This window comes from Streptomyces sp. NPDC037288 (assembly GCF_055603265.1).
Window position 1 is genome coordinate 56,723 of sequence record NZ_JBVJVY010000013.1, and the last position, 57,671, is coordinate 114,393.

Annotated in this window: 45 protein-coding genes, 1 tRNA gene, 2 pseudogenes and 1 riboswitch (2 of these 49 running past the window's edge); of the genes and pseudogenes, 30 read left to right on the plus strand and 18 right to left on the minus strand. The window is 72.1% G+C overall.

Features of this window, described 5'->3' with window-relative positions:
* Nucleotides 1-475, minus strand: partial view of a hypothetical protein gene (locus ACZ7GZ_RS17485; protein ID WP_471024943.1) — the 5' portion only. 386 nt of this gene lie to the left of the window's left edge; only the first 475 of its 861 coding nucleotides appear in the window; the start codon lies at nt 473-475; its stop codon lies beyond the left edge, outside the window.
* Nucleotides 476-641: 166 nt separating this feature from the next.
* On the opposite strand from ACZ7GZ_RS17485, the gene ACZ7GZ_RS17490 reads away from it, so the two are divergent.
* Nucleotides 642-1,943, plus strand: a complete 1,302-nt coding sequence (locus ACZ7GZ_RS17490; RefSeq protein ID WP_471024945.1) for a sensor histidine kinase — start codon at nt 642-644, stop codon at nt 1,941-1,943.
* Nucleotides 1,944-2,007: 64 nt separating this feature from the next.
* Here the strand turns inward: ACZ7GZ_RS17490 and ACZ7GZ_RS17495 are convergent, their stop codons facing one another.
* Nucleotides 2,008-2,541: an SUKH-3 domain-containing protein gene (locus tag ACZ7GZ_RS17495; RefSeq protein ID WP_471024947.1), complete on the minus strand. Its 534-nt coding sequence runs from the start codon at nt 2,539-2,541 to the stop codon at nt 2,008-2,010.
* Nucleotides 2,542-2,636: 95 nt separating this feature from the next.
* Nucleotides 2,637-3,152, minus strand: a complete 516-nt coding sequence (locus ACZ7GZ_RS17500) for a YwqJ-related putative deaminase (protein ID WP_471024948.1) — start codon at nt 3,150-3,152, stop codon at nt 2,637-2,639.
* A 274-nt stretch (nt 3,153-3,426) separates the two neighbouring features.
* On the opposite strand from ACZ7GZ_RS17500, the gene ACZ7GZ_RS17505 reads away from it, so the two are divergent.
* The 3 genes from ACZ7GZ_RS17505 to ACZ7GZ_RS17515 all read left to right on the plus strand — a co-directional run bounded on the left by ACZ7GZ_RS17505 (nt 3,427) and on the right by ACZ7GZ_RS17515 (nt 8,732).
* Nucleotides 3,427-4,467, plus strand: coding sequence for an SMI1/KNR4 family protein (locus tag ACZ7GZ_RS17505; protein ID WP_471024949.1), 1,041 nt, complete (start codon nt 3,427-3,429; stop codon nt 4,465-4,467).
* Nucleotides 4,468-4,477: 10 nt separating this feature from the next.
* Nucleotides 4,478-7,573, plus strand: a complete 3,096-nt coding sequence (locus ACZ7GZ_RS17510) for an SUKH-4 family immunity protein (RefSeq protein WP_471024951.1) — start codon at nt 4,478-4,480, stop codon at nt 7,571-7,573.
* Between the two features lie 271 nt (nt 7,574-7,844).
* Nucleotides 7,845-8,732 carry a cellulose-binding protein gene (locus ACZ7GZ_RS17515; protein WP_471024952.1) on the plus strand — a complete coding sequence of 296 codons (888 nt, stop codon included), beginning with the start codon at nt 7,845-7,847 and terminating at the stop codon, nt 8,730-8,732.
* Between the two features lie 20 nt (nt 8,733-8,752).
* Here the strand turns inward: ACZ7GZ_RS17515 and ACZ7GZ_RS17520 are convergent, their stop codons facing one another.
* From ACZ7GZ_RS17520 to ACZ7GZ_RS17530, 3 genes are all read right to left on the minus strand, one after another.
* Nucleotides 8,753-10,333 carry a sodium/solute symporter gene (locus ACZ7GZ_RS17520; RefSeq protein ID WP_471025098.1) on the minus strand — a complete coding sequence of 527 codons (1,581 nt, stop codon included), beginning with the start codon at nt 10,331-10,333 and terminating at the stop codon, nt 8,753-8,755.
* A gap of 62 nt (nt 10,334-10,395) precedes the next feature.
* A complete protein-coding gene (locus ACZ7GZ_RS17525; RefSeq protein ID WP_471024953.1) occupies nt 10,396-10,896 on the minus strand; it encodes a DUF485 domain-containing protein in 501 nt (166 codons plus the stop codon).
* 189 nt (nt 10,897-11,085) lie between these two features.
* Nucleotides 11,086-12,600, minus strand: a complete 1,515-nt coding sequence (locus tag ACZ7GZ_RS17530) for an MFS transporter (RefSeq protein WP_471024954.1) — start codon at nt 12,598-12,600, stop codon at nt 11,086-11,088.
* 417 nt (nt 12,601-13,017) lie between these two features.
* Between ACZ7GZ_RS17530 and ACZ7GZ_RS17535 the strand changes: the two genes are divergently transcribed.
* From ACZ7GZ_RS17535 to ACZ7GZ_RS17555, 5 genes are all read left to right on the plus strand, one after another.
* A complete protein-coding gene (locus ACZ7GZ_RS17535) occupies nt 13,018-13,806 on the plus strand; it encodes an ABC transporter ATP-binding protein (RefSeq protein WP_471024955.1) in 789 nt (262 codons plus the stop codon).
* Nucleotides 13,803-16,385 (plus strand): ABC transporter permease, encoded by a 2,583-nt coding sequence (locus ACZ7GZ_RS17540; RefSeq protein WP_471024957.1) that lies wholly within the window; start codon nt 13,803-13,805, stop codon nt 16,383-16,385. The genes ACZ7GZ_RS17535 and ACZ7GZ_RS17540 overlap by 4 nt, the downstream gene beginning before the upstream one ends.
* Nucleotides 16,386-16,608: 223 nt before the next feature.
* The gene (mfd, locus tag ACZ7GZ_RS17545; protein WP_471024959.1) at nt 16,609-20,142 is read left to right on the plus strand and encodes a transcription-repair coupling factor; all 3,534 of its coding nucleotides are present in this window, start codon (nt 16,609-16,611) and stop codon (nt 20,140-20,142) included.
* 398 nt (nt 20,143-20,540) lie between these two features.
* Nucleotides 20,541-21,260, plus strand: coding sequence for an HNH endonuclease family protein (locus ACZ7GZ_RS17550; RefSeq protein WP_471024960.1), 720 nt, complete (start codon nt 20,541-20,543; stop codon nt 21,258-21,260).
* Nucleotides 21,261-21,336: 76 nt separating this feature from the next.
* Nucleotides 21,337-22,080 (plus strand): N-acetyltransferase, encoded by a 744-nt coding sequence (locus tag ACZ7GZ_RS17555; protein WP_471024962.1) that lies wholly within the window; start codon nt 21,337-21,339, stop codon nt 22,078-22,080.
* 21 nt (nt 22,081-22,101) lie between these two features.
* Here the strand turns inward: ACZ7GZ_RS17555 and ACZ7GZ_RS17560 are convergent, their stop codons facing one another.
* The 4 genes from ACZ7GZ_RS17560 to ACZ7GZ_RS17575 form a co-directional block, all read right to left on the minus strand.
* Entirely contained in the window at nt 22,102-23,226 is a 1,125-nt protein-coding gene (locus ACZ7GZ_RS17560; RefSeq protein ID WP_471024964.1) for a hypothetical protein, read from the minus strand.
* Nucleotides 23,227-23,302: 76 nt separating this feature from the next.
* The gene (locus tag ACZ7GZ_RS17565; RefSeq protein WP_471024965.1) at nt 23,303-25,237 is read right to left on the minus strand and encodes a M48 family metalloprotease; all 1,935 of its coding nucleotides are present in this window, start codon (nt 25,235-25,237) and stop codon (nt 23,303-23,305) included.
* A gap of 43 nt (nt 25,238-25,280) precedes the next feature.
* Nucleotides 25,281-26,012, minus strand: coding sequence for a hypothetical protein (locus ACZ7GZ_RS17570; protein WP_471024967.1), 732 nt, complete (start codon nt 26,010-26,012; stop codon nt 25,281-25,283).
* 99 nt (nt 26,013-26,111) lie between these two features.
* Entirely contained in the window at nt 26,112-26,822 is a 711-nt protein-coding gene (locus ACZ7GZ_RS17575) for a hypothetical protein (RefSeq protein ID WP_471024969.1), read from the minus strand.
* 186 nt (nt 26,823-27,008) lie between these two features.
* Between ACZ7GZ_RS17575 and ACZ7GZ_RS17580 the strand changes: the two genes are divergently transcribed.
* The 14 genes from ACZ7GZ_RS17580 (at nt 27,009) to ACZ7GZ_RS17645 (ending at nt 44,539) form a co-directional block, all read left to right on the plus strand.
* Complete coding sequence (locus ACZ7GZ_RS17580) at nt 27,009-29,363, plus strand: N-6 DNA methylase (RefSeq protein WP_471024970.1); 2,355 nt, start codon at nt 27,009-27,011, stop codon at nt 29,361-29,363.
* Between the two features lie 168 nt (nt 29,364-29,531).
* Nucleotides 29,532-30,182 (plus strand): hypothetical protein, encoded by a 651-nt coding sequence (locus tag ACZ7GZ_RS17585; protein WP_471024972.1) that lies wholly within the window; start codon nt 29,532-29,534, stop codon nt 30,180-30,182.
* A 38-nt stretch (nt 30,183-30,220) separates the two neighbouring features.
* Nucleotides 30,221-31,714 (plus strand): protein kinase domain-containing protein, encoded by a 1,494-nt coding sequence (locus ACZ7GZ_RS17590; protein ID WP_471025099.1) that lies wholly within the window; start codon nt 30,221-30,223, stop codon nt 31,712-31,714.
* 187 nt (nt 31,715-31,901) lie between these two features.
* Nucleotides 31,902-32,555: a SurA N-terminal domain-containing protein gene (locus ACZ7GZ_RS17595; RefSeq protein WP_471024973.1), complete on the plus strand. Its 654-nt coding sequence runs from the start codon at nt 31,902-31,904 to the stop codon at nt 32,553-32,555.
* Between the two features lie 128 nt (nt 32,556-32,683).
* Complete coding sequence (locus ACZ7GZ_RS17600) at nt 32,684-33,745, plus strand: nucleoside triphosphate pyrophosphohydrolase (RefSeq protein ID WP_471024974.1); 1,062 nt, start codon at nt 32,684-32,686, stop codon at nt 33,743-33,745.
* Nucleotides 33,742-35,058: a cytochrome P450 family protein gene (locus ACZ7GZ_RS17605; RefSeq protein ID WP_471024976.1), complete on the plus strand. Its 1,317-nt coding sequence runs from the start codon at nt 33,742-33,744 to the stop codon at nt 35,056-35,058. Before ACZ7GZ_RS17600 ends, ACZ7GZ_RS17605 begins: the two co-directional genes overlap by 4 nt.
* A 144-nt stretch (nt 35,059-35,202) precedes the next feature.
* Nucleotides 35,203-36,312, plus strand: a complete 1,110-nt coding sequence (locus tag ACZ7GZ_RS17610) for a transglycosylase family protein (RefSeq protein ID WP_471024978.1) — start codon at nt 35,203-35,205, stop codon at nt 36,310-36,312.
* A 197-nt stretch (nt 36,313-36,509) separates the two neighbouring features.
* Nucleotides 36,510-36,683: riboswitch (cyclic di-AMP (ydaO/yuaA leader) on the plus strand.
* A 4-nt stretch (nt 36,684-36,687) separates the two neighbouring features.
* On the plus strand, nt 36,688-37,389 hold the full coding sequence (locus ACZ7GZ_RS17615; protein WP_471024979.1) for a transglycosylase family protein: 702 nt from the start codon (nt 36,688-36,690) through the stop codon (nt 37,387-37,389).
* A 304-nt stretch (nt 37,390-37,693) separates the two neighbouring features.
* Nucleotides 37,694-39,001 carry a phosphopyruvate hydratase gene (gene eno, locus ACZ7GZ_RS17620; protein ID WP_471024980.1) on the plus strand — a complete coding sequence of 436 codons (1,308 nt, stop codon included), beginning with the start codon at nt 37,694-37,696 and terminating at the stop codon, nt 38,999-39,001.
* 115 nt (nt 39,002-39,116) lie between these two features.
* A complete protein-coding gene (locus ACZ7GZ_RS17625) occupies nt 39,117-39,593 on the plus strand; it encodes an FtsB family cell division protein (protein WP_471024981.1) in 477 nt (158 codons plus the stop codon).
* Nucleotides 39,594-39,645: 52 nt separating this feature from the next.
* A complete protein-coding gene (locus tag ACZ7GZ_RS17630) occupies nt 39,646-40,188 on the plus strand; it encodes a DUF501 domain-containing protein (RefSeq protein ID WP_471024983.1) in 543 nt (180 codons plus the stop codon).
* Nucleotides 40,185-41,150 carry a Ppx/GppA phosphatase family protein gene (locus ACZ7GZ_RS17635; RefSeq protein WP_471024985.1) on the plus strand — a complete coding sequence of 322 codons (966 nt, stop codon included), beginning with the start codon at nt 40,185-40,187 and terminating at the stop codon, nt 41,148-41,150. The genes ACZ7GZ_RS17630 and ACZ7GZ_RS17635 overlap by 4 nt, the downstream gene beginning before the upstream one ends.
* Before the next feature lie 536 nt (nt 41,151-41,686).
* Nucleotides 41,687-43,078: an NAD(P)/FAD-dependent oxidoreductase gene (locus ACZ7GZ_RS17640; RefSeq protein ID WP_471024987.1), complete on the plus strand. Its 1,392-nt coding sequence runs from the start codon at nt 41,687-41,689 to the stop codon at nt 43,076-43,078.
* A gap of 162 nt (nt 43,079-43,240) precedes the next feature.
* Nucleotides 43,241-44,539, plus strand: a complete 1,299-nt coding sequence (locus ACZ7GZ_RS17645; protein ID WP_471024988.1) for a class I SAM-dependent methyltransferase — start codon at nt 43,241-43,243, stop codon at nt 44,537-44,539.
* A 64-nt stretch (nt 44,540-44,603) separates the two neighbouring features.
* Here ACZ7GZ_RS17645 and ACZ7GZ_RS17650 read toward each other — a convergent pair whose 3' ends face one another.
* Nucleotides 44,604-47,132 (minus strand): ABC transporter permease, encoded by a 2,529-nt coding sequence (locus ACZ7GZ_RS17650; RefSeq protein WP_471024989.1) that lies wholly within the window; start codon nt 47,130-47,132, stop codon nt 44,604-44,606.
* Entirely contained in the window at nt 47,132-47,902 is a 771-nt protein-coding gene (locus tag ACZ7GZ_RS17655; protein ID WP_471024991.1) for an ABC transporter ATP-binding protein, read from the minus strand. The genes ACZ7GZ_RS17650 and ACZ7GZ_RS17655 overlap by 1 nt, the downstream gene beginning before the upstream one ends.
* A gap of 425 nt (nt 47,903-48,327) precedes the next feature.
* Here ACZ7GZ_RS17655 and ACZ7GZ_RS17660 point away from each other — a divergent pair.
* The 3 genes and pseudogenes from ACZ7GZ_RS17660 to ACZ7GZ_RS17670 all read left to right on the plus strand — a co-directional run bounded on the left by ACZ7GZ_RS17660 (nt 48,328) and on the right by ACZ7GZ_RS17670 (nt 50,221).
* Nucleotides 48,328-48,414: transfer RNA gene (locus ACZ7GZ_RS17660), tRNA-Leu, on the plus strand.
* Between the two features lie 117 nt (nt 48,415-48,531).
* Nucleotides 48,532-49,191, plus strand: a pseudogene (locus ACZ7GZ_RS17665) (Rossmann-fold NAD(P)-binding domain-containing protein); the annotation flags it as partial.
* Between the two features lie 169 nt (nt 49,192-49,360).
* Complete coding sequence (locus ACZ7GZ_RS17670; RefSeq protein WP_471024993.1) at nt 49,361-50,221, plus strand: Bax inhibitor-1/YccA family protein; 861 nt, start codon at nt 49,361-49,363, stop codon at nt 50,219-50,221.
* A 65-nt stretch (nt 50,222-50,286) separates the two neighbouring features.
* On the opposite strand, the gene ACZ7GZ_RS17675 is transcribed toward ACZ7GZ_RS17670, so the two are convergent.
* Nucleotides 50,287-50,517, minus strand: coding sequence for a DUF4287 domain-containing protein (locus ACZ7GZ_RS17675; protein ID WP_020940491.1), 231 nt, complete (start codon nt 50,515-50,517; stop codon nt 50,287-50,289).
* A 99-nt stretch (nt 50,518-50,616) separates the two neighbouring features.
* Here ACZ7GZ_RS17675 and ACZ7GZ_RS17680 point away from each other — a divergent pair, with 99 nt between their 5' ends.
* Nucleotides 50,617-50,928 (plus strand): hypothetical protein, encoded by a 312-nt coding sequence (locus ACZ7GZ_RS17680; protein ID WP_450794514.1) that lies wholly within the window; start codon nt 50,617-50,619, stop codon nt 50,926-50,928.
* Between the two features lie 30 nt (nt 50,929-50,958).
* Here ACZ7GZ_RS17680 and ACZ7GZ_RS17685 read toward each other — a convergent pair whose 3' ends face one another.
* From ACZ7GZ_RS17685 to ACZ7GZ_RS17695, 3 genes are all read right to left on the minus strand, one after another.
* Nucleotides 50,959-51,741 (minus strand): hypothetical protein, encoded by a 783-nt coding sequence (locus ACZ7GZ_RS17685; RefSeq protein ID WP_471024995.1) that lies wholly within the window; start codon nt 51,739-51,741, stop codon nt 50,959-50,961.
* Nucleotides 51,742-52,024: 283 nt separating this feature from the next.
* Nucleotides 52,025-53,242, minus strand: coding sequence for an acetyl-CoA C-acetyltransferase (locus ACZ7GZ_RS17690; RefSeq protein ID WP_471024997.1), 1,218 nt, complete (start codon nt 53,240-53,242; stop codon nt 52,025-52,027).
* A gap of 172 nt (nt 53,243-53,414) precedes the next feature.
* Nucleotides 53,415-54,434, minus strand: a complete 1,020-nt coding sequence (locus ACZ7GZ_RS17695) for an SGNH/GDSL hydrolase family protein (RefSeq protein WP_471024998.1) — start codon at nt 54,432-54,434, stop codon at nt 53,415-53,417.
* A 159-nt stretch (nt 54,435-54,593) separates the two neighbouring features.
* Here ACZ7GZ_RS17695 and ACZ7GZ_RS17700 point away from each other — a divergent pair, with 159 nt between their 5' ends.
* Complete coding sequence (locus ACZ7GZ_RS17700; RefSeq protein WP_471025000.1) at nt 54,594-55,985, plus strand: cystathionine beta-synthase; 1,392 nt, start codon at nt 54,594-54,596, stop codon at nt 55,983-55,985.
* Between the two features lie 336 nt (nt 55,986-56,321).
* Here ACZ7GZ_RS17700 and ACZ7GZ_RS17705 read toward each other — a convergent pair whose 3' ends face one another.
* Nucleotides 56,322-56,462 (minus strand): hypothetical protein, encoded by a 141-nt coding sequence (locus ACZ7GZ_RS17705; RefSeq protein ID WP_471025101.1) that lies wholly within the window; start codon nt 56,460-56,462, stop codon nt 56,322-56,324.
* Here ACZ7GZ_RS17705 and ACZ7GZ_RS17710 point away from each other — a divergent pair.
* Nucleotides 56,395-56,592, plus strand: coding sequence for a hypothetical protein (locus ACZ7GZ_RS17710; protein WP_471025106.1), 198 nt, complete (start codon nt 56,395-56,397; stop codon nt 56,590-56,592). The two genes, ACZ7GZ_RS17705 and ACZ7GZ_RS17710, sit on opposite strands and share 68 nt — an antisense overlap.
* Before the next feature lie 6 nt (nt 56,593-56,598).
* On the opposite strand, the gene ACZ7GZ_RS17715 is transcribed toward ACZ7GZ_RS17710, so the two are convergent.
* A complete protein-coding gene (locus ACZ7GZ_RS17715; RefSeq protein WP_471025002.1) occupies nt 56,599-57,039 on the minus strand; it encodes a hypothetical protein in 441 nt (146 codons plus the stop codon).
* Nucleotides 57,040-57,404: 365 nt separating this feature from the next.
* On the opposite strand from ACZ7GZ_RS17715, the pseudogene ACZ7GZ_RS17720 reads away from it, so the two are divergent.
* Nucleotides 57,405-57,671 (plus strand): annotated as a pseudogene (locus ACZ7GZ_RS17720) (aromatic amino acid lyase); its annotated part runs 126 nt beyond the window's last position; the annotation flags it as partial.

The following is a 57,671-nucleotide window of genomic DNA, read 5'->3' on the forward strand; positions in this document are numbered from 1 at the left end:
AGTAGAGGGCGATGCCCGCCATGAAGAGCTCGCGATCAGTCAGTTCGCCGACATCCCGCAGCGCAGCCGCCTTGGACCGCTCCCGCTTCTCCCTCTCTGCGGCGCGGCGCCTGGCCAAGCCCTCTTGCATGAGCGCGCGCTGTTCCTCCGGTGTGTACCGAGGCTCCGGCTTCGGCAGGTCCCGCACCCACAGCGACACCGAGCTGCGCGAACACCCCAGCTCCGCCTCGATCTGGTCGTAGGTCCGGCCCTGGAGCCGTAGCTCGCGAGCCTTCGCCCTGAGGTCGTCCTTCGCGTTCGGGCGCTTGGTCCACTCCGGCGGCGGTTCCCCCTTCACCAGCCGGTTGAGGATGTCGTTGTTGAAGATCTTCAGCTCGTCGCGGATCCGGCGGAGGCTGAAACCTGCCCGGCGCAGGGCGACCGCCTGCTCCCGCAGGCCTTCGAAGTCGGCGTACTTGCCAGGTGCGTGTGTCATACGCACACCGTCCGGCCGGAATGAACCGTTCCAGGGTCGAACGGGAAGGGTTCACCAGTTCGAGGGATACCGGTGGGTTTCGAGTTCGTTCGGTTACGGAGTGTGGTGTGTGGTGGTAGGGGAAAGCCACCGGAAAAGGCCTGACTGCCGCCCGTAGGCTGGAGGTATGACCACGACGGGGGAAGAGCGGACCGGGGCCCTGACCGGGCCTTGGTGGTGGGCCAGGTGGCGCAGTGCGGTACTCGACGGGAGTCTCGCGCTGGTGTCGGCCGTGGAGTGTGCGGCGGAGGGGATCCCGTTTGCCAGGGATGCCGGGATTCCGGTGTCGGTGGGGATCGTTTTCGGTCTGATCGCCGGTTCTGTGCTGCTCGTGCGCCGGAAGTGGCCGATCGCCGTCGTTCTCGTCGCCATCGCGATCACGCCCGCGCAGATGGGGTTTCTGCTGGGTGTCGTCGGCCTGTACACCCTTGCCTCGTGTGAGCTGCCGCGGCGGGTCATCGGGGCGCTGGCGGGGATGTCGCTGGTGGGGACGGCGGTGGTGACGTTCGTGCGGGTGCGGCAGGACATGGCGCGGGGGGACCTGACGCTGGGTGACGGGTTCGTGCCGTTCGCGGCGGTGACGACGGCGTTGGGGCTGACGGCTCCGCCGCTGCTGCTGGGGCTGTATGTGGGGGCTCGGCGGCGGTTGATGGAGAGTCTGCGGGAGCGGGCGGACTCGCTGGAGCGCGAGCTTCAGTTGCTCGCCGAGCGGGCGGAGGAGCGGGCCGAGTGGGCGCGCAACGAGGAGCGGACGCGGATCGCTCGGGAGATGCATGACGTGGTCGCGCACCGGGTGAGTCTCATGGTCGTGCACGCGGCGGCGTTGCAGGCGGTGGCGCGGAAGGATCCCGAGAAGGCCGTGAAGAACGCGGCGCTGGTGGGGGACATGGGGCGGCAGGCGTTGACCGAGTTGCGGGAGATGCTCGGGGTGCTGCGGGCGGGGGAGGGCGTGGGCCGGCGTGTGCGGGAGATGCCGTTGGCGGGGGTGGGGGAGGCGGCTGCGGCTGCGGCCTCGCGGGTGGTGGTCGAGGACGGGCCGTGTCTGTCGGAGCTGGAGGAGTTGATCGGGCAGTCGGCGGCGGCGGGGATGGTCGTGGATCTGTCGGTGGAGGGGCAGGTGCGGTCGTATGCGGCTCCGGTCGAGCAGACGGCGTACCGGGTGGTGCAGGAGGCGTTGACGAACGTCCACAAGCATGCGGCGGGCGCGAAGACGCACGTGCGGCTGGCGCATCGGGTGTCGGAGATCGCGATGCAGGTGGAGAACGGGCCGCCGCCGGAGCCGGGGTCGGCGTCGGCGGCGGGGTTGCCGTCGGGGGGGAACGGTCTGGTGGGGATGCGGGAGCGGGTCGTGGCGCTGGGCGGGGTGTTCGTGTCGGGGCCGACGGACGCGGGGGGTTTCCGGGTGTCGGCGGTGATTCCGGCGGTGTGAGTCCGGGGGTGCTCCCGGTGGTGTCGGTCCCGGGGTGTGATTCCGGCGGTGCCGGTCCGGTGTCTCAGCCGGCGGTGAGGCGTACCGGTTCGATGCCGGTGACGAGGGTGGCGAGGGCGTGGTCGATGTCGGGGCCGACGTACCAGTCGCCGGTGTGGTCGAGGGTGTAGACGCGGCCTTCGGTGTCGATGGCGAGGGTGGCGGCGGTGTCGGTTTCCTCGCCCAGGGGGCAGAGTTCGGTGCCGAGGGCCCGGCCCAGGTCGCCGAGGGTGCGGGCGTGGTGGAGGCCGTGGAGGGGGTCGAGGCGGAGGGTGGCGGGGGCGATCTGGCGGCCGGGGCCGTTGGGGGTGATGGTCAGGCCGCCGAATTCGGCCCAGGCCTCGACGGCGGCGGGGAAGACGGTGTGCCGGTGTCCGGCGGGTGAGGTGTGGTCGCGGAGGGCGTCGGCCCAGATCTCGGCCTGCTTTATGTCCCAGCGTCCGGGTTGCCAGCCGGCGGCGCGCAGGGCGGCGTCGACGAGTACGGGGAAGCGGGCTGGGGTGGCCCCGTGCTCGTGGCGGGTGGCGGGCTTGGGGGTGGTGGCGTGTTCGGGGTGCATCTGCCCTTCGTCCGTCTCGTGCGTCGTGCGTCGTGCGTGATGCGTCGTGCCGGCGGTGCGGTGCGGTGCGGTGGTACTGGGGTTGACGGCGCGGGTCAGCCGTCGGTTGCCGTGGGGTCGACGATGCGGACGCCGAAGTGGGCGCTGAGGGCGGTGCAGGCGCGGCAGGGGGTGGCGAAGCTGCCGTGGAGGGGGTCGCCGTCCTCGCGTATGCGGCGGGCGGTGAGTTTGGCGTGTTTGAGTGCTTTGCGCGCTTCGCTGTTGGTCATGGCTTTGCGGGCGGCGCGTTTGCTGCGGGCGGCGTCGGCGGCGGTGATGTGCCGGGAGATGAGGATGGTTTCGGCACAGCGGCCGGTGAAGCGGTCGCGTTCACCGCTGGTGAGGGCGTCGAGGAAGTCCTGGACGAGGGGGTGCAGGGCGGGTGGCTGGTCGCTGCGGGCGGCGGTGCCGGTGAGGGTGGCGCCGCGGACGGAGAGGGCGGCGGCGACGGTGGGCAGGATGCCGTCGCGGCGGTGGCGGAGGGTGGGGGTGGGGGGTGTGTCGGTGCCGCTCCAGTCGATGCGTGGGTCACCGGCCCGCACGTCGGTACCTCCGGTCCGCAAGGTGTTCATGATCGTTTTCCCCTCCCCGGGTGTGCCCCGGCTTCCCCCGAAGGACACAGGGTGCCAAATGCCGTGGCCGGTGCGGAAGCTGGGGCGGTGCGACACGCCCGATGCGGGGGTGGGTGGTCACGGTGGGGTGACGGCTGGTCACGGAAGCGGAGGGCCGGTTTCCCCGGGGATGCGGTGGGCCGGTGACCCGGGTTCGTGTACCGCATAGGCTGTCGCCGTTCGCGATCGACACCGCCGATTGAGGCCAGAGAGAACGCCGCAGGGGGCTACCGCCATGACGACAGGTCGGCTCGGGCTGGGGACACCGCCCAGCGGCCAGGCCGGGGGACAAGCCGTGCCGCCGAACGCGGCCTACGCCGGGCAGGTCGTGCACTTCCCGGATCCGGTCCGGGCGGCGCGTCACCCGAGAGGGGTACGGGTCGATGAGCGGGGTTACCCGGATTTCTCTCCGTACGCGCGCGTGGCGGTGGAGATCGCCGAGCCTCCGGAGGGTTTCGGTGTCGACGAGTTGCGGCTGACGGACTATGTGTCGGCGAACGCGGCGCTGGCGGCGGAGCGGCACGAGTTGTGGGACACGGTGCCGGATGTGGCGACGCCGCACGGCTGGACGTGGCATCACGTCGTGGGGACGCGGCGGCTGGAGCTGGTTCCGGTCGAGGTGAAGGCGTTGTTGCGGCATCACGGTGGGGTGGCGACGGCGTCGGTGGACCACGGCAAGCGCGGGACGCGGCCGTTGCAGGAGACGCGGCCGGCGCATTTCGGACTGCCGAAGTCGGGTGTGGCGGTGTCCGAGGCGCAGGTGCAGGGCGTCGAGGAGGACCTGGGTTACCGGCTTCCGGGCGCGTACCGCTCGTTCTTGAAGGCGGCGGGCGGGTGTGCGCCGGTGGGTACGGCGCTGGACGCCGAGTTGGGTCTGCTGCTGGACCAGCCGTTCTTCACGGTGCGGGACGAGGCGGCGGTCAACGACCTGGTGTACGTGAACAAGTGCCTGCGTGACCATCTGACGAAGGATTACCTCGGGGTGGCGTTCGTGCAGGGCGGGTTGCTCGCGGTGAAGGTGAAGGGCGAGCGGCCCGGTTCGGTGTGGTTCTGCGCGTACGACGACGTGCGGGACGTGGATCCGTCGTGGCCGCCGGCGGAGCGGGTGGAGCGTCTGCTGCTGCCGTGCGGTGACGACTTCGACGCCTTCCTGTCGCGGTTGGCGGGCAGCCCGCCGGAGTTGGAGACGGTGGCGAATCTGATGGTCGACGGCGGTTTCGCCCGTGTCGTTCCGGTGTCTTCCGGTGCGGCGTCGTCCGGCCCGGTGGGGGAGTGAGTTTCAGGCGATGGTGACCTACGCGCAGGCGCAGGAGCGCGCCGAGGAGTGGATCAACGGTGACGTGCCCGCGTACCAGCATCGTGAGGTGCGGGTACGGGAGTTCGAGCTGGGTTTCGTGGTGTGGGGTGAGGACCGGGCGGAGGGGCCGCGGTCGGACGCGGGTGCGCAGCGGCTGGTGATCGCCCGGGACAGCGGTGAGGCCACGCTGTGGCCGGCGCTGCCGGTGGGTGAGGTGATCCGCCGGTACGAGGAGGAGTACGGCCGTGCCGATGAGCCGCGGGACGCGGTCCCGGCGCCGGCGGCTGCCCGGGTGGACCTCAACCAGACGTCGTTCCTGCTGACTCCTCCGGAGTGGCTGCAGGAGGCGGCGGACAAGCTGGGGATCGGGGATCGGGGGGCTGAGGCCGGGGCCGGGGCTGGCGCGGCGTCCGGGGCTTCGGTCGCGGGTTCCGATGGTTCGGGCACGGGCGCCGGCGTTGGTGCTGGTGCCGGTGCAGAGGCGGCCGGTGTCGGTGGCGGGGCTTCGTCCGGTGGGGCGGGGCTGGCACAGACGCAGGCCGGGGTGCCGGCGGGGGCTGCCGGGGTGTCCGGGGCGCCTGGAGGGGCGCAGGGCGGGCCGGGTGCGCCGGGCGCGGCCGGTGTGCCCGGGGCGCCTGCTCCGCACGGTGCGCCTCCTGCGGAGGTGCCGGTGGGGGCCACGCCCTGGGCCGGTACCGACACGAACGCGGACCCCGGTGAGGACGACCGTTCGGTGCCGTTGCCCGCGACGGTGTTCGCGCCGCCGCTGAGCGACTCCGACGACGTGGCTCCCCGGCCGCCGGTGAGCGCACCGGATGCGAAGACGGCGCTCATGTCGGGGGGCAGCCAGCTGCCGCCGACGGCGGTCGCCCCGGCGCTCGATCCTTCGAACACGCCGGGCGCGCAGGGCTTCCCGCCGGGCGCGCCTGGCATCGTGCACACGCCGGGCGCGCCTGGTACACCCGGGGCGCCCGCTGCTCCCGGTGCGCCGGGCGTTCCGCAGGGCAGTACGCCCCTGCCGCCGCCCGGTACACCGCCGTACGGCCACCCGCAGCCGCCGGCGGCTCCCGGGACGCCTGCGCCGGGCGTACCCGCGTACCCGTCGGCGCCCGGCACGCCGCTCCCGCCCCCCGCCGCTCCTGGCGCGCCGGGCGTTCCGCAGGGCAGCACACCGCCCCCGGGCGCCCCGACGTACGGCTATCCGCAGGCTCCCGGCGCCCCGCAGGCTGCTCCTGGTTACGGCTACCCGCAGGCGCCGGGTGGTGCGACGGGCGCGCCGCAGGCTCCAGTCGACGCCGGTGCGTCCGCGCGGCATCTCGCGCCGAACGCCGGGGACATCGCGGATGCCGCGACGAGCAAGGCCGCGCCGCCGCCGAAGAGGGCGCGCGGCGGAGCGGGCACGCCGCCTCCGCCGCCGGGTGCCCCCGGCGCGCCGGGCGCACGGCCGGGGAGTGCGGCGCCGCCGCCGGCGCCGGGTGCGCCTGCCGGTGGGTATGTGCCGACGCAACTGGTGTCGGCGCTCGGGCCGGAAGGTCCCGGTGGCGCGGAAGGGGCGCAGGCGCCGGGCGCGCCGAATGCTCCGGGCGCCCCCCATCCGCCCGCCGCCCCTCCGGGCAACGTGCACCAGGCGGCCACGATGCTGGCCGACCCCAGCCAGGTGGGCGGGGGTACGCCGCAGCCGCCGGGTGCCCCTGGTGTCCCGGGTACGGGCGCGCAGCATGCTCCTGGCGCTCCGGGCATGCCCCATCCGCCCGGCGCTCCTGCGGCTCCGGGCGCCCCCGGCATGCCGCCCGCGCCTGGGGCGCCGCAACCTCCGGGAGCCCCTGCGGGTCCCGGCGCTCCCGGCGCCCCGGGCGCTCCGGGGGGCGGGCGCGGGACCGTGCACCACGCGGAGACGGTGCTGGCGGCGCCGCCCGTGGCAGGTCCGGGCGCGCCCCCGCCGCCGCAGGCTCCCGGCGCACTCGGTGCGCCGGGCGCTCCCGGCATGCCTCCGGGTGTGCCGCAGCCGATGCCTCCGGGTGCGCCGCAGCCGATGCCTCCGGGTGCGATGCCGCCGCCGGGCGCGCCGGTTCCGGGGCAGCCGCCCGCGTACGGGTATCCGCAGCAGGCGCAGCCGACGGTCGGGCCCGGCTATCAGGCGGTGCTGCGCTACCGCGCGCAGGACGGTTCGGAACAGCAGCTGATCCGGCGTTCGGCGCCGGGCACCCCGCACCCGGAGTGGCAGATCTTCCACGAGCTGCGTGCGATGAACGTGCCGCCGGACCAGGTGCTGGAGCTGCACACGGAGCTGGAGTCGTGCGCGCTGCCGGGCGCCTACTGTGCGCGGATGATCCGGGAGCAGTGGCCGCAGGCGCGGATCACGAGCATCGCGCCGTACGGCACGGACCATGCGAGCAGGCAGCAGGGCATGCAGCAGCTGCTGGCGCACCAGGGTGAGCTGCACCAGGTGGCGGACGGTCCCGCGCGGCCGGCGCCGGTGCGGGCGCCGCTGACGCCGGTGCAGGCCGCCCCGGTGATCCCGCCGGAGGCCATCGGGCAGGAACTGGCGGCGGTGTTCGGGCCGGGGGTCTTCCGGTTCGAGCAGCAGGCGGTGTCCCGGCAGGGGGTGCCGCCGGTCGTGGCGCACACGCTGGTGGTGGCCGGTCTGCCGATGGACATGGGCCCGTTCTTCTGGGCGCAGGCCCAGCCGGGCCGCCCGGTGCCCACGCTGGCGGAGCTGGCGGCCGAGCGGGGAGTGCAGCCGGCGGCGGACGCGGGCTCGTACCTCGTCATGGGCACCGACTTCGGCAAGGCGGTCTGTGTGCAGTACGGGACGGCGAACATCGTGGCCGTGCCGGTCGAGGCGGGGCCGGGCGGTGCACCGGTGCCGCCGCAGTTCGTGAACAGCGGGCTGCCGGAGTTCGCGCGCTGCCTGGCCTTGCTGGGCCGGATGTGGCGGCTGAGGCACGGACTGAACCAGGAGCAGGCGGGCCGCTGGACCGTCGACTTCCAGGCGCAGCTGGCCGCCCTCGACCCGGCGGCGCTCGGTTCGCCGGAGAGCTGGTGGTCGGTGCTGCTGGAACAGATGTGGGACGGGCTGCTGTAGGGACGCCCGCCCGGCGGAAGTGATCGTGCCCTTCACGCGTGCGTGAAGGGCACGACGCGTTTCTGGTCGTGTCTGTGGGCCGAACGGGTGGGCGCCGCCGTTCTCTCGCGCCAGACCGGGGCGGCATATTCACTGCACCCCGGGCGTGAAATGCGCGAGGGCGAGCGTGACGTGACCGCGGAGTGTCGCGTTATGAACGCTTACGTCCGATCCATCAAGATATGCGCGAAATCATTCTGTCGTGTATATCCGGTGGAGAGGGGTTCCCAGGGTGAGCAGTGCATCGAAGTCGCCGCACGGCTTTGTGACCGTCCGGGGGCGCGGCTACCGCACCGACCAGGTCGACGCCTACATGGAGGCGTTGTCGTGCGACCGCGATGCCGCGTGGGAACGTGCCGCGCGGCTGACCGTGCTCGCCAAGGACATGGAGACGGAGGCCGCGCGGATGCGCGAGGTCGTCGCCCAGCTCCCGCCGCAGACGTACGAGTTGCTGGGAGGGCGCGCACGGCGCTTGTTCCAGCTCGTGCAGGAGGAAGCGGCGGACCTGCGGGAGCGCACGCGGCGTGAGGCGCACCGGCAGGTCGCGCAGGCCGAAGCACGCGCCGACAGCGCACGCCGGAAGGCGCAGGAAGCGGCGGACGCGCTCCGCGTGCACGCGGACGAATACGCCCGCCGGCGGCTCATCGCCGCGCGCGCCGAGGCCGACGGCATCCGCGTCAGGACGCGGCGCGAGGTGCGGAAGGGGCGCGCGGAGATGCTCGCCGCGTTGCGCGAGGTGCGGCAGCGCACGACCGGCTTGACCGCCCAGCTGTCCCGGGAACAGGCCGAGCGGTGGGCCGAGGCCGAGCGCGAGGAGGCCGAGCGGATCGCCGCCCTGGATGCCCGGTACGCCGAGCGGGTGAGCCGGGCCGAGGCCGCACTGGCCGACGCCGAGCGGGTCCTCGGCGAGGCCGAGGAGTTCGCGCGCCGCAGTCAGGAGGAGGCATGCGCGCGTGCCGCCGACATCATCGCCGACGCGCGCGTGCACGAGGAACGCATCGCCCGGGAGACGGAACGGGTGCTGCGTGAGCACGGCGACGCCTGGGACGACGTACGGGCCCACATGGACGAGGCCCGGAGCAACCTGATCTCCCTGACGGGGAGGACGTCGCCGGAATAGCAGCCCCGCTCGCCGCCCCGTCAGCCTCCCTCCCGCACCGCCCCCGCCAGAATTCGGCCCTCCACCGCCTCGTACTGGTGGCGTTGCCGTTCCGCCTTGGTGCGGCCGGAGAGCACCGTGCCGAGCCAGCCGAAGAAGAAGCCGGCCGGGATGGAGGCGATGCCGGTGGTGGTGAAGGGGAACCAGTTGAAGTCGGCGTGCGGGAAGGCCGAGACGGGTGAGCCGGAGACCAGATTGGTGCCCGGCATGAGCAGCAGCACGGTCAGTGAGCCCCCGATCAGCGTGCTCAGCAGTCCGCTGCGGGTGTAGCGGCGCCAGAAGAGCCCGTAGACCAGAGCGGGTGCGATGGCCGAGGCACCCAGGCAGAAGGAGAGCGTCACGAGGGGCTGCAGGCTGTGGTGCTGCACCAGGGTGGCCAGCAGGATCGTCGGCGCGCCTATGGCGAGCGCGGAGAAGCGGGCCAGGGCCATCTCGCGCCGGGCCGGCATCTCCTGCACGCGGGCCGCGAACACGTCGTGGGCGAGGGAGTTGGCGCAGGCGAGGATCATCCCGGCCACCGACGCGAGCAGGGTCAGGAAGATCGCCGTCGTCACCAGGGTGAACAGCAAGGTCTCCGCCGTCGACACGTCCGCGCCGAACACCGCGCGCGAGCCCAGCAGATAGGCCGTGTTGCCCTGCGGGTCGGCCCCCGCGATCACGGCACGGCCGACCAGGGCCGTGGCGCCGAACCCCACCACCGTGATGACCAGCACGAACAGGGCGACGATCGACACCGCCCAGGACATCGAGCGGCGTACCTGGCGGGCGCTGGAGGCGGTGTACATGCGCATGGTGATGTGCGGCAGGACGCCGCCGCCGAGCACGACGGTCAGCTGCGAGGCGATCATGTCGAGGCGGGACCTGCCCGAGGTGCCGAACTGCAGCCCCGAGTGCAGGAAGGCCGGGCCGGCGCCGCTCTGCCGCGAGGCCGCGGCGAACAGGGCGCCCGGGTCCCAGTCGAAGCGGTGCAGGATCAGTACGGCGACCACGGCGCCCGAACCGAGCAGCATCACGATCTTCAGGATCTGGATGAGCGCGGTGCCCTTCATGCCGCCGATCGCCGCGTAGGCGATCATCAGGGCGCCGAGTCCCACGACGCATCCGGTCTTCAGCGACTCGTTGGAGAAGCCCAGGATGAACGCCATCAGCTGCCCGGTTCCGGCGAGTTGGACCAGCATCAGCGGCAGCAGGGCGGCGATCGTCACCGCGCAGGCCGTGATGCGCACACAGCGGCCCGGCAGCCGGCGGGCCAGCGCGTCGCCCATGGTGAACCGGCCGGCGTTGCGCAGCGGTTCGGCCAGCAGGAACATCAGCAGCATCAGCGACAGCGCCGTACTGAGCGCGAGGACGACGCCGTCGTAGCCGCACAGGGCGATCACTCCGCCGGTGCCGAGGACGGTGGCCGCGGAGATGTAGTCGCCGGCGATGGCGAGGCCGTTGCGCAGCGGGGACAGGGAGCCGTAGCCGGTGTAGAACTCGTCGAGGTCGTCCCGGTCGGGGCCGGTCATCACGCACAGCAGCAGGGTCACCGTGGCGGCGGTGGAGAAGGCGACCAGGGACATGGCCTGGCCGGAGTCGCTGAAACCGGTGAAGCCCCCCACGGCGGGGGAGCCGGCGGCGCCGGTCACCGGGTCGCTCCTCGGCGTGCGTCCAGCTCGGTCTCCCTGCGGATGCGGTCCGCGAGCGGATCGACGTGCCGGCGTGCGGTGTGCTCGTACAGGGCGATCGCCAGCCAGGTGACGGGAAGTTGGATCAGGGCGAGCAGCAGTCCGGCGGGGATGCCGTCGGCGACCGTGCGCGTCATGAAGCCGGGCGCGGACGCGGACAGGACCAGGAACAGCGTGAAGTAGCCCAGCGCGGTGAGCGTGGCGGTACGCCGCTGCCAGCGGTAGGCGCTGCGCAGCACCCGCAGGTCGCTGTGGTGGCCGAGGGGTTCGCGGGGCGGCCGGTGCCCCGGGCGGGGCGGCTCGGGCGGCGCGGGCTGCCAGGGGTAGGTGTACGACGGCTGGGAGGGGGTGTGCGACGGCTGGGATTGCGCGTACGACGGCTGTGCGTACGGCGGTCGGGGCTGGGCGTACGGCGGCTGGGGCTGGGTGTACGGCGGGTGCGGCGGGTCGTAGGACATCCCGGGGCTCCTTGCGCGGCTCGGGTCCGTGGCGGCGGACCGCAGGGAGGTGGGGGCGTGGGGCCACGCACGCTACTCGTGCGTTCCGGGCCGCGCGGCGTTTTCACCGAACTGGCCGGTCGGTATGCGCTTACTGCACGGAAACGGGTCGGCCCCGGTGTTACCCGTGTTGACCGCCGGCCGGCCTGCTCACTCCTCGCGCACCGGGAACCGCCGTGGTGCCACCAGCAGCAGCACCAGGAAGGCCAGGGCCGCCGCGCCCGCCGCGCCGAGGTACACCGCGTGCACCGCGTCGGCGATCGCCCGCCGGGTCGCCTCCGGGGCCGTTCCGGCGTCCAACGCGCGCGTGACGGAGTCCAGGTCGCCCGCGCCGCCCAGCCGGGCGGCCAGCACCCCGTTGGCGACGGCGCCGAACAGCGACGCGCCCACGGTCTGTCCGGTCTGCCGGCAGAACAGCACCGACGCGGTCGTGGTGCCCCGCTCGGACCAGCCCACCGTCGACTGCACCCCGACGATCAGCGGCAGCTGGAACAGCCCGAGCGCCCCGCCCAGCAGCAGCATCAGCAGCGCCGGCTGCCACCACGAGCCGGGGTAGGGCAGGAACGGGAACGCGCACAGGATCAGCGCGGCCAGGCCGATGCCGAGGAGCGCGGTGTCCCGGAAGCCGATGCGCCGGTAGACGTGCTGGCTGAACGCCGCCGACACCGGCCAGCTGAGCGTCCACACCGACAGCACGAACCCGGCGGCCACGGGAGCCAGTCCGAGCACCGACTGCGCGTACGTCGGCAGGAACACGCTCGGCGCCACCATCAGCAGTCCCAGCGCGCCGAGCGCCAGATTGACGGCCGCGATGGTCCGGCGCCGCCACACCCACCCGGGGATGATCGGCTGCGCGGCCCGCCGCTCCACCACGACCACCGCACCGGCCAGCGCCAGGCCCGTGCCGAAGAGGGCCAGCGACGGCGCCGACAGCCACGGCCAGGCCACCCCGCCCTGCACCAGCGCGGTCAGCAGGACCCCGCCGCACGCGAACACCGCGAGCGCGCCGGCCCAGTCCACACGCGCGCGTGCCGTGCTGTCCGGGCTCTCCGGCTTCTCCCGCTCCGGCTCGTGCAGATGGCGGACGATCAGCCAGAGCGCGGCGCAGCCGATCGGCAGGTTGATCAGGAAGATCCAGCGCCAGTCGGCGTATGCGGCGAGCATCCCGCCCAGGCCCGGCCCGGCCACCGCCGACACCGCCCACACCGTGGACAGCTTGGACTGGATCTTCGGGCGCTCCGCCAGCGGATACAGATCGGCGGCCAGCGTCTGCACGGTGCCCTGCAAGGCCCCGCCGCCCAGGCCCTGCACGATCCGGAACGCGATCAGCGCCGCCATGTTCCAGGCGCCCGCGCACAGCAGCGAGCCCAGCAGGAACACCGCCGCGCCCGCCACCAGTACCGGCTTGCGGCCGAAGGTGTCGGACAGCTTGCCGTAGACGGGGAGCGTGACGGTCACGGCGAGCAGGTAGCCGGAGAAGAGCCAGGAGAAGACGGAGAACCCGCCGAGGTCGCCGACGATCTGCGGTACGGCCGTGGAGACGATGGTGGCGTCCAGTGCGGCCAGCGCCATCGCCAGCATCAGCGCGGCGACCACCGCGCCCCGCCGGCGGGTCCCGGGGCCCTGCGCGGCCCCCTTGCGTATCGCGGGTGTCGTACCTCCCACCGGACGTCCCCTCCCCGTGCCCCTTGCACCCATCTCCGGAAGGCCAGCTTCCCATTGACCCTCACGCGACGGGAGGGTGGAGGCTGTTCGCGACCAAGGGTGGAGTCGACCCCGAGAACGTCTCCACCCCGCGGTGGAGCTCCCCTAGGGGTATCTCGGTACTACGGCTCGGGGAGCGTTCGTCCCCCCGGAGGACGAGATGCTCCCGGTGCCGTCCTTAACCTGGCTTTACGCCGCTGGGGGCGGCTGCCGGAACCGGCGGGGTGGGGTTTTCCCCACGGTAAGAGGGGGCTTCGCACCAGCGCGCGGCACCCCCGCCGGACACGAGACTCATCGACGTACCCAGGACGACTCCCCGGCACGCCGGGGCCCATCCGCAGACCTGCCGAGCAGCAGGACCGACTTAGGAGACATACCGTGACATCGGCTGTGACCATTCCCAGGCACGGGGGCACTGGAGGGCGTACGGCCGTTGCCGCGCGGGCGCGGCAGGTCGTGAAGGCGTACGGGTCCGGCGAGACCCGTGTCGTCGCCCTCGACCACGTTGACGTGGACATCATGCGCGGCCAGTTCACCGCGATCATGGGCCCCTCCGGGTCCGGCAAGTCCACGCTGATGCACTGCCTCGCCGGGCTCGACACCGTGACCGGCGGTCAGATCTTCCTGGACGACACCGAGATCACCGGCCTGAAGGACAAGAAGCTCACCCAGCTGCGCCGGGACCGGATCGGGTTCATCTTCCAGGCGTTCAACCTGCTGCCGACGCTGAACGCCCTCGAGAACATCACGCTGCCCATGGACATAGCAGGGCGCAAGCCGGACCGGGCGTGGCTGGACCGCGTGGTGGAGACCGTCGGGCTCGCCGGGCGCCTCAGGCACCGGCCGGCCCAGCTCTCCGGCGGGCAGCAGCAGCGTGTCGCCGTGGCCCGTGCGCTCGCCGCCCGCCCGGAGATCATCTTCGGGGACGAGCCGACCGGAAACCTCGACTCGCGCGCGGGTGCCGAGGTGCTCGGCTTCCTGCGCCGTTCGGTGGACGAACTCGGCCAGACCATCGTCATGGTCACCCACGACCCGGTGGCCGCCTCCTACGCGGACCGCGTGCTCTACCTCGCCGACGGCCGGATCGTCGACGAGATGTACCAGCCGACGGCCGATCAGGTACTGGACCGCATGAAGGACTTCGACGCCCGGGGACGTACGTCATGACCGTCCTGAAGACCTCGATGCGCAACTTCTTCGCGCACAAGGGCCGTATGGCGCTCTCGGCGGTCGCGGTCCTGCTGTCGGTGGCGTTCGTGTGCGGCACGCTGGTGTTCACCGACACGATGAACACCACCTTCGACAAGCTCTTCCAGGCCACGGCCTCGGACGTGACGGTCAGCGCGAAGGGCTCCTCCGACACCGGTGAGACGACCTCCCGTACCGGCAAGCCGCCGGTCATGCCGGCCGCCGTGCTCGGCGAGGTCCGCGGGGCGCGGGGCGTGAAGTCGGCCGAGGGGACGGTGTTCTCCACCTCGGTGACCGTCATCGACGCCAAGAAGGACAAGCTGTCGCCCAGCAGCGGCGCGCCCACCATCGTCGGCAGCTGGAACGGCAACGACGCCCGCACCATGAAGATCACCACCGGTGCGGCGCCCCAGGGCCCCGACCAGGTCATGGTCGACGAGGACACCGCCGACAAGCACCACCTGAAGCTCGGTGACGAGATCGGCATGATCTCCGTCGTGGGCACGCACCACGCGCGCGTGTCCGGCATCGCCGCCTTCAAGGTCACCAACCCGGGCGCGGCGATCTTCTACCTGGACACGAAAACCGCCCAGCGGACCCTGGCCGGAAAGACCGGCGTCTACACCAACGTCAACGTCACCGCCGCCCAGGGCGTGACCGACGCGCAGCTGAAGAAGAACGTGACCGCGGCCCTCGGCCACGCCTACAAGGTGCAGACCGCCAAGGAGGTCGCCGACGCCAACCAGAAGAGCCTCAAGAGCTTCCTGAACGTCATGAAGTACGCGATGCTCGGCTTCGCCGGCATCGCCCTCCTCGTCGGCGTCTTCCTGATCATCAACACCTTCTCCATGCTGGTCGCCCAGCGCACCCGCGAGATCGGCCTGATGCGCGCCATCGGCTCCTCCCGCAAGCAGGTCAACCGGTCGGTGCTGATCGAGGCGCTGCTGCTCGGCGTGATCGGCTCCCTGCTCGGCGTCGGCGCGGGCGTCGGCATCGCCGTCGGCCTGATGAAGCTCATGGGCAGGATGGGCATGCACCTGTCCACCGACGACCTGACCGTCGCCTGGACGACCCCCGCCGTAGGCCTGCTCCTCGGTGTCCTGGTCACCGTCCTGGCCGCCTACCTGCCCGCCCGGCGCGCCGGCAAGGTCTCCCCGATGGCCGCGCTGCGCGACGCGGGTGCCCCGACCGACGCCAGGGCCGGCGCCGTCCGGGCCGTGACCGGCCTGGTCCTCACCGCCGCCGGCGGCTGGAGCCTGTACGTCGCCGCCACCGCCGACAAGGCCAAGGCGGGCTCGGGATGGCTGGGCCTGGGCGTGGTGGCCACGCTGGTCGGGTTCGTCGTCATCGGCCCGCTGCTCGCCGGCGGTCTGGTCCGGGTCCTCGGCGCGGTCATGCTGCGGATCTTCGGCCCCGTGGGCCGGATGGCCGAGCGCAACGCGCTGCGCAACCCGCGCCGCACCGGCGCCACCGGCGCGGCCCTGATGATCGGCCTGGCCCTGGTGGCCTGTCTGTCGGTGGTCGGCTCCTCCATGGTCGCCTCGGCCACCGACCAGCTCGACAAGACCGTCGGCGCGGACTTCATCGTCCGGAGCGACACCCCGGGCGGGCTCATCGCCCCGCAGGCGGCCAAGGCCGTCAAGGAGACGGCGGGCCTCAAGCGGGTCACCGAGTACAAGTGGACCGACGCGGACCTCACCATGCCGGACGGCACGACCCTCAAGAAGACCACGATCATGGCCGCCGACCCGACCTACGCGAGCGACGTGCGGACCAAGACGGTCGCCGGCGAGCTGAAGGACGCCTACCGGCCCGACTCGATGTCGGTTCCCGACAAGTTCGCCGACGAGCACGGCATCCGGCTCGGCTCCAGGATCGCCGTCGCCTTCGCGGACGGCTCCACGGGCCACCTGACCGTACGGGCCATCACCAGCAGCGACGGTCTCATCGACGCGGGCGCGAAGTACACGTCCGTCCAGACGATGGCCAAGTACGTGCCCGCCGACAGGATGCCGCTGGACGAGCTCCTCTTCGCCACGGCCCAGGACGGGCGGCAGGCAGCCGCCTACAAGGCGCTGAAGTCGGCCCTGCACGACAACCCCGACCTGACCGTCCGCGACCAGACCGACTACAAGAAGGCGCTGAAGGACCAGATCGGCCAGCTGCTGAACATGATCTACGGCCTGCTGGCACTCGCGATCATCGTTGCGGTCCTGGGTGTCGTGAACACCCTGGCGCTGTCGGTGGTCGAGCGGACCCGGGAGATCGGCCTCATGCGGGCCATCGGCCTCTCCCGCCGCCAGCTGCGCCGGATGATCCGCCTGGAGTCCGTGGTGATCGCCGTCTTCGGCGCCCTGCTCGGCCTCGGCCTGGGCATGGGCTGGGGCGCGACCGCCCAGAGGCTCCTCGCCCTGGACGGGCTGAACGTCCTGGACATCCCCTGGCCCACGATCATCACGGTCTTCGTCGCCTCGGCCTTCGTGGGCCTGTTCGCCGCGCTGGTCCCGGCGTTCCGTGCGGGCCGGATGAACGTACTGAACGCCATCGCGACGGACTAGCCGCGCGGGCCGGGCCGACGACCACCGCATACGGGGGTTGCGGGGGAAGACCCGGTGCCGGGGAGCCGACAAGGCTTCCCGGCACCGGGCTGTTGTGCCGGTGCAGTTCCCGAGGGTTGTCCACAGGCCCCGACGGCAACGCCGCCGGCGTCGTAGGCTGGACAGCCCCGGCTGCCACCCGCGCCGGGCTACTTGCGTTGCCCACCCCGGACGGAAAGCCCCCATGAGCCTGCACGGTCTGCTCGACGCCGTCGTCAAGGACCCCGCCCTCGCGGAAGCGATCACGGCGGCCGCGGACGGCAACCGCATGCACGTCGACCTCGTCGGCCCCCCGGCGGCCCGCCCCTTCGCGGTCGCCGCCCTCGCCCGCGAGGCCGGCCGCCCCGTGCTCGCGGTCACGGCGACGGGCCGCGAGGCCGAGGACCTGGCGGCAGCCCTGCGCTCCCTCCTCCCCCCGGAGGGCGTCGTGGAGTACCCCTCCTGGGAGACCCTGCCGCACGAGCGGCTCAGCCCGCGCAGTGACACCGTCGGCCGCCGTCTCGCCGTCCTGCGGCGCCTCGCCCACCCGAGCCCGGACGACCCCGAGACCGGCCCGGTCTCCGTCGTCGTGGCACCCGTACGTTCCGTGCTGCAGCCGCAGGTCAAGGGCCTCGGCGACCTGGAGCCGGTGTCCCTGAAGCAGGGCCGGAGCGCCGACCTGAACGACGTCGTGGAGGCCCTCGCGGCCGCCGCCTACGCGCGCGTGGAGCTGGTGGAGAAGCGCGGCGAGTTCGCCGTGCGCGGCGGCATCCTGGACGTCTTCCCGCCCACCGAGGAACACCCCCTGCGCATCGAGTTCTGGGGCGACGACGTCGAGGAGATCCGCTACTTCAAGGTCGCCGACCAGCGCTCCCTGGAGGTCGCCGAGCACGGCCTGTGGGCACCGCCGTGCCGCGAGCTGCTGCTCACCGACGACGTGCGCGCACGCGCGCGTGCCCTCGCCGAGGAACACCCGGAGCTCGGCGAGCTCCTGAACAGGATCGCCGAGGGCATCGCGGTCGAGGGCATGGAGTCCCTCGCCCCCGTCCTCGTCGACGACATGGAGCTGCTGCTGGACGTGCTGCCCGAGGGCGCCATGGCCGTGGTCTGCGACCCGGAGCGGGTACGCACGCGTGCGGCCGATCTCGTCGCGACCAGCCAGGAGTTCCTGCAGGCGTCCTGGGCGGCCACCGCCGGTGGTGGCGAGGCGCCCATCGACGTCGGTGCCGCCTCCCTGTGGTCCATCGCCGACGTCCGCGACCGCGCGCGCGAGCGGGACATGATGTGGTGGTCGGTGTCCCCCTTCGCGGCCGACGAAGAGCTCGACGCGGGCACCCTCAAGCTCGGCATGCACGCACCCGAGACCTACCGCGGTGACACCGCGCGGGCCCTCGCCGACACCAAGGGCTGGCTCGCCGACGGCTGGCGCGCGGTGTTCGTCACCGAGGGCCACGGCCCGGCCGCCCGCACGGTCGAGGTGCTCGGCGGCGAGGGCATCGCCGCCCGGCTCGACGCCGACCTCGGCGAGCTGAGCCCGTCGGTGGTGCACGTCTCCTGCGGTTCCATCGAGTACGGCCTCGTCGATCCGGCGCTGAAACTCGCCGTGCTCACCGAGACCGACCTGTCCGGCCAGCGCGCCACCGGCCGCGAGGGTGCCCGGATGCCGGCCCGCCGCCGTAAGACCATCGACCCGCTCACCCTGGAGCCGGGCGACTACATCGTCCACGAACAGCACGGCGTGGGCCGCTACATCGAGATGGTGCAGCGCACCGTGCAGGGCGCCACGCGCGAGTACCTGGTCGTGGAGTACGCGCCCGCCAAGCGCGGCCAGCCCGGCGACCGCCTCTACATCCCGACCGACCAGCTGGAGCAGATCACCAAGTACGTCGGTGGCGAGGCGCCCACCCTGCACCGGCTCGGCGGCGCCGACTGGACGAAGACCAAGGCACGCGCGAAGAAGGCCGTCAAGGAGATCGCCGCCGACCTGATCAAGCTGTACAGCGCGCGCATGGCCGCCCCCGGCCACACCTTCGGCGGCGACACGCCCTGGCAGCGCGAGCTGGAGGACGCCTTCCCCTACGCGGAGACCCCGGACCAGCTCACCACCATCGCCGAGGTCAAGGAGGACATGGAGAAGTCCGTCCCCATGGACCGCCTGATCTGCGGCGACGTCGGCTACGGCAAGACCGAGATCGCGGTGCGGGCCGCCTTCAAGGCCGTACAGGACGGCAAGCAGGTGGCCGTGCTCGTGCCCACGACCCTGCTGGTGCAGCAGCACTTCGGGACGTTCTCGGAGCGGTACGCGCAGTTCCCGGTGAGTGTGAAGGCGCTGTCCCGCTTCCAGACCGACACCGAGGCCAAGGCCGTCCTGGAAGGCCTGAAGGACGGCGCGGTGGACGTCGTCATCGGCACCCACCGCCTGTTCTCCTCCGAGACGAAGTTCAAGGACCTGGGCCTGGTCATCGTCGACGAGGAGCAGCGCTTCGGCGTCGAGCACAAGGAGCAGCTGAAGAAGCTCCGCGCGAACGTGGACGTGCTGACCATGTCCGCCACGCCCATCCCGCGCACCCTGGAGATGGCGGTCACCGGCATCCGCGAGATGTCCACGATCACCACGCCCCCGGAGGAGCGCCACCCGGTGCTCACCTTCGTCGGGCCGTACGAGGAGAAGCAGATCGGCGCGGCCATCCGCCGCGAACTGCTGCGTGAGGGCCAGGTCTTCTACATCCACAACCGGGTCGAGTCCATCGACCGCGCGGCGGCCCGGCTGCGCGAGATCGTCCCCGAGGCGCGCATCGCCACGGCCCACGGCCAGATGTCGGAATCGGCGCTGGAACAGGTCGTCGTCGACTTCTGGGAGAAGAAGTTCGACGTCCTGGTGTCGACGACGATCGTCGAGTCCGGTATCGACATCACCAACGCCAACACGCTGATCGTGGAGCGCGGCGACACCTTCGGCCTGTCCCAGCTGCACCAGCTGCGCGGCCGGGTCGGCCGAGGCCGCGAGCGCGGCTACGCCTACTTCCTGTACCCGCCGGAGAAGCCGCTCACGGAGACCGCCCACGAGCGCCTGGCGACCATCGCCCAGCACACCGAGATGGGCGCGGGCATGTACGTGGCGATGAAGGACCTGGAGATCCGCGGCGCCGGCAACCTCCTCGGCGGCGAGCAGTCCGGCCACATCGCGGGTGTCGGCTTCGACCTGTACGTCCGCATGGTCGGCGAGGCCGTCGCCGACTACCGGCGCCAGCTGGAGACCGGCGAGATCGAGGAGGAGCCGCCGCTCGAGGTCAAGATCGAGCTGCCCGTCGACGCGCACGTCCCGCACGACTACGCCCCCGGCGAGCGCCTGCGCCTGCAGGCGTACCGGGCCATCGCCTCCGCCAACTCGGAGGACGACATCAAGGCCGTCCGCGAGGAACTCACCGACCGCTACGGCAAGCTGCCCGAACCGGTGGAGAACCTGCTGCTGGTGGCGGGGCTGCGGATGCTCGCGCGCGCGTGCGGCGTCGGTGAGATCGTCCTGCAGGGCACCAACATCCGCTTCGCACCGGTGGAGTTGCGCGAGTCGCAGGAACTGCGGGTCAAACGCCTGTACCCGGGCACGGTCATCAAGCCGGCCGTGCACCAGGTGCTGGTACCGCGCCCGAAGACCGCGAAGGTCGGCGGCAAGCCGCTGGTCGGCCGCGAACTGCTGGGCTGGGTCGGGGAGTTCCTCGCCTCGATCCTGGGTTCGTAGGAGCCCCGAGGGGGTACGACGCCCGTACCGCCGTACGCGTCCCCACCATCCGGCACCTGCTGGAGGCGGGGGACGCGGGCCCCTGGGGGGCGGGCCAGGCCGGGCGGTGACCGCCCCGCCGTCCACGGGCGGCGGCACCACTCCCGTCACGAGCGACGCCCGCGGGGAGACGGCTGTCCTCGCAGCCCACTGTGGGCACAGGCGCGGTGTGTGCGGGCGCGCGGACGCGCCCCGCGAGCTCCCCCGCCGAGCCCTCACATGCCCCAAGCAGGGCCCGGGATGTACCGGTTGATGCATTTCGGGCTCATTTGGCGGAAGCCGGGGGTCCGTTACCGTGGGCACAGGAACGATCCGCCCGCCCACCAGGGCGGACGAGGGCGAGCAAGGGGGGACGTACCGTGACGCGTCTGAGGGGCGGGGCGGTCGCCGCGGTGGTCGTCATGACGGTCGCCGTGGCCGGCTGCAAGAGCGAGCAGACCAAGGGATCCTCCGGATCCGGAAAGGCCCAGGGCGGGGGAGCGGCCCTGGCCGCCGCCGACTCGCTGACCGTCAAGGGACGCGCCCCGAAGACCGGCTACTCCCGGGCCCGCTTCGGCACCGCCTGGGCGGACACCGACTCCAACTCCTGCGACACCCGCGACGACATACTCAAACGCGACCTGAAAGACGTGAAGTTCACCGGCGGCGCCTGCAAGGTCTCCTACGGCCTGCTCGAACCCGACCCCTACTCCGGCAAGGACATCACCTACCGGCGCGGCCGCAGCCAGGTCGACATCGACCATGTCGTCGCCCTCTCCGACGCCTGGCAGAAGGGCGCCAAGTACTGGGACCCGAGCAAGCGCATAGCGCTGGCCAACGACCCCCTCAACCTCATCGCCGTCGACGCGAGCGCCAACCGCGGCAAGGGGGACGGCGACGCGGCCACCTGGCTGCCGCCGAACCCGAAGTACCGCTGCACCTATGTGGCCGCCCAGGTCGCGGTGAAGAAGAAGTACGGCCTGTGGGTCACCGCCGCCGAGAAGGCCGCCATGAAGAAGGTCCTCACCGGCTGCCCCGGCCGGAAACTCCCCACGGGCGGCAACCCCACCCAGGCCCCGGACCGTTTCCGGGCGCGGTGAGCCCGGGAGCCGGCATCGCCCCGCCGGCCGGCAAACCCGTTTCCGGAGCCGGGCGCGGGCGCCTACCGTGAGCGTCATGGACGTCAAGGTGAGCAGCATCGCCGAGCGGCCCGACCGGCTGCCGGCGTTGTTCGAGATGGCCGACACCTGGCCCGAGTTCGTGACCAACGATCCCGTGGGCACCGCCCATTACGGCCGCATCCCCACCGAACTGCCGGAGCACGCGCTGTTCGCGCAGGACGAGCGCGGCGAGATCGTCGCCCACGCCTTCAGCGTCCCCTTCGCCCTCGACGCCGACGGCCGGCGCACCCTGCCCGCGCGCGGCTGGGACCAGGTCCTGCTCTGGGCCTTCGCCGACCTGCGCCGCGGCACCCGCCCCGACACGGTGAGCGCCATCTCCATCACCATCGCCCCGCACGCCCAGGGCCGAGGGCTGTCCGCCGTCATGCTCGCGGCGATGCGGGACCGTGCCCGCGCCCGCGGCTTCAGCGAGGTCGTCGCCCCCGTCCGCCCCAGCGCCAAGCACCGCGAACCGCACACCCCGATCACCGAGTACGCCCACCGGGTCCGCCCCGACGGCCTGCCCGAGGATCCGTGGCTGCGCGTCCACGCGCGCGCCGGCGCGCGCATCGACTCCATCGCACCGGCCTCCATGACCGTGGGCGCCTCGCTGGCCGAGTGGCGCCGCTGGACGGGGCTGCCGTTCGACACCGCCGAGGACGTCGAGGTGCCCGGTGCGCTGGTCCCCGTCCGCTGCGAACCGGAGCGCGGGTACGCCGTCTACGTCGAGCCCAACGTGTGGATGCGGCACGCGCTGTAGCCGCCCCGGCCCCGGTGTCCCTCAGCGCCCGGTGGCGTGGCCGCGGGGCGCAGGGGCGGGGCGGCCCGCCTTCTCCCAGAAGACGAAGGTGTTGGTGCGGGCGTAGACGAACGCCTTGACCGGGTTGCCGGAGTACGTCCAGGGCACGCTGCCGATGTGTCCGCCGACCGCCCGGAACTGCTCGACGGCCTCCGCGTACCGCTTCGTCAGGAACAGGGTGTCCGCCAGCAGGTGCCGGACCAACGGCAGTCGGTGGTGTCCGGCCGGCACCTGGTCCACGGCGTCCAGGGTGGCGTCCACGGCCGCCTGCACGAACGGCTGGTGGTACACCGGCTCGTCGGGTTCCCGGGCCCCGTGCTCCAGCAGCGCGTACAGGCGCAGTACGGGCAGCAGGCTTCCGGCCGGAGCCGAGGCGGCGGCCCGCTCGGCGAACGCGTACATCAGCTCGTGCGAACCGCGCCACTTGGCGCACCAGTACTGCAAGGCGCTGACATGGGCACCGAAGTGATGCGGGTCGCGTGCGGTGACCTCGGCCCACAGCGCCCGGAACTCGTCGTGCGACCAGCCGAGCCCCCGGGCGATGGTGAGCTGCGCGATCCAGGGGCAGGGATCGTCGGGTGCCATCCGCGCGGCCTCCTGGCAGGCGGGCAGCGCCTGGGCCAGCAGCCGGTGGAAGCCCTCGAACTGCTCCGCCGTGGTGTGCTTCGCCCTCTTCGCACCGCGGACCTTGCCCGCGAGCACGACGAGCGCGTCGGCGTGCACGAGCGCGGCGGACGGGTCGTCGGGGTACTGGGTTCTCCAGGCCTTGACCCAGGTGTCGTCCTCGGTGGCGGCGTGCGTGAGGATGCCGAGCCGGTACCACCGCAGGTCCCAGTCACGGCCCGCCCCGGCCAGGTAGGCGGCGGCCCGCCGCCAGTCACCGGTGAGCGCGGCTGCCGCGACCGCGTCGGCCTCCGGATCGGGGCCCGCGCACCGGGTGTCGAGCTGCGCGGCGGGCACCAGCCCGTACGCGGCCGGGTCGATGTTGACCGGCGCCTTGGCCTTCGCCTCGGCCCGCAGCGCGCGCGCCTTGCGGGCGTTGCGCGGGATGGTGACGGCCGCGTAGGCGAGGGCGCCGGCACCGGCTATCTCGATCAGGACGTTCATACCGGGTCTTTCCGAGTCGGGCCGCCTGAGGAGGTGACCGAAGATGCTGCGGGGAGGGGGAGAGAGCGGGAGGTTGTCAGGGCAGGGTGCGGGGTGGCGGCCAGGGCAGGACGGGACGTGGGAGTGCCGCGTCGCCTACCGGGGGATGTCCCCCGCCGGACAGCAGGGCGCGCAGTGGTTGCGTGTCCGGGGGATCGGCGACCGCGTGGTCCAGGGCCTCCTCCAGCGCCTCGGTGAACCGGTCGGGTGCCACCTGCCGCGCCGGAGGTCCCGCCCAGCACAGCTCCCACCGGCACAGCCCCGCCTCCAGCGCGGAGAGCAGGACCAGTGGGCGCAGGGCCGAGCGGAAGGCCGTCCTGGCGAACTCGCGCGCCGCACGGCCACTGCTCCGGCCGGCCTGCTCCGATCTGGGCAGTCGGCCGGCGATGTCGTACAGCAGGCCGTGGTCGACCAGGTACAGGAGACGGTCGAGGTGCTTGACTCCGGGTACGGCGACTCCTGCTGTGGCGACTCCGGGGGCGGCGACTCCTGGGGCGGCGACTCCTGCTGTGGCGACTCGGGGGGCGGCGACTCCTGGGGCGGCGACTCCTGCTGTGGCGACTCGGGGGGCGGCGACTCCTGGGGTGGTGCCTCCTGGTGTGGAGACGCCCCTCGCGCCGGCCGCCCGGTCCATGGCCTGCAGCAGCGGCTCCGCACCCCGCGCACAGCTCGTGCGCCGGGTCTGCGACGGCAGTTCGGCCCACGGCACCCGGCGCATGGACAGCGCCTTCGGGCTCAGCACGACCCGCTCCAGCTCGGCCAGGAGGCGCTCCGGTGCCCGGAGCACCGCGGACGCGGGGCGCCCTGCGCGCGTGGCGGCGCGTCCGTCGTCGGGGAGTGCCTCCAGCGCCGCGATGCGGTCGGCTGTGAGCGGATGGCTGTCGTACGGAGACCTCTGCGCAGAGATCTCCTCCGGGAGCGGCTCCCGGGCCGGCGCCTCCAGCTCCGCCCGGCGTGTGCCGTCGGCGAGCAGCAGAGCGAGCCCGCCGTAGAACTGCCCTTCCGGCGGCAGCAGGCCGGCCTCCCAGCCCATCCGCGCGTAGGCGCTCAGATAGAGGTCGTCCGCGGCTTCGAGCGCGGGGACGCGGCGCAGTGCGGCGGCCGTGGTGGCCCGTCCGGCGATCCGGGCGGCCGTCAGATCGGCCGCGTACTCCTGGCGGCGGCTGACAGCCTCGGTCAGGCGGAGGCACAGCCTGGCGTACGCGGAGAAGACGATGGCCAGACGGTGGTCCGGGCCCCGCGTGGACTCCCGATGCACCGGTGGCGGCTTGCCGGCCGCCCGGCGCCGTGCGGCCCGTGCGGCGAATGCCGCCTTCTCCTCGGCCTCCCGACGTGCGGCCCGGTGCTGCAACGTGAGCACGGTCTGCAGCAACCTGCTGCGCAGTGCCCAGAGCAGGCCGGCCAGCCGGGTGTCGTCGTGCGCGTAGTGCCCCAGCTCGTGCGCGAGTACGGCCTCCAGCTCGTCCTCCGGCAGGCCGATCAGCAGTGCCACACCGAGGAAGAGCCGCCGTTCGCCCCCGGCCAGCCCGAGCCACCGGGCGTCCTCCCGCACCATGGCATGGGCGCCCGGGACCACGCGTATCTCCCCGGGCGGCCGGGTGCCCACCCGCTCGGCCAGGTCCCGCACGCGCCGCCACAGCTCCGGCTGCTCCTGCGGCGTCAGCGACAGACCGGAAGGCCCGTCCCGCCCGTCCCCGCGGCCACGGCTGAGCAGGACGACCCGCACCACGCACCAGGCGACCGCCAGTGAGCCGAGGTAGCCCTCGAGGGCGACGACCGTGAAGCCCGCGCCCCGGGCCAGGGTGACGTCCAAGGCCGCCAGCGCGGCGAGGACGAGCAGGGCCAGCAGGTAGAACCCGGTCAGCAGGCCGAGAGCGAGCGCGGCACGCAGCGAGGTTCCGGGAAGGCCGCGGTCTCGTGCGGCGGCTTGTTCAGCGGCCGTCCTGGCGGCGGGGCGGGACGTCGAAGGCATGGGCATCTTTCACGGGACCGGATGGCGGCTGGGCGGCCGGTGTTCAGGCCCGGCCGCCCGGCTGCGCCTCCTTCTTCAGCGCCGCCAGGATCGTCGTCGTTACCTTCTTCGCGGACGCGGCGCCGTTGTCGCCGCCCGCCGTGGACAGCACGGTGACCACGGACCTGCCCGAGCGCGCCGCGATCAGCGTGGTGCCGTTCTCCCAGGTGCCGCTCGTCAGCGTCATCGTGCACGCCTCGTCGCCGAGCCCGGCCGTGGACGTGCCCGTGAGCTTCACCCTGGCGTGGGTGTCGGTGTCCGTGAAGGTGGCGCACCGAGTGGCGACATCCCGCAGGTCCTTCATCACCTCGGTCGCCGTGGCGCCCTGGAACTGGTCGATCTCCTGGGCGACTTCCTCGGTCTTGTCCCGGTTGGCGTAGTCGTTCTGCGCGAACGACACGCCCCCCTTGAAACCGCTCAGCTGGATCCAGGACGTGCCCTCCAGCCTGGTGCAGTCCGGCTTCGCGGTGCTCCGGCCGGACGGGGAGAGGAACGCGCCGCCGCTGTCCGCGGCATCGGCGGCCTGGAGGGCGAGCCCGGACGGGAAGGCCGACGCGGGCGCCAGCGCCTTCTTCAGCCGCGTACCGGTGGCGAGACCGGCGTTCAGGTCCTTCGCCTTGGCCGGCACGGCGCTCCCGCCCCCGTCGCCCGAGGAGGAAGCGGAGGAGCAGGCGGTGAGGGCCAGCGGGAGCACCGCGACGGCGAGCAGCGTGGCGACACGGGGAGAGAGGCGCATGACAGTCCTTGAAAAGAGTGGGTGTGACAGGTGAGCGGTGGTGGGGGGTGGGTGTGGGTGTGGGTGTGGGGGTGGGTGTGGGGGTGGCTCAGGGCCGGATCAGGCGGTCTTCTTCCAGTCGCCGCAGCCGGTGGTCTTGAAGTAGGCGTCGCCCGGGCTGATGGTGACGACGGCCGTGCCGGTCACGTTGTTGTTGGCGAGGATCGAGTCGAGCCCGTGCTCGGCGTCCTTGGTGCGCTCCCAGTAGCAGGAGTCGTCCTTGTTGCCGGTCGACTTGTACGTGCCCGGCGCGATGTCCGTGCCGACCTTGTACATGCCTCCGTCGCCGTCCATCGAGGAGGCGGGGGTGCCCTTCGCCTTCGGGTCGACGGCCTCCCAGTCCTTGCAGCCGCTGGACTTGAAGATCTTGTCGGTGGCCTTGACGGTCACGTAACTCGTGCCGCTGACGTTGTCGTTGGCCAGCAGCGAGTCCGTCTCGCCCTTGGCGTCCTTGGCGCGCTCCCAGTAGCACATGTCGTCGGTGTTGCCGGTCGTGCGGTACGTGCCCGGCCGCACGTCCGAGCCGACCTGGAACTCGCCGTCGCCGGCGAGGGCGGCCTTGTGCTTCCCGCCCGCCTGCGCGCCCCCCGAGCGCCCCGAGTCCTTCTTGCTCTTGGTGCCGCCGGGCGCGTGCCCGGCTGAGGCGGACGAGCCCTTGCCGCTGCCGCCCGAGCCGCCGTCCTTGCCGCCGCTGCCGGCGTTCGCGGACACGGCACCGATGACGACGACCCCCACGACGGCGCCCAGCGCGACCTTGGTCTTCATGCCCATGGCGAATCCCCTCCCAAAGCGGCGGCCGCCCCCTCCGGTGGCCGCTCGTTCGCTGGGTCAATAAGAACAGAGCCTGTGAACCGAGTCAACACGATTCACAGGGTTGGGTGCGTACACGGCCGTGAAGGCATGGATCTTGTGTACGCCGGTATGCTCGGTGCACACAGGACGAGGGGAGCGGGGCCGGTGCAGGACAACGCGACAGAGGTGACCGCGGCCGGAATCGCCCGGCTCGCCGGAGTGGGCCGAGCCGCCGTGAGCAACTGGCGACGCCGGCACGCCGACTTCCCCAAACCGGTCGGCGGCACCGAGACCAGCCCGTCCTTCGCGCTCGCCGAGGTCGAGGGCTGGCTGCGCAAGCAGGGCAAACTCGCCGAGGTACCGCTGCGCGAACGCGTCTGGCGGCAACTCGTCGGACACCCCGAGGGACCCCTGACCGCCCTGGTGCACGCGGGATGCGTCCTGCTGCTGATCCACGAGCGCCCCACCGTCTGGCTCGACGCGAGCGCCGGCTCCGACGCACGCCTGGCGGCGATGCTGCCGGGTGCGCTGGAGCAAGTGATGACACCGCGCTTCGGCGGGGCACCGGGCGACGCGGTGCGCAGCGGCCGAGGTGCGGGCCGCGTGCCGGCTGTGAACGCGTCCGGTGGCGCGGAGGGTGTGAACGGCCCGGGCGACGCGGAAGGTGTGTACACGGCCGACCATGCGGAGGGCGTGAACGCCGCGCCGGGTAGGTCTGCTGTGAACCGGAGTGCTACGGCCCCCGGTGTGAACGAGGGCCACGCGGCACCTGCTGTGAACGCGGGACCCTCGGCATCCGGTGTGAATCCGGCCTCCGCAGCATCCGGTGTGAACCCAGCCTCCCCGGCGCCCGGTATGAACGCCCCGGCCGCCCCCGCCACCCCCACCCCCACCTCCGCGCTCCGCACCCCCTCCGGCCCCCAACTCCTCCTCTCCGCCCCGCTCCTGCGCGGTGCGGCCGAGCTGGCCGCCGAGCTGGGGGCGCGGCAGGCCTTCGAGTTCCTGCTGGGGCGGCACCTGGACGCCAACCCCCGTCAGTACACGCTCACCCCGGCCGAACTCGCCGGCCTCATGGCCGACCTCGCCGGCCCCGCCCGTTCCGTCCTGGACCCCGCCTGCGGCACCGGCGCGCTGTTGCGGGCCGTCGGCCCCCGCCCCGACCAGGAGCTCTACGCCCAGGACAGCGCGCCCGACCTGGCCGCGCTCACCGCGTTGCGGCTCGCGCTGCACTCCCGGGCCACCGTGCGCGGCGCCGCCGGCGACACCCTGCGCGCCGACGCCCACCCCGGACTGCGCGCGGACGCCGTGCTGTGCCACCCGCCGTTCAACGAGCGCAACTGGGGCCACGACGAACTCGCCTACGACCCCCGCTGGGAGTACGGCTTCCCGGCCCGCACCGAGTCCGAGCTGGCCTGGGTGCAGCACGCGCTGGCCCGGCTGGCCGACGGCGGATTCGCCGTGCTGCTCATGCCGCCGGCCGCCGCCTCCCGCCGTTCCGGGCGCCGCATCCGCGCCGACCTGCTGCGCCGGGGCGCGCTCAGGGCCGTGGTCGCGCTGCCGGTCGGGGCGGCACCGCCGTACAACATCCCGCTGCACGTGTGGGTGCTGCGCCGGCCCGACCGGACGCCGGCGGCGCCCGAGGTGCTGCTCGTGGACACGGGGAGGTTCGCCGGGGAGGGGCGCGGTGGGCCGGACTGGGCGGCGGTGCGGGAGGCCGTCCTGGACGCCTGGCGCGCCTTCGAGCGCACCGGGCGGCTGGAGGAGCGGCCCGGACTCGCCCGGTCCGTGCCGGTCATCGAACTCCTCGACGACGACGTGGACCTCGCTCCCGCCCGTCATCTGCCGCCGGCCGCCGTGGCCGACGGCGCGGAGCAGCTCGCGGCGGTGCGCGAGCGCCTCGGCGCCACCCTGCGCCTGACCGCCGGCCTCACCCCGCCGCCCGCCGCCCCGGCGCCGGGCGCGCGCTGGCCGCTCACCACCGTGGGCGAACTCGCGCGCGGGGGCGCGCTGATGATGCGCACCGGCGGAAACGGCGGCCACGCGCGCGTGCCCGTGCTCACCGACCACGACGTCCTCGCCGGCTCGGCACCCTCCGGGACGCTGCCCGAGAGCGAGGAGGCGGCCGTGCTGACCGAGCCGGGCGACGTCGTCGTACCGGTGCTGGGCGGTGGCTCGGTGGCGCGCGTGATCGACGAGGTGACACAGGGCGCCGCCCTGGGGCGCAACCTCGTGCTCCTGCGCCCCGATCGCACGGCGCTCGACCCGTGGTTCCTCGCCGGCTTCCTGCGCGGCACCGCGAACAACCGGCAGGCCAGCAGTTACGCCTCCACCGCGACCCGCCTGGACGTGCGCCGCCTGCAGCTGCCCCGGCTCCCACTGGACGAACAACGGCGCTACGGCGCGCGCTTCCGCGCACTCGACGAGTTCGAGCGGGCGCTGCGCCATACGAGCCGGCTCGGGGAGCAGCTCGTGCGCGGGATGTACGACGGCCTCACCGACGGTACGGTGGCGCCCGACTGACCGCCGGCCGCCCGGTCGCGCGCGTGGGAGGACAACGGTTCGGTACCACCGGGACGCTTGTCCGTGTCGGGTCATATGCTCGAAGCGACAATCGCACGACCGGTGTTCTCCGCCCGACGGAGCGCGCCGGGCGGACAGGTACGCCCACATCAGGCATCAGGAGCAGTCATGCAAGGCCTCGGCTACGGACAGCCGCTGAAGCGGCCGCCGCACACCGCGTGGCTGGTTGTGCTGCGTGTGCTGTTCGTGGCGATCGGGTTTTTCAGCGTCGGCCTGCTCGCCTGGGTGATGCTGCTGCGGCTGGCGATCGTCACGCGACGGTCGCTGGACTGGTGCCTGTTCGCCGTCGCGTTGGTCGCCGACATCCTCAGCCTGGTGCTGATAGGCACCGAGTCCGGCGACGACGTACACACCGCGGCCGGCTACTTCGGCATGTTCCTGTTGCTCGGCACGCTGGTGGCCGCGACCGCGTACTACCTCGCCGTGGACATCCGCCACTTCACGCAGCGGCAGCAGGCGTACGCGGCGCAGCGGCCGGTGCAGGCCGGGTACGCCTACCCGGGCCCCGCGCACCCGTACACGGCGGCGCCCGCCCCGGCGATGCCGATCGGCCGGGCGGCCCACGAGACGCCGTTTCCCCCGGCCGTCGCCGCGGCCGCCCCGCACACGCCGCCCCCGATGCCGAGCACGCCCGTACCCCGGCCGCCGCAGCGCCCGGCGCCCACCCATATCGAGCAGGTGCGCGCCGAACTGGACGAGCTGAGCGACTACCTGCGCCAGCATGACGGCCGGCACGACAGCCACGAGGGCGGAAGGTGAGCGTGGCGACAGGACGAGTCGTCGCCGGCCGGTACGAACTGTCCACGCTCATCGGACAGGGCGGCATGGGCCAGGTGTGGACGGCGTACGACCGGCGGCTCGACCGGCGCGTGGCGGTGAAGCTGCTGCGCCCCGACAAGGTGGCGGGCCAGGAGGCGGACGAGCTGCGCCGCCGGTTCCTGCGCGAGTGCCGGGTGACCGCGCAGGTGGACCACCCCGGTCTGGTGACCGTGCACGACGCGGGCAGCGAGGGCGAGGAGCTGTTCCTCGTCATGCAGTACGTCGACGGCGCCGACCTGTCCGACCACCTCGCCGAGCACGATCCGTACCCGTGGCCGTGGGCGGTCGCGGTGGCCGCGCAACTGTGCGCCGTGCTGAGCGCCGTGCACGCCGTGCCGATCGTGCACCGCGACCTCAAGCCGCGCAACGTGATGGTGAAGCAGGACGGCACGGTGACCGTGCTCGACCTCGGCGTGGCGTCCGTCATGGACACCGACACCACCCGTCTCACGCACACCGGCTCCCCGATCGGCTCGCCCGCCTACATGGCGCCGGAGCAGGCGATGGGCGGCGCGGTCGGCCCGTACACAGACCTGTACGCGCTCGGCGTGCTGATGCACGAACTGCTCAGCGGTGACGTGCCGTTCGCGGGCTCCACGGCGCTCGGTGTGCTGCACCGGCACCTGTACGAGCCCCCAGTGCCCGTGCGCCGGATCCGGCCCGAGGTCCCCGAGGCGCTGGAGACCCTCGTCCTGCGGCTGCTCGCCAAGGACCCGCAGCACCGGCCGGGCTCCGCGCAGGAGGTGTACGAGGACCTGGCGCTGCTCCTGCCCGCGCGCGGGACGCCCACCGGGGCGCCGTTGGACCCCACGCGCCCCTTCCTGCGCCCGCACGCCCCCTGGCCGGACCGTGCGCGGACCCCCGCGCCCCAGCCCGCCCCCGTGACGCCGGCGCCGCCGGCGGCCGGGAGGCCCGACGTCGCCGCGGCCGTCGACGAGGTCAAGCGCCTGCTGGGGGAGGGGCGCATCACCCAGGCCGTGGACATCCTGGGCGCCATCCTGCCCGCCGCCGCCGAGCAGCACGGCGAGCACTCCCCGGTGGTGCGCACGCTGCGCAAGCAGTACGCGGCGACGCTCATGGACGACGGCCAGTACCGGCGCGCGCTGCCCGAACTGCGCCGGCTCGCCGACGAACGCGCCGCCGAGGCCGGGCAGGCCGACCCGCAGTCCCTGCGCTACCGCTACGAGGCCGCGCAGTGCCTGGAGCAGCTGGGCGAACCGGCGGCGGCGCTCACCGAGTACCGCGCGCTGCTGCCGTACTACGAGAACCAGTACGTCTCCGGCGACCCTCAGCTCGCCCACGAGGTGCGCCGGCGCATCGGCCATCTGCTGCTCGCCCTCGGTGACCGGCCGTCCGCCCACGACACCCTGGCCCGGCTGCTGATGGACGTGGAGCGGCTGCACGGCCCCGGTCACCCGATGGCCCTGGAGATCCGGCGCACCCTGCAGTGGCTCGGACAGGTGCGCGGTTAGCGCGTCCGGCATCACGGACGAGGCGTGCGGCACCGGCTGAGCCGAAGCGGTGGGTGCGGCGGGCGCAGCGGTGCCCCAAGCGCGTGCGAATCGTTGGTCGAATGGGTTGGCCCCGGCCCGCCCACTGCCTACCATCGATCACCGCAAGACTTTGTGCACCGTCGCACAATCTCCTCGGGAGGTTTCCTTGCACCGCCGCCGTCGCACCGCGCTCGTCCTCACCGCCGCGATCGCCGCCGCGGCACCCTTGCTGACCGCCTGCGGAAACGACGCGCACCCGGGCGCGGCGGCCGTCGTCGGAGGGCAGCGGATCTCCGTCGCCCAACTGGAGAGCCGGGTCGACGAGGTCCGCAGGGCACAGCGGGCCGCGGTGCCGGACGAGACCCAGTACCAGCAGGTCCTCGCCTCCACCAGCAGCCTCACCCGGGACACCCTGCACAACATGGTCCTCGACCGGGTGCTGCACCGCGCCGCGCAGGACGCGGGCATCACGGTGACCCGCAAGGAGGTCCAGCGGATGCGCACCGGCCTGGAGGAGCAGGCCGGCGGCGCCAAGGGGCTTCAGACCGCCTGGCTGCAGAAGTACGGCATCGCCCCGGCCCACCTCGACGAGAACCTCCGCCTCCAGCTGGAGGCGCAGAAGCTGGCCGGGAAGCTCGGTACCGACACCAGCCGGCCCGACTTCTGGAAGGCCCTGTCCAAGGCCTCCCGGGAGCTCCGCGTCGACCTGAACCCGCGCTACGGCTCCTGGGACGTGCAGAAGAGCAGCCGCGTGGACGCCAGGACGCCATGGGTGCGGGAGGTCACGACGGCGGGCGACGGGCAGCCGGTGACGGCCTAGCGCGGCCGGGCCGGACGCCGCCGGCCGAGGACGTTCGGGCACCCTGCATCGGTCATACGATCACACGATCGTCCCCGCCCTGTGGATAACCGAATCCGCTCCTGCCCGCCGTGGGTTACGTTCGGACCGTGAACGCTTCCAGCCCCGACCTCGCCGCCCCGGCCGACCCCGGTCGCATCGTCCTGCTCACCACCAGCCACCGTGTCGCCCCCGGCCTGCTGTCCTGGCCCGCCTGGCAGGCCCTGCGTGCCGCCGACGCCGTGCTGTGCGCGGACGGGGCGCATCCGCAGCTGCCGTATCTGCGTGAGGCCGGGACCGCGGTGGAGGAGGCGTCCCCCACCGCGCAGGAGCTGGTCGACGCCTGCGCCGGCGGGCGGACCGTCGTCGTCGTGGCCACCGGCGAGGGAGAGCCCGCGCTCACCGACGGCCTGGCCCGGCTGGCCGGCTCCGGCCGCGTTTCCATGCCGGAGCTGGAGCTGCTGCCGGCCTCCTACGACCTGCCCGGCGCCCGTCTGCTGGACCTCGTGCAGGTCATGGACCGCATCCGCGCCGAATGCCCCTGGTCGTCCCGGCAGACCCACGAGGGCCTGGCCAAGTACGGCCTGGAGGAGGCGTACGAACTGGTCGAGGCGATCGAGGCGGGCGACCGGGAGGAGCTGCGCGAGGAGCTGGGCGACGTCCTGCTCCAGGTCGTCTTCCACTCCCGGATCGCCGAGGAGCACCCGGACGCGCCGTTCTCCGTCGACGACGTGGCCGGCGGCATCGTCGCCAAGCTCGTCCACCGGCACCCGCATGTCTTCGGTGACGAGAAGGCCGAGACGCCGGAGGACGTCAAGGAGCACTGGCTGCGCACCAAGGCCGAGGAGAAGCGGCGCACCTCGGTCACGGAGGGCGTCCCGCTCGGCCAGCCCGGACTGGCCCTCGCCGCCAAGCTCGCCTCCCGCGCCCGCACGGCGGGCCTGGACGTCCGCCTGCCGCGCGGCGAGGGCATCGGCTACGAACTGCTCGCGCTCGCGGTCCGTGCCGAGGCGGACGGCGTGGACCCGGAGGCGGCCCTGCGGGCGGCGGCGCGCGCGTACCGGGACGCGGTCCGGGAGGCGGAGGGAGTCGCGCCGGAAGCGATACGCGCGGAGCGCGGTGGCCACCGGGACGCGGAGGCCCACCCGAGTCCGGATACGGTCGGGGAGTGACCGACCAGCACCACCCCCAGACCGCCCCCGACTCCACCCCGGACTCCGCTCCCACCCTGTTCACCTGGGAGTTCGCCACCGACCCCTACCCGGCTTACGCCTGGCTGCGCGCGCACGCGCCGGTGCACCGGACGCGGTTGCCCAGCGGGGTCGAGGCCTGGCTGGTCACCCGGTACGCCGATGCCCGGCAGGCCCTGGCCGACCAGCGGCTGAGCAAGAACCCCGCGCATCACGACGAGCCCGCGCACGCCAGGGGCAAGACCGGCATCCCGGGCGAGCGCAAGGCCGAGCTGATGACCCATCTGCTGAACATCGACCCGCCGGACCACACCCGGCTGCGCCGCCTGGTCAGCAAGGCGTTCACCCCGCGCCGGGTCGCCGAGTTCGCCCCCCGGGTCCAGGAGCTGACCGACCACCTCATCGACCGGTTCGCCGAGAAGGGCTCCGCCGACCTCATCCACGAGTTCGCCTTCCCGCTGCCCATCTACGCCATCTGCGACCTGCTCGGTGTCCCGCGCGAGGACCAGGACGACTTCCGGGACTGGGCGGGCATGATGATCCGGCACGGCGGAGGGCCGCGGGGCGGAGTCGCCCGGTCCGTCAAGAAGATGCGCGGCTACCTCGCCGAGCTGATCCACAAGAAGCGCGAGGCGCTGCCCGCCGAGCCCGCGCCCGGCGAGGACCTCATCTCCGGCCTCATCCGGGCCTCCGACCACGGCGAGCACCTCACCGAGAACGAGGCCGCGGCGATGGCGTTCATCCTGCTGTTCGCCGGCTTCGAGACGACCGTCAACCTCATCGGCAACGGCACCTACGCCCTGCTCACCCACCCCGAGCAGCGCGCGCGGCTCCAGGACCGCCTGGCCGTGGGGGAACGTGAGTTGCTGGAGACAGGGGTGGAGGAACTCCTGCGCTACGACGGGCCGGTGGAGCTGGCCACCTGGCGGTTCGCCACCGAGCCGCTCACCATCGGCGGCCAGGACATCGCGCCGGGGGACCCGGTGCTCGTCGTGCTCGCGGCGGCCGACCGGGACCCGGAGCGGTTCGCCGACCCGGACGTGCTGGACCTCGCCCGCCGCGACAACCAGCACCTCGGCTACGGCCACGGCATCCACTACTGCCTGGGCGCGCCCCTCGCCCGGCTGGAGGGCCAGACCGCGCTCGCCGCCCTGCTCACCCGGTTGCCGGACCTGCGGCTCGCCGTGGATCCGGACGAGTTGCGCTGGCGCGGCGGGCTCATCATGCGCGGCCTGCGCACCCTGCCCGTGGAGTTCACACCGGCCGCCGGCGCAGCCGGGCGACGGGGAACATGAAGGGCGTTCAACTTTGTGATCTTCACGTGATCTGCGCGGCATTAACTTGTGACAAGTGATCGTCTGCCGATACGTTCACCCATCAGCGTGGCGACGGATTCCAGTGCGCCGCGCCGGTCCTGCTGTCGCACGAAAGGCTTCCGCATGCTCTCCGGGAACGGTCGTCACCGTCGCCCCCGTCAGGCTCCGGCCCTCCTCGTCGCGGCCGGAGTGACCGGCTCCGCCATCGCCATCCCGCTGCTCGGCGCCGCGAGCGCCAACGCGGCCGACGGCACCACCTGGGACAAGGTCGCCGAGTGCGAGAGCGGCGGCTCCTGGAGCGCGGACACCGGGAACGGCTACTACGGCGGCCTGCAGATCTCGCAGGACGACTGGGGCAAGTACGGCGGTACGCAGTACGCCGACAGCGCCGACCAGGCCAGCCGCTCGCAGCAGATAGCCGTCGCCGAGAAGATCCTCGCCGACCAGGGCACCAAGCCGTGGGCCACCTGCGCCCTGCTCTCCGGTCTGACCTCCAACTCCGCTTCGGTCGACGTCGACACCGGCGTCGGCGGCTCCGGCGACACCTCCGGCTCGGGTGACACCTCCGGCTCGGCCGGTCTGCCGGAGTCATCGGCATCCGACCCCGGTTCCGGCTCCCACTCCGACCCGGGCTCCGGCTCCAACTCCGGCTCCGGCTCCAACTCCGCCCCCGGTTCCTCCGCCTCCGGTTCCTCCGGCTCGGATTCCTCCGGTTCTGATGCCCCTGACTCCTCCTCGGGCTCGAGCACCACGCCGGCTCCGCAGCGGAGCCACCACGCCGCAAAGACCCCGGACGCGACCGGCGGCTCCACCGGAACCAGCGCCCCAAAGTCCGACAAGACCGGCAAGTCCGGCTCGACCGGAGGTGGCGGCTCCCAGGACGGGGGCAGCTCGCCGACGGCAACGCCCGGTACCGACGAATCGGACAATTACCAGCAGTCCGCCGGTTCGTGGAGCCTGGTCGACACCGGCACGCTCAGCAGTGGCGGACGTCACCGTGGTGGGAGTGCGGACGAAACGGTGACAAACGGTCAGAACACCCCCTCCTCCGGCCGTCACGCCGGTCGCACGGCGGGTGCCTACACCGTCCGCGAGGGGGACACCCTCGCCTCCATCGCCGACTCCCTGGGCGTCGACGGCGGATGGCACGCGCTCTACGACGGGAACAAGAGCGTCATCGGTGCCGACCCGAACCACATCACCGCCGGTCAGACCCTGGAAATCGGTTCCTAAGAGGGCGAAAACCAGCGGTAGTTGACGCCCCGTTTCGCCGCTGATGTCCGTTTCGGTGAAAGTGTGGGATGAGTCTCAGAAGCCCTGATCGTCTTTGAAATTCCCTCGATCACGTGTCTACGGTCAGGACCGCTCGTCACCACGAGCCCCGGCAGTCGCAACGCCGAATCCTGCCAGCGGTTGCCCGGGAACAGTCGTCGCGTCAAGCGCCGCAGGCAGGAGCGGGGGACCCAAGGTAAGTGCCGGATCCGGCGGTTGACGCCGGCACCGGCTGGGGGTGAAGCCGCGCCTCGCGAGAGCGAGTGCGCGGCCGGGCAACTCAACCGGCCCGAACCCGACAGCTCACCTCGCAGGCGTCGGTGAGGGGATCGATCCATGCTGTTTTCCGGCAAGGGCAAGCACCGTCGTCCGTCCAAGGCCACCCGTGTCATCGCGCTCGCCGGTGTCACCGGCGCAGCCGTCGCCGCCCCGCTGATGGCGGCCGGCAACGCCTCCGCCGCCACCGCCTCCGAGTGGGACGCGGTCGCCCGGTGCGAGTCGGGCGGCAACTGGTCCATCAACACCGGCAACGGCTTCTACGGCGGCCTGCAGTTCACCAACTCCACCTGGGCCGCGTACGGCGGTACCGCCTACGCCGCGCGCGCCGACCTCGCCACCAAGGCGCAGCAGATAACCGTCGCCGAGAAGGTCCTCGCGGGTCAGGGCAAGGGTGCCTGGCCGGTCTGCGGCACGGGCCTGTCGGGCGCCGCGTACAACGGCTCCGCGCCCAGCGCCCCCTCGAACACCACCTCGTCGAAGACCACCGCGCCCAGCACCGCCACGCGCTCCGGCCAGCAGGCCGCCTCCCGCTCCGCCGAGCGCACGGCCCCGGCCAAGAGCAAGACCGTCACCACCCCGACCGGCAAGAAGGTCAAGAAGGGTGACGGCGAGTACAAGGTCGTCACCGGTGACACCCTCAGCTCCATCGCCGTCGAGCACCACGTCCAGGGCGGCTGGCAGAAGCTCTTCCAGCTGAACAAGGACATCGTCGAGGACGCGAACCTCATCTACCCGGGCCAGCAGCTGCACCTGAAGTAAGCGGCAGCGGCACTCAGGCCCGCCCCCGTCCCCACGGGCTCCCCGCCCCGGCGCGTGTTCCCCCGTACGCGCCGGGGCGGGGTCTTTTGCGCGCGCCCCGCGCGCCCGTGCGCGTGCCCATGTGCGTGCCCTCTGCATCCACCCTTTGTTCCGTTCATGAACAATGGGTACCGTCTGCGTGTGCCTCCCCGTCCACGGGGCGGTCGGTCGGTGGCCGATCCCCCGGAGACGGTTAGGCTCTAGTCGCAAGGCACAGCCGTAAGGCAGCAAGCCCCGCACTTCCAGCGTCACATCCAAGAAGGAGATGCTCGTGCCGTCCATCGACGTCGTCGTAGCCCGGGAAATCCTGGACTCCCGAGGCAACCCCACGGTCGAGGTCGAGGTCGGCCTCGACGACGGCAGCACGGGTCGTGCCGCCGTCCCGTCCGGCGCCTCGACCGGCGCCTTCGAGGCCATCGAGCTGCGCGACGGTGACCCCAACCGTTACCAGGGCAAGGGCGTCGAGAAGGCCGTCCTCGCCGTCATCGAGCAGATCGGCCCGGAGCTGGTCGGCTACGACGCCACCGAGCAGCGCCTGATCGACCAGGCCATGTTCGACCTGGACGCCACCGACAACAAGGGCTCCCTCGGCGCCAACGCCATCCTCGGCGTCTCCCTCGCCGTCGCCCACGCCGCCTCCGAGGCCTCCGACCTCCCCCTCTTCCGCTACCTGGGCGGCCCGAACGCGCACCTGCTGCCGGTGCCGATGATGAACATCCTCAACGGCGGCTCGCACGCGGACTCCAACGTGGACATCCAGGAGTTCATGATCGCCCCGATCGGCGCGGAGTCCTTCTCCGAGGCCCTGCGCTGGGGCACCGAGGTCTACCACACCCTGAAGAAGGTCCTGAAGGGCAAGGGCCTGTCCACCGGCCTCGGCGACGAGGGCGGCTTCGCCCCGAACCTGGGCTCCAACCGCGAGGCCCTCGACCTCATCCTCGAGGCCGTCAAGGAGGCCGGCTACGTCCCCGGCCAGCAGATCGCCCTCGCCCTCGACGTGGCCGCCTCCGAGTTCTACAAGGACGGCAAGTACCTCTTCGAGGGCAAGGAGCGCTCCGCCGCCGAGATGACGGAGTACTACGAGGAGCTCGTCGCGGCCTACCCGCTCGTCTCCATCGAGGACCCGCTGTTCGAGGACGACTGGGCCGGCTGGAAGGTCATCACCGACCGTCTGGGTGACAAGGTCCAGCTGGTGGGTGACGACCTGTTCGTCACCAACCCCGAGCGGCTGGCCCGTGGCATCGAGGAGGGCACCGCCAACGCCCTCCTCGTCAAGGTCAACCAGATCGGCTCGCTGACCGAGACCCTGGACGCCGTCGAGCTGGCCCAGCGCAACGGCTTCAAGTGCATGATGTCCCACCGCTCCGGCGAGACCGAGGACGTCACCATCGCCGACCTGGCCGTCGCCACCAACTGCGGCCAGATCAAGACCGGCGCCCCGGCCCGCTCCGAGCGTGTCGCCAAGTACAACCAGCTGCTGCGCATCGAGGAGATCCTCGACGACGCCGCCGTGTACGCGGGCCGCAGCGCCTTCCCGCGCTTCCGCGGCCACATCGACGTCTCCAAGGGCTGACGCAACCCGGGCTAAGTATTAGCCAGTCATACGTACGTCCCCGGACCCGGTCCCGTACCGTGTCCGGGGACGTACGCACGTGTGACGCGCAAGGCAAGGGGAGGCGGAGAGCCACATGGCCGTGAAGGACCGCGACCGTTTCTCCACCGCGACCAGGCTGCGGCTGCTCGGCGAGCAGACGGCGGCCCGGGTCTACCGCTCCCAGACCAAGCGGCAGGCCCGCCGCTCCCGGCTCACCGGCCGGGCGGCGCTGCTCGCGCTGGTGCTGTGCTCGATGATCGTCGCGCTCGCCTACCCGATGCGGCAGTACGTCTCCCAGCGCGCGGAGATCGCCGACCTCCAGCGCCAGCAGGAGCAGGCCCGCAAGCGGGTCGAGCAGCTGCGCGACCTCAAGGCACGCTGGCAGGACGACTCCTACGCCGAGCAGCAGATCCGGCGCCGGCTGCACTATGTGAAGCCCGGCGAAACCGGGTACGTGGTCGTCGACCCGGGCGCGGCCCAGCAGTCCCGCACCGACCTCCGGGCCGCCCACCGGCCCTGGTACGCGAACGTCTGGGACGGGGTCGACAAGTCCGACGCCTCCGACCAGTGAGCAGTAACGCCGGCCTTTGGCCGTAACCGACAGAAAGCTTCGAAGAGCAGTCATGGAAACGCCCCCGCCGCCCACTTTGCGCACCGAGCCCACCGACGCGGACGTCGAGGCCTTCAAGCAGCAGCTCGGCCGCCCGCCGAGGGGCCTGCGGGCCATCGCGCACCGCTGCCCGTGCGGCCAGCCGGACGTCGTGGAGACCGCGCCGCGGCTGCCCGACGGCACGCCCTTCCCGACGCTGTACTACCTCACGTGTCCCAAGGCGTCCTCCGCCATCGGCACGCTGGAGGCGAACGGCGTGATGAAGGAGATGACCGAGCGGCTGCAGACGGACCCCGAGCTGGCCGCCGCCTACCGGGCCGCGCACGAGGACTACATCCGGCGCCGTGACGAGATCGAGGAGCTGAAGGGCTTCCCGAGCGCGGGCGGCATGCCGGACCGGGTCAAGTGCCTGCACGTCCTGGTGGCCCACTCGCTGGCCGCGGGCCCCGGCGTGAACCCGCTCGGCGACGAGGCGCTCGCCATGCTGCCGCAGTGGTGGAGCAAGGGTGCCTGTGTGACCCTCGAACACCCCGAGGACGAGGGGGACGAGAAGTGACCCGCGTCGCCGCCGTCGACTGCGGTACGAACTCCATCCGTCTGCTGGTCGCCGACGTCCATCCCGGGACCGGTGAACTCGTCGACCTCGACCGCCGGATGACGATCGTGCGGCTCGGCCAGGGCGTCGACCGCACCGGCCGGCTGGCCCCGGAGGCGCTGGAGCGCACGTTCGCGGCCTGCCGTGAGTACGCGGCCGTGATCAAGGAGCACGGCGCCGAGCGCCTGCGCTTCGTGGCCACCTCCGCCTCCCGCGACGCCGAGAACCGGGACGACTTCGTACGCGGCGTGCTGGACATCCTCGGAGTCGAGCCGGAGGTCATCACCGGCGACCAGGAGGCCGAGTTCTCCTTCACCGGCGCGACCAAGGAGCTGGCGGGGCGCAAGGACCTGACCAGGCCCTACCTCGTCGTGGACATCGGCGGCGGCTCCACCGAGTTCGTCGTCGGCGACGACCACGTCCGGGCGGCGCGGTCGGTGGACGTCGGCTGCGTGCGCATGACGGAACGTCACCTGGTGCGGGGCGGCAAGGTCTCCGACCCGCCCACCGAGGAGCAGATCGCCGCCATACGGGCCGACATCGAGGCCGCCCTGGACCTCGCGGAGCAGACGGTCCCGCTGCGCGAGGCGCACACCCTGGTGGGCCTGGCCGGCTCGGTCACCACCGTCTCCGCGATCGCCCAGGAGCTGCCCGAGTACGACTCCGCGCGCATCCACCACTCCCGGATCTCCCGCGACCGCGTCCGCGGGATCACCGAGTGGCTGCTTGGCTCCACGCACGCCGAGCGCGCCGCGATCCCGTCCATGCACCCGGGCCGGGTCGACGTCATCGGCGCGGGCGCCCTGGTCCTGCTCGCGATCATGGAGCGGATCGGCGCCGAGGAGGTCGTCGTCAGCGAGCACGACATCCTCGACGGCATCGCCTTCAAGGTGGCGGAAGAGGCCGAAGAGGCGGTCGGCTAGGCGGCAGCCGGCCTGGGGGACGCCGAGCGGCCCTGGTTCCTCCCGGGGAACCAGGGCCGTCGTTTCCGCGACGCGGGCCGACCGTCACCGGGGGACCTGATGTTACTTGTGAGTAGCCAACGCCTGAGCAGGTCGGATAACGTCTGAGCGCCGCCGCGGGGTCCTTCCGGGGCCCTCGGCGAGGTGGTGTCGGAAAACTTCGTGAAGTTCTTCACAAGGAATTCGGACCGGTCGGGGCACACAAGGGGGTCCGATGGCCCTTTCGGGTGTCCAAGACGTCCTTGAACATGTTCAGATGGAGGTCGTGGGACACCTTCGGATCGCGTGGCGACGGGGGTGTTGCGAACGGCTCACACGCCCGCCCGCCGCCGAGAGAGGCAGCTCACGCGGCATTGACAACGGCTCCGAGGATGCTGCGGTTCCCCTCGGTCGCCATGATCTGCGTCACGCGAGTCGCGGAGTGTAACACAGGGTCTGTCGGAGCTTGTGAAGGGGCGCACGAGCGACCCCTCCCAGGCGGGTGGATACTCGATGGCATGAGCACCACGGAGCGTCCCAGGATCCTCGTAGTAGGCGGTGGGTACGTAGGCCTGTACGCAGCTCGGCGCATTCTCAAGAAGATGCGCTACGGAGAGGCGACCGTCACGGTCGTCGACCCCCGGTCGTACATGACCTACCAGCCCTTCCTCCCCGAAGCCGCCGCCGGCAACATCTCCCCTCGCCACGTCGTCGTGCCGCTGCGACGCGTGCTGCCGAAGGCGGAGGTCCTCACCGGCCGGGTCACCACCATCGACCAGGACCGCAAGGTCGCCACGATCGCCCCGCTGGTGGGCGAGGCGTACGAGCTGCCCTTCGACTACCTGGTCATCGCGATGGGCGCGGTCTCCCGCACCTTCCCGATCCCCGGCCTCGCCGAGCAGGGCATCGGCATGAAGGGCATCGAGGAGTCCATCGGCCTGCGCAACCACGTCCTCGAGCAGCTCGACAAGGCCGACTCGACCAACGACGAGGAGATCCGCCGCAAGGCGCTCACCTTCGTCTTCATCGGCGGCGGCTTCGCGGGCGCGGAGACCATCGGCGAGGTCGAGGACATGGCCCGGGACGCGGCCAGGTACTACAAGAACGTGTCCCGCGAGGACATGCGCTTCATCCTCGTCGACGCCGCCGACAAGATCCTGCCGGAGGTCGGCCCCAAGCTCGGCCAGTACGGCAAGGAGCACCTCGAGAGCCGCGGTGTGGAGATCTACCTCTCCACCTCCATGGACTCCTGCGTCGACGGCCACGTCGTGCTGAAGAACGGCCTCGAGGTCGACTCCAACACGATCGTGTGGACGGCCGGCGTCAAGCCGAACCCGGCCCTGGCCCGCTTCGGCCTGCCGCTCGGCCCGCGCGGCCACGTCGACTGCGAGCCCACGCTCCAGGTCAAGGGCACGGACTACATCTGGGCCGCCGGTGACAACGCGCAGGTCCCGGACCTCGTGGGCCGCAAGGCGGGCAACGAGAACGCCTGGTGCCCGCCGAACGCCCAGCACGCGCTGCGCCAGGCGCGCGTCCTCGGCGACAACGTGGTCTCCGGTATGCGGGGCTTCCCGCAGAAGGACTACGAGCACGCCAACAAGGGTGCGGTGGCCGGTCTCGGCCTGCACAAGGGCGTGGCGATGATCGTCATGGGCAAGATGAAGATCAAGCTCAAGGGCCGCCTCGCCTGGTACATGCACCGTGGCTACCACGGCATGGCGATGCCGACCTGGAACCGCAAGATCCGCGTCTTCGCCGACTGGACGCTCGGCATGTTCCTCAAGCGCGAGGTCGTCTCCCTGGGCGCCATGGAGAACCCGCGCGAGGAGTTCTACGAGGCCGCCAAGCCCGCGCCGGTCGCCGCCGCGAGCACGGCCGACAAGGCCGGGGAGAAGGCCAAGGCCTCCTGACCTCCACCGGTCGCCGACTGACCCGAAGGACCTCCTGCCATCCGTGGTGCGGGAGGTCCTTCGGCTTTGCCCGGAAAAGACGACATGGGGGACTACTTTCGGTGGCCGACGGTGTTTACGTGGTTACCGGCATCCGGGATCGTCGTCTTGGAGGTGTGCGTCATGGCCGACGCCGCGTCGCGGCTGAGGAGTCTTGCCGAGCAGCTGCTGGGAGCCCCGCTCCCGGTCCGGCTGCGGGCCTGGGACGGTTCGCAGGCCGGGCCGCCGGACGCGCCGGCGCTCGTCGTGCGCAACCGCCGCGCCCTGCGCCGCATGCTGTTCAAGCCGGGCGAGCTGGGCCTCGCCCGCGCCTGGGTCTCCGGCGACCTGGGGATCGAAGGGGACCTGTACACCACGCTGGACGCGATGGCGGGTCTGGTGTGGGAGCGCGGGGAGGGCGGGCGCGGTCTGATCGAGTCCGCGCGCGACCCCGCCGTACGGGCCGCCGTCCGTGAGTTGCTGAAGCTGGCGGGGCCGCCGGTCCCGCCCGCCCCGCCGCCCGAGGAGGCCCGCAGGCCGCGCCGCAACCTGCACACCCGGCGCACCGACAGGCGGGCCATCAGCCACCACTACGACGTCGGCAACGACTTCTACGAGCTCGTCCTCGGCCCGTCCATGGTCTACTCCTGCGCCTACTGGGAGGCCGGGAACGACGCCACCCTGGAGACCGCCCAGCGCGACAAGCTCGAACTCATCTGCCGCAAGCTCGGCCTGACACCAGGTCAGCGGCTGCTGGACGTCGGCTGCGGCTGGGGTTCGATGGCCGTCCACGCGGCCCGCGAGCACGGTGTGAGCGTCGTCGGGGTCACGCTGTCGCAGGAGCAGGCGGCGTACGCCCGTAAGCGCGTCGCCGAGGAGGGGCTGACCGACCGGGTGGAGATCCGGGTCCAGGACTACCGGGACGTCAGGGACGGCCCCTTCGACGCGATCTCCTCCATCGGCATGGCCGAGCACGTCGGCGCCGAACGCTATCTGGAGTACGCCCGCCGGCTGCACGGCCTGCTGGGGCCCGGCGGGCGGCTGCTCAACCACCAGATCGCCCGCCGTCCGCAGCACGACGAATCGTCCTACCGTGTGGACGAGTTCATCGACGCGTACGTCTTCCCGGACGGCGAACTGGCCCCGATCGGCAGCACCGTCACCCAGTTGGAGCGGGCCGGGTTCGAGGTGCGGGACGTGGAGTCCATCCGCGAGCACTACGCCCGCACCCTGCGCCGCTGGGTGGCCAACCTGGAGGCCGACTGGCACCACGCGGTCCGCCTGACCAGCCCCGGCCGCGCCCGCGTCTGGCTGCTGTACATGGCCGCCTCGGCGCTCGCCTTCGAACGCAACCGGATCGGCGTCAACCAGGTCCTGGCGATCCGCACCCCGGAGTCGGGCGCGTCCGGCCTGCCGCTGCGCACCCGCACCTGGAACACCTGACCGGCCGTACGACACGAGGGGCCCCGCTCCGGTGACGGAACGGGGCCCCTCGGATGCCGTACGGCTACTCGGCCTTGATCGCCGCCAGCATGTTCAGCCGGGCCGCGCGCCGGGCCGGCCACAGCGCGGCCAGGACCCCGACCAGGCCCGCCAGCAGCAGGAAGACCGCCATCCGGCCCCAGGGCAGGACCAGTTCGTACGTCGGCATCTTCGTGCCCAGCAGCTCGCCGGCCGCCCAGCCGAAGAACACGCCCAGACCGATGCCGAGCACCCCGCCGAACAGGGAGATCACCAGGGACTCCAGGCGGACCATCCGCTTGACCGCCCTGCGGTCCAGGCCGATCGCACGCAGCATGCCGATCTCCTGCGAGCGCTCGAAGACCGACATGGCCAGGGTGTTGATGACCCCGAGGACCGCGACGACCACCGCCATGCCGAGCAGGCCGTAGAGCATGTTCAGCATCGTCGTGAACATCTTCGCGATGCCGTTGGAGATGTCCTGCTTGTCCTGGATCTTGATCGCCGGGTTCAGGCCGAGGGCCTTGGTCAGCTTGCTCCTGGCCGCGTCGGACGCGCCGTCCGCCGTCTTGACCATGACCTGCATGTCGGCGGGGTCCGTGAGGTGCGGGGTGAGGACCCTGTTGTCGAGCATGATCCCGTTGATCATGTCGTTGCCCTCGTAGATCCCGGCGACGGTCAGCCGCTGCGCCTTGCCGTCCTCGAAGTGCGCGGTGAAGTGCGAACCGGGCGTCCAGCCGTGCTCCTCGGCCCGGTCCTTGTCGACGACGACCTGTGTGCCGCCCACCTCGAACGTGCCGTCGTCCACCTTCAGGTCCGTCAGCTTCCCGATGGACGAGCCGTTGACCCCGGTCAGGTACTCGCTCGTGCCGTCGATCCGGGACTCGCCGTTGCGCAGCGGGCTGCTGGCGGTGACGCCGTCGGTGGCGGCGAGCTTCTTCGCCACCTCGGGGGAGAGCGGGGAGCGGTTGGCCATCGAGACGACGTAGTCGGCGCGGATCGCCGAGGAGGCCATCTTGTCGATCGCCGTCTGCAGGCTGCCCGCCATCACCGTCATACCGGTGATCAGGGTCAGGCCGATCATCAGCGCCGAGGCGGTGGCCGCCGTACGCCGGGGGTTGCGCACCGAGTTCTGGCGGGCCAGCTTGCCCGAGACGCCGAAGGCGCGCATGAGCGGGGCGGCGGCCGCGATCAGCGGGCGGGACAGCAGCGGGGTCAGGATGAACACACCGGTGATCAGCAGCACGGCCCCGATGCCCATCGGGCCCTGAGCGGAGTCGGCGTCCATCGACGTGGCCGCGAGGACCACCGCGATGCCGGCCGCCGCGAACAGCGCGCCGAGCGTGTTGCGCAGCACCAGCGACTTGGTCGTCGCCTTGGCGTGCACGCTGCTCATCGCCGCCACCGGCGGGATCTTCGCGGCGCGGCGGCCGGGCAGCCAGGCGGCCAGCACGGTGATGAGGATGCCGACCGCGAGGGCGGCCACCACCGTGCCGGGGCTGATCACCAGCGGCCCGTCGGGCACGCTCGCACCGAAGGAGCCCAGCAGGGAGCGCAGGCCCGCGCCGATGCCGATACCGGCGGCCAGACCGGCCACCCCGGCGACCGCGCCGACCGCGAACGCCTCGATGAGCACCGAGCGGGTCACCTGGCGGCGGGAGGCGCCGACCGCGCGCAGCAGGGCCAGTTCCCGGGTGCGCTGGGCGACCAGCATGGTGAAGGTGTTGGCGATGATGAACGTGCCGACGAACAGGGCGATGCCGGCGAACACCAGCAGGCTCTGCTTCAGGCTGCTCATCTGGTCGGAGATCATCTTCGCCTGGTCGTCGGCGAGCTGTTTGCCGGTGGTGGTCTCCACCAGGTGGGACGGCAGGGCCTTGTCCAGCGCGGCCTTGAGCGCGGCCTGGCTGGTGCCGGGCGCGGCCTTGACGTCGATCTCGTCGTAGGTGCCCTTCTTGCCGAAGAGCTTCTGCGCCGTCGGCGTGTCGAACAGGGCGAGGCTGCCGCCGGCGGACACGTTGCCGTCGTCGGTGGTGAAGATGCCGGCGAGGGTCGGCTTGAGGACCGGGCCGTTCACCGACAGGCGCACGGTGTCACCGACCTCGTAGCCGGCGCGCTTCGCGGTCTTGGAGTCGAGCAGCACCTCGCCCGCGCCGTGCGGGGCGTGGCCGCCGACCAGCGGGTAACGGGCGTCCTTGGTGCCCCAGTAGTTGCCGCCGGCGGACTGCCAGTCGCCGCCGGCCAGCTTGCCGTCCTGGTCGGCGACGGCGGTGAAGCCGCTGACGACACCGGTCGCGGAGGCGGCGCCGGGGACCTTGCCGGCCTTGTCCAGCATGGCCCGGGTCAGCTCGGCCGTCCGGCCGACCTGGTCGCCCTTGGAGTCCTGGTACTCGGGCCGCACGGCGACGTCGACCTGGTCGAAGCCCTTGGCGGAACTCTTCTGGTAGGCGTCGGAGATGGTGTTGGTGAAGACGAGCGTCCCGGAGACGAAGGCCACGCCGAGCATGACGGCGAGCACGGTCATCATCAGCCGGGCCTTGTGCGCGAGGACGTTGCGCAGGGCGGTGCGGAACATCAGCTGGTACGGCCCTTCGCGTCGAACTGCTTCATGAGGTCGAGGACGGAGTCGGCCGTGGGCGCGTACATCTCGTCGACGATCCGGCCGTCGGCGAGGAAGACGACGCGGTCTGCGTAGGCGGCGGCGACCGGGTCGTGGGTCACCATGACGACGGTCTGGCCCAGTTCGCGCACGGAGTTGCGCAGGAAGCCGAGCACCTCGGCGCCGGAGCGCGAGTCGAGGTTTCCGGTCGGCTCGTCACCGAAGATGATGTCGGGCCTGGAGGCGAGGGCACGGGCGACGGCCACGCGCTGCTGCTGACCGCCGGAGAGCTGCGCGGGCCGGTGGCTGAGCCGCCCGGACAGGCCGACCATCGAGATCACCTGGTCCATCCAGGCCTTGTCCGGCTTCCGTCCGGCGATGTCCATCGGCAGGGTGATGTTCTCCAGGGCGGTCAGCGTCGGCAGCAGGTTGAACGCCTGGAAGATGAAGCCGATCTTGTCCCGGCGGAGCTTGGTGAGCTGCTTGTCCTTCAGGGCGCCCAGCTCGGTGTCGCCGATGCGCACGGAGCCGGAGGAGAAGGTGTCGAGGCCGGCCACACAGTGCATCAGCGTGGACTTGCCCGAGCCGGACGGGCCCATGATCGCGGTGAACTCGGCCTGCCGGAAGTCGACGGAGACCCGGTCCAGGGCGACCACCCGGGTCTCACCCTGCCCGTAGATCTTCGACAGCTCCGAGGCGCGTGCGGCCACTGCGGTGGTCCGGCCGGCGGTGGGTGTGGTGGTCACGGGACGGTGCTCCTGTCGGGACGACGTGTGTTCCATGGGGACCGTTCCATCGTCTCGGTGCCGGGAGCGCGTGTAGTCAGTCGCTGATCCGGTTCCGGAGGGCGACTCGGGTCGGACGGGCGGGCCCCGTGTCATACCTGGGGAGGACGGCCGACCCTGAGAGGGGGGCGCGGTCGCACCGGGGTCGAACCGGTGTCGAACGATGTCGAGAACGGGTGGATCACCCTCGTTGGGACGGTGAAATTCCGTCATTCCACGTACGTCCGATCCCCCGTCACGTCACGCTGTTGGCAAGTGCGGATGGCCCGTTCCGCAGGCTGATGCACCCTCAGACGTCAATAAAATAAGACAACATCGGTCCGCCCTTCCGCTGTTCGGGGGATGCGTCCCGATAGGCTCGAACCTCGAAGCGGAGCCCATGGCCTGCCCGGATGGTGGAATGCAGACACGGCGAGCTTAAACCTCGCTGCCCCTTCGCGGGCGTGCCGGTTCAAGTCCGGCTCCGGGCACCACCCGCGCCCTGTGACAGGGTCCAGCGCGCGGCTCCCACCCCATTGACATCGGATGGTCACCGGCGGAGACGCGCCCCCGCGATCGGTGAAGGAAACTTCACCCGGGTGCTGCACCACGCCGGGGTCCTGGAGCAGGGCACGGTCGACGTGCTGCGCGCCGCCGGTGCCGGGGAGCGGATGGACCGGCAGGGGCTGCGGCACGACGGCATCGAGCTGCGCTTCGACCGCCGCCGCCACCGCGTCGACTTCCCCGCCCTGACCGGCGGTCGGGCCGCTGCTGTTCGCCCTCGCACGACGAACTCGTCACGCCCGCCACGAGCGCGGCTTCGCCCTCCTCTCCATGCGCCCGCCCGTCACCCGCCACCCCCCGTCCAGGCAGGCCGCCTCCCTCCCTGCTTCCTCCTTCGTGTCCCGCCTCTACCTCCAGGTGCCCGCCGGAACGCGGGCCGAGGAGGGGACCGACGGCGAGATCTGGTCGGAGCTGGAGCGGCGCTGCGAGACGGACGACGGCTGGCGGCTCGAACGCGGCCCCGTCACCCACAAGTCGGTCACCCACATGCGGGTCCCCGGACCTTCTCGACGCCTACTCCGCGACCTGTCTGCGCCGCGTCTGGCAGGCCGAGCGGTTCTCCCGCGACATGACGACGATGCTCCATCCGGCCTCGGACGGCACGCCCTTCGGCGCCCGCCTCCAGCGGGCCCGGCTGCAACGCATCGCCTCCTCGCGCGGCCGCGACCGACCTGGCCGAGGCGTACACCGGGTTTGCTCTCGGTTAGGTCGCAGGTTCGTCAGGGAATGCGATCAACCGTGGCCGGGAATCCCCGGTCCACGTAGCGTGTTGCGCAGCAGGGCAGAGGAAAGATCCTCCTCAAGTATCATGGTCGGTCCTTTGCCAATCCATTACTCTTGAGCCAAGGCTGCGCACGGCAGCCATGGAGGAGTGAAATGAGGAGCAGTAACCCGGTCTTCTCGCGACGGGGGTTCAGCCGCGACAACGGCTACGCCGGCTTCAACACCGCACCGCAGGCCGGGTACGCACAGGGCAACCCGTACGCGCAGAACCCCTACGCCCAGAGCCCGTACGCCCAACCGGGTGTCCAGCACGGCGCCCCGCCGCAGGCCCCCGCCACCACCGACCGGATGACCATGGACGACGTCGTCGTCCGCTCGGCCCTCACGCTCGGCACCGTCGCCGTCGGCGCCGTCCTCGCCTGGGCGCTGCTGCCGGTCACGACGACCAGCTACGGCCTGGCCGTCGGTTCCGCGATCGTCGCGTTCGTCCTGGCGATGGTGCAGAGCTTCAAGCGCACCCCGTCCCCCGCGCTGATCCTCGGGTACGCCGCCTTCGAGGGCGTCTTCCTCGGGGTCATCAGCGAGATGTACAACAGCCGCTGGAGCGGCGCCCCGTTCCAGGCGGTGCTCGGCACCATGGCGGTCGCGGGCGCGACCCTGCTGGTCTACAAGGCCGGCTGGATCCGCGTCACCGCCCGCTACGCCCGCATCGGTATCGCCATCGCCATGGCGTTCCTGGTGGTCATGGCGGTCAACCTGCTGCTGGTCGCGTTCGGCGTCGCCGAGGACGGCGGTCTGCGCAGCTTCGGTCCGCTCGGCGCGCTCGTCGGCATCATCGCGATCCTGCTCGGCGCGTTCTTCCTGACCCTCGACTTCAAGCAGATCGAGGACGGCATCGCCTACGGCGCCCCGCGCAACGAGTCCTGGCTGGCCGCGTTCGGCCTCACCATGACCCTGGTGTGGATCTACGTCGAGATGCTCCGGCTGGTGGCGATCTTCACCAACAACGACTAGCGCGAGCAGCACATGTGCCGGTCATGAGCAAGGGCCCCGGGTTCCGCCCCGGGGCCCTTCGCCGTCTAGAGCAGCTTGCGCGCCGCCCTCCTCAGGTCGTACTCGTGGACGATCGCCTTCGCGTGGCCGTACGCGAGGTCGTACTCGTGCCGGAGCCAGCTGACCTTCTCCTCGAAGCGGAACAGGGCGGGGCCTTCTTCTACGGTGCGCAGCCAGTCGGAGACTTCACGGCCGGTGCAATGGGGGATGCGGGCGAGCAGATTGCGGTGGGTCTCCTCGGAGAAGAGTTGGGACATCGGCGCCTCCGGACGCAAAGGGGATGTAAGCCGGTCCTTCACGTCACCGTGCCTGAGCGTTCGCGTATTGGCAACAGTGCGGCACGTTACGCTCGGCGCGTGGTTGATACGACGCCCTTGACCCAAGCAGTGGATCACTTCGCCGACCGGTTGCGCGCGGCGCCGCAGAGCCGCCTTCAGCGGGGCGCTGCCGCGGAGGCACTGGCACTGGCCAGGGAGTTGGCCCGGCGGGCGCAGGCCGTTGAGGAGCCGGGGAGTGAGGCCCGGGAGATGCCGGATGCGGGGATGTTCGCGGCGGCTGATCAAATCCTCGTCGCCGCGCACGATTTGGCACTGGTGCTGCGGACCGAGGACGAGGTCGCCGAATCGGTCCGGATGGTTGAGGAGGCGCGGCAGAGGGCGGGCGTCTAGGCCGGACGGGCGCCGGCCCTCGCCGGTGTCTCAAAGCGACGCTATGACCCGGTCGGCCAGGATGTAGACCATGTCCTCGCCGCACGCGAAGGTCAGCGTGTAGGCGCCGGAGACGCCCGAGCCGCCCAGCAGGTACGGGGCCTCGCCCGCGTCCACCGCCGCCGCCAGGCGTTCGGCGGTCTCGCGGTGGCCCGGGGTCATGCACAGGGTGGTGCCGTCGGCGAAGACGTAGACGTCGAGGGTGCCGAGCGGGCCCGGACGGACGTCGGAGAGTTCGACGCGCTCCGCGGCCAGCTGCTCCAGCGTGGTCGCCGTGCGCTCGTGGTCGTTCACCGCCGGCGACTGCACCGGGACGAAGTCGGGGTGCGAGGGGTGGCGGCGGCGGGCCGCGGCCAGCTCCGGGGACTCCCCGGCGAACTCGTCGGCCTCGGCGGTCGGCTCGGACACCGGCTCCAGGCCCGCGAAGTCGGTCTGCCGGGGCAGGAACAGGTCGGCGTCGGGCAGGCCGAGCAGAGTGGGGGTGTCGGAGGCGTCACGGGCCTCCTGGGCGGCCCAGAAGGCGCGCGCCTCGGCCAGCTCCCGCTCCCGCTCCTCGGCGAGCGCCTCGGCCACGGCGGCGCGTATCTGGTCGGCGTCGGAGTGGCTGCGGGCGTTCGGCAGCAGCCCGCGCATGGCGGCTGACTGGTTCTCCGCGAGCTGGGTCTGCAGCTCCCTGAGCTGGCGGCGCAGCTTCAGAACGGTGCGCAGGACGGCGACGCCCACGGCGCCGGTGGCGGCCGTGGTGAGCAGCAGGGCGATCGGCATGGCGCTCACTGACGTACTCCCGGTTCAAAGTCGACCCCCGACTTCCTACATCAGCTTGAAGGGCGGACTATCCAGCTGTCAGTGCGTAACGTCACGAAACGGACGGGACTTTGAGTTCGCGCCGGGGCCGCCTACCGCGCTGACCGGCGCTGACCTGCACTGATGTGTCCGGTGAGCGAGATAGGTCACATCCTGGGCGAGATTGGATCACGGAAAGGCCCAGAACCTTGGGGTTTCCTCGGTTCCGGGCCGGTTCCTGACGTGACGTGCCTGGTCCGCTACGGACGGTGTGTCAGCTGAGGCGCTCGATGACCATCGCCATGCCCTGGCCGCCGCCGACGCACATCGTCTCCAGGCCGAACTGCTTGTCGTGCCACTGCAGGGAGTTGATGAGCGTGCCGGTGATCCGGGCGCCGGTCATGCCGAAGGGGTGGCCGACGGCGATGGCGCCGCCGTTGACGTTCAGCTTGTCGAGGTCGATGCCGAGGTCCTGGTAGGAGGGGATCACCTGGGCGGCGAAGGCCTCGTTGATCTCGACCAGGTCGATGTCGTCCATGGTCAGGCCGGCGCGCCGCAGGGCCTGCCGGGAGGCCTCCACCGGGCCGAGGCCCATGATCTCCGGGGACAGGCCGGAGACGCCCGTCGACACGATGCGGGCGAGCGGGGTCAGACCCAGCTCGCGGGCCTTGGTGTCGGACATGATGACGACCGCGGCGGCGCCGTCGTTGAGCGGGCAGCAGTTGGCGGCGGTGACGAGCCCGTCCGGGCGGAAGACCGGCTTCAGACCGGCGACGCCCTCCAGGGTGACGCCGGGGCGGGGGCCGTCGTCCTTGCTGACGACCGTGCCGTCGGGAAGCGTCACCGGGGTGATCTCGCGCTCCCAGAAGCCGTTCTTGACGGCCTGCTCGGCGAGGTTCTGCGAGCGGACGCCGAACTCGTCCATCTCCTGGCGGCTGATGCCCTTGGCGCGGGCCAGGTTCTCGGCGGTCTGGCCCATCGCGATGTACGGGTCGGGCAGCAGGCCGTCCTCGCGCGGGTCGTGCCAGGTGGAACCCTCGGACTCGGCGACGGCCGCGGTGCGGGCCTGGGCCTCGGCGAACAGCGGGTTGTACGTGCCCGGCATGTCGGAGCTGCCGTTGACGTACCGGGAGACCGTCTCGACGCCGGCCGAGATGAAGACGTCGCCCTCGCCGGCCTTGATGGCGTGCAGGGCCATGCGGGAGGTCTGCAGGGACGAGGAGCAGTAGCGGGTGATCGTGCAGCCCGGCAGGTGGTCCATGCCCATCTGTACGGCGACGATCCGGCCGAGGTTGTGGCCCTGCTCGCCGCCGGGGAGGCCGCAGCCGAGCATCAGGTCGTCGATGTCCCTGGGGTCGAGCTCGGGGACCTTGGCGAGCGCGGCCTGGATGATCGTGGCGGTCAGGTCGTCGGGGCGCAGGTCCTTCAGGGAGCCCTTGCCTGCGCGGCCGATGGGGGAGCGGGCGGTCGAGACGATGACGGCTTCGGGCATCACGGGCTCCATGTGAACGGGTTTGGGCAGGGCCGGTTGGGAAGTTACCCGGCCGTACTTCTGTGGTCATCGGTGTTGCGGTGTGACACTGACCGCACTTTCTAAGCGCTTGCTTGGCCATGGCGGACGCCCGTCGGCTGACAGGGCGCCGGGGCGGCAGGCCCCAGGCGGGTCACACGGAGGGGCGTGCCGGCTCCGCCTCGGGTACCCGCCGGCGGCGGCGCCGCTTCAGCAGAGCCCAGGGCCCCCGGGGCCCCGTAGGCATCGCCGCCGTGACCTCCGTGCCCGCCTCGGAAGCGGCTTCCGCGGCGGCCCGTGCCACCGGCAGGAAACCCTCGCGCCGCGAGACGTCCGGCCGTTCCTCCTCCGCCGGCCACAGACCCAGCGCCGCGCACACCGTCGGCAGGAGGGCCATCGCCGCCGTCGCGTACCCCTCGGCCGAGGGGTGGTAGTTGTCCGGGCCGAACAGCTCCCGCGGGTTCGCCTCGAACTCCGGGCCCAGGAGGTCGCCCAGCGACACGGTCCGGCCCCCCTGTTCCACCGCCCCGATCGTCTGCGCCGCCGCCAGCTGCCGGGAGGCCCGCCGGGCCAGCCAGCGCAGCGGCTGCTGCACCGGCTCGATGGTGCCGAGGTCGGGACACGTGCCGACCACCACCTCCGCGCCGGCCGTGCGCAGCCGTCGTACCGCCGCCGACAGGTGCCGTACCGAACGGGTCGGCGGCATCCGGTGCGTCACGTCGTTCGCGCCGATCATGATCACGCAGATGTCCGGGACGGGAGCCGAGGACGACAGGACCAGGGCCACCTGGCGGTCCAGGTCGTCGGACTGGGCGCCCGGCAGGGCGACGTTGCGGAGTTCCACCGGGCGCTCCGCCACCGCCGCCAGGCCCGAGGCCAGCAGCGCGCCCGGTGTCTGGCCCGACCGGTGCACGCCCTGCCCGGCCGCCGTCGAGTCGCCGAGCATGGTCAGACGCAGGGGCGGTTCCCCGGGGACGTCGTACACATGGCCGTAGACGCCGTCGGCCACCGGGACCCGGCCGCCGCTGCCGTTGCCCACATGGCGCCGCGCCAGACGGACCTCCGCCAGCAGCACGCCGACGGCGGCCGCGCCGATCAGCCCGACCCCGCCACCGCCGTACGCCGCTCCGGCCGCGATGCGGCGGGCCACTCTCGCCCTCGACATGCTCGTCATGCGTCGCCGCCACCTCCTCATAGCCGTACATCCACTCCTTGCCCCGTACCGACCGTGTGCCAATCTCAACGGGGAGTGAACGACCGCCACGGCCACACACCTGGCCTTAGGCTGGCGACACCACTACGAACACTTCTTTTGCAGCGACCGGAGACAACGGTGCGATTCCACGACTCGATGATCAGCCTCGTCGGCAACACCCCGCTGGTGCGGCTCAACAACGTGACCAAGGGCATCCAGGCCACCGTCCTGGCCAAGGTGGAGTACTTCAACCCGGGCGGCTCCGTGAAGGACCGCATCGCCCTGCGCATGATCGAGGCCGCCGAGGAGAGCGGGGAGTTGAAGCCGGGCGGCACGATCGTCGAGCCGACCAGTGGCAACACCGGCGTGGGACTGGCGATCGTCGCCCAGCAGAAGGGCTACAAGTGCATCTTCGTCTGCCCTGACAAGGTCTCCACCGACAAGATCAACGTGCTGCGCGCGTACGGCGCGGAAGTGGTCGTCTGCCCGACCGCCGTGGCGCCGGAGCACCCGGATTCCTACTACAACGTCTCCGACCGGCTCGTCCGGGAGACCCCGGGTGCCTGGAAGCCCGACCAGTACTCCAACCCCAACAACCCGCTGTCGCACTACCACTCGACCGGCCCCGAGCTGTGGGAGCAGACCGAGGGGAAGATCACCCACTTCGTGGCGGGCGTGGGTACGGGAGGGACCATCTCCGGTACCGGCCGCTATCTGAAGGACGCCAGCGACGGCACGGTCCAGGTCATCGGCGCCGACCCCGAGGGCTCGGTGTACTCCGGCGGCTCGGGGCGGCCGTACCTGATCGAGGGCGTCGGTGAGGACTTCTGGCCGACCGCCTACGACCGCACCGTCGCCGACGAGATCGTCGCCGTGTCCGACAAGGACGCCTTCCAGATGACCCGCCGCCTGGCCAAGGAGGAGGGCCTGCTCGTCGGCGGCTCCTGCGGCATGGCCGTCGTCGCCGCGCTGCGGGTCGCCGAGCGGCTCGGCCCGGACGACGTCGTGGTCGTGCTGCTCCCGGACAGCGGCCGTGGGTACCTGTCGAAGATCTTCAACGACGAGTGGATGGCCGACTACGGCTTCCTGGAGGACGAGGGCCCGAGCGCCCGCGTCGCCGACGTCCTGAACGACAAGGCCGGCGGCACCATCCCCTCCCTCGTGCACATGCACCCGGAGGAGACCGTCGGCGAGGCCATCGAGGTGCTGCGCGAGTACGGCGTCTCGCAGATGCCGGTCGTCAAGCCGGGCGCCGGTCACCCCGACGTGATGGCCGCCGAGGTCGTCGGGTCCGTCGTGGAGCGGGAGTTGCTGGACGCGCTCTTCAACAAGCGGGCCTCCCTCGAGGACCCGCTGGAGAAGCACATGTCCGCCCCGCTGCCCCAGGTCGGCTCCGGCGAGCCGGTCGGCGACCTGATGTCCGTGCTCGGCTCGGCCGACGCGGCGATCGTCCTGGTCGAGGGCAAGCCGACCGGCGTGGTCAGCCGGCAGGACCTGCTGGCCTTCCTGGCCAAGGGCGGGAACAAGTAACGGCCCGGCGGTGAACGGCCCGTGTATCCGGCGAACATGCGGTGACCTGGGCCGCCCGAAGCCGTCCCGGAAGTGTCACGTGCGCGCAGCACCCGCTTAACACGGGTCCGGCACATTGGTGGGTGTCGGCAGGGCGGGAGCGGCTCCCCGCCCCGGCCGGCGCAGAACGGCGCCAAGGACCTCCGGAGCGGCTCCCGGACCTCCATGGACGCCACGGACGCGGGGGCCCGGCCTGACCCGGCCCGCGTCCCTCGCGGGGACCGCCGTCGTCCCGCCCCCCGGCAACGGGGGTGCGGCGGTCCCCGCGAAAGCCTTCTCCGCGGCTTTCCGTGCGCCTCAGGGTGCGCTGCTGGATTCCCAACCCCCCAGCGGGGCAAGGCGTTCCGCCGCCTCCGGCCCCGGTTCCGGGGTGTACGCCACGATCGTCTGCCCGGGGGCCGCCGGGATCGTCAGGGTCTCGTACGGCAGGGTCAGCAGGCCCGCCACCGGGTGCCGTATCTTCTTCACGCCGTACGCGGCACTCCCTGACCTCGTCGCCTACGCCACCAGCGGGCCCCGGCACGTCAACCTCCGCCAGATCATGGTGCTGCCGGCCCGGCAGGCGTGAGGACGGTCAGTCCTCGGACGACGAGCGCCGCCGCCCGGTGAGGAGCTCCGGGTTGACGCGCACCGCCTGGGCGAAGTTGACGCCGACGATGCCGACCCAGGTCGCCAGCGTCCCGGCCGTGCCCGCGATGCCACCGCCGACGGCGGTCAGCGGGACCGCCAGGACCAGCGAGATGATGCCGAACCCGAAGCGCTCCGCCCAGGTGTCGGCGTCCTTCGGGCGCCGGGCGCCGCGCGCCGTCTCCATCCGCTGCTCGGCCAGGTGCCGCCGCACCCGGCGGTCCACCGCGTCGTCGATCCGCTGCTCGACCCTCTCCAGGAAGGAGTCGACCAGCGCGGAGTCGTACTCGTCGCCCAGGTCCGTGCGGGCCCGCACGGTGGCGTCGAGTTCCTTCCGCAGGTCCGCGTCCTTCTTCAGGCTCGCGTCCGGCGAGTCCAGTGTGCTCATGGGCCCGAGCCTACGGAGTGGTCACTTCCCCCGCACTGGGGACAGCCCCCCTCTTCGCACCGGGCCGCGGGCCCCTTGCCTGGCTGTATAACGTCATGCAGAGTTCTTGGTGACTGAATAGGTTCCGGTGGTCACAGAGCCGGTCCGGATGTCCGGGTGAGGGGAGTGTGGGCTTGATGTCGTCTCGTAGCGTGGACGCGCCGGAGTCCGCGCCGTCCACGCGGGCCATGACGGTCGTGGTCCCCGGGGCCGCCGCCGGCCACGGCCGGCGCCTGCTGCGCGGCCACGCCGGCGGCATCGGTGCCGAGCTTCCCGCCCGCCAGGCCCGTACGAGGCTCGCCGTGCGCGCCAACCAGCTGCCGGCCCCGGCCTCCTGCGGCGCGATGATCCCGGAGTACCCGGCCGGAGCGGCCCCCGGCGATCTGCGGGCCCTCTGCGCGCCCGCCTCGCCCGGTCACGCTGTACTCTCCCGGGGCGTCGAGGAACAGGCGGGCTCCGCCTCGCTCGCCGCGCGGCAGACCCCGCGCGCGTGCGGTGCGTACCGTCTGCTGGTCGGCTGCGAACTCGTCGCCGCCGTCCGCACACCGCGCCAGCGGCACCGCAGGCCCGACCCCGGGCTGCCGGCCGGACGG

Excerpts from the sequence above, each read along its gene's own strand:
- ACZ7GZ_RS17510 (WP_471024951.1), top strand. The coding sequence starts at position 4,478 with ATGGTGACCTACGCGCAGGCGCAGGAGCGCGCCGAGGAGTGGATCAAC.
- ACZ7GZ_RS17690 (WP_471024997.1), bottom strand. The coding sequence starts at position 53,242 with ATGCCCGAAGCCGTCATCGTCTCGACCGCCCGCTCCCCCATCGGCCGC.
- ACZ7GZ_RS17575 (WP_471024969.1), bottom strand. The coding sequence starts at position 26,822 with ATGGGCATGAAGACCAAGGTCGCGCTGGGCGCCGTCGTGGGGGTCGTC.
- ACZ7GZ_RS17675 (WP_020940491.1), bottom strand. The coding sequence starts at position 50,517 with ATGTCCCAACTCTTCTCCGAGGAGACCCACCGCAATCTGCTCGCCCGC.
- ACZ7GZ_RS17540 (WP_471024957.1), top strand. The coding sequence starts at position 13,803 with ATGACCGTCCTGAAGACCTCGATGCGCAACTTCTTCGCGCACAAGGGC.
- ACZ7GZ_RS17625 (WP_471024981.1), top strand. The coding sequence starts at position 39,117 with ATGGCCGTGAAGGACCGCGACCGTTTCTCCACCGCGACCAGGCTGCGG.
- ACZ7GZ_RS17630 (WP_471024983.1), top strand. The coding sequence starts at position 39,646 with ATGGAAACGCCCCCGCCGCCCACTTTGCGCACCGAGCCCACCGACGCG.
- ACZ7GZ_RS17670 (WP_471024993.1), top strand. The coding sequence starts at position 49,361 with ATGAGGAGCAGTAACCCGGTCTTCTCGCGACGGGGGTTCAGCCGCGAC.
- ACZ7GZ_RS17555 (WP_471024962.1), top strand. The coding sequence starts at position 21,337 with ATGGACGTCAAGGTGAGCAGCATCGCCGAGCGGCCCGACCGGCTGCCG.
- ACZ7GZ_RS17695 (WP_471024998.1), bottom strand. The coding sequence starts at position 54,434 with ATGACGAGCATGTCGAGGGCGAGAGTGGCCCGCCGCATCGCGGCCGGA.
- mfd (WP_471024959.1), top strand. The coding sequence starts at position 16,609 with ATGAGCCTGCACGGTCTGCTCGACGCCGTCGTCAAGGACCCCGCCCTC.
- ACZ7GZ_RS17500 (WP_471024948.1), bottom strand. The coding sequence starts at position 3,152 with ATGAACACCTTGCGGACCGGAGGTACCGACGTGCGGGCCGGTGACCCA.
- ACZ7GZ_RS17525 (WP_471024953.1), bottom strand. The coding sequence starts at position 10,896 with ATGTCCTACGACCCGCCGCACCCGCCGTACACCCAGCCCCAGCCGCCG.
- ACZ7GZ_RS17715 (WP_471025002.1), bottom strand. The coding sequence starts at position 57,039 with ATGAGCACACTGGACTCGCCGGACGCGAGCCTGAAGAAGGACGCGGAC.
- eno (WP_471024980.1), top strand. The coding sequence starts at position 37,694 with ATGCTCGTGCCGTCCATCGACGTCGTCGTAGCCCGGGAAATCCTGGAC.
- ACZ7GZ_RS17570 (WP_471024967.1), bottom strand. The coding sequence starts at position 26,012 with ATGCGCCTCTCTCCCCGTGTCGCCACGCTGCTCGCCGTCGCGGTGCTC.
- ACZ7GZ_RS17615 (WP_471024979.1), top strand. The coding sequence starts at position 36,688 with ATGCTGTTTTCCGGCAAGGGCAAGCACCGTCGTCCGTCCAAGGCCACC.
- ACZ7GZ_RS17495 (WP_471024947.1), bottom strand. The coding sequence starts at position 2,541 with ATGCACCCCGAACACGCCACCACCCCCAAGCCCGCCACCCGCCACGAG.
- ACZ7GZ_RS17505 (WP_471024949.1), top strand. The coding sequence starts at position 3,427 with ATGACGACAGGTCGGCTCGGGCTGGGGACACCGCCCAGCGGCCAGGCC.
- ACZ7GZ_RS17520 (WP_471025098.1), bottom strand. The coding sequence starts at position 10,333 with ATGTCCCTGGTCGCCTTCTCCACCGCCGCCACGGTGACCCTGCTGCTG.
- ACZ7GZ_RS17645 (WP_471024988.1), top strand. The coding sequence starts at position 43,241 with ATGGCCGACGCCGCGTCGCGGCTGAGGAGTCTTGCCGAGCAGCTGCTG.
- ACZ7GZ_RS17610 (WP_471024978.1), top strand. The coding sequence starts at position 35,203 with ATGCTCTCCGGGAACGGTCGTCACCGTCGCCCCCGTCAGGCTCCGGCC.
- ACZ7GZ_RS17640 (WP_471024987.1), top strand. The coding sequence starts at position 41,687 with ATGAGCACCACGGAGCGTCCCAGGATCCTCGTAGTAGGCGGTGGGTAC.
- ACZ7GZ_RS17650 (WP_471024989.1), bottom strand. The coding sequence starts at position 47,132 with ATGTTCCGCACCGCCCTGCGCAACGTCCTCGCGCACAAGGCCCGGCTG.
- ACZ7GZ_RS17490 (WP_471024945.1), top strand. The coding sequence starts at position 642 with ATGACCACGACGGGGGAAGAGCGGACCGGGGCCCTGACCGGGCCTTGG.
- ACZ7GZ_RS17560 (WP_471024964.1), bottom strand. The coding sequence starts at position 23,226 with ATGAACGTCCTGATCGAGATAGCCGGTGCCGGCGCCCTCGCCTACGCG.
- ACZ7GZ_RS17565 (WP_471024965.1), bottom strand. The coding sequence starts at position 25,237 with ATGCCTTCGACGTCCCGCCCCGCCGCCAGGACGGCCGCTGAACAAGCC.
- ACZ7GZ_RS17585 (WP_471024972.1), top strand. The coding sequence starts at position 29,532 with ATGCAAGGCCTCGGCTACGGACAGCCGCTGAAGCGGCCGCCGCACACC.